Origin of the sequence: Agromyces bracchium, from assembly GCF_009709675.1 — a bacterium.
Lineage (GTDB): Bacteria > Actinomycetota > Actinomycetes > Actinomycetales > Microbacteriaceae > Agromyces > Agromyces bracchium.
Window position 1 is genome coordinate 1 of sequence record NZ_WMLB01000017.1, and the last position, 55,287, is coordinate 55,287.

53 protein-coding genes (1 of these 53 only partly in view) are annotated in these 55,287 nt (G+C 72.4%); 24 read left to right on the forward strand and 29 right to left on the reverse strand.

Annotated features, from left to right (window positions below):
• Positions 1-70: 70 nt before the first annotated feature.
• Positions 71-643, reverse strand: a complete 573-nt coding sequence (locus GJ743_RS05400; RefSeq protein ID WP_155050908.1) for a hypothetical protein — start codon at positions 641-643, stop codon at positions 71-73.
• 77 nt (positions 644-720) lie between these two features.
• On the opposite strand from GJ743_RS05400, the gene GJ743_RS05405 reads away from it, so the two are divergent.
• Entirely contained in the window at positions 721-1,674 is a 954-nt protein-coding gene (locus GJ743_RS05405) for a 2-hydroxyacid dehydrogenase (protein ID WP_155050909.1), read from the forward strand.
• A gap of 64 nt (positions 1,675-1,738) precedes the next feature.
• Positions 1,739-2,710: a serine hydrolase domain-containing protein gene (locus GJ743_RS05410; protein ID WP_155050910.1), complete on the forward strand. Its 972-nt coding sequence runs from the start codon at positions 1,739-1,741 to the stop codon at positions 2,708-2,710.
• A 66-nt stretch (positions 2,711-2,776) separates the two neighbouring features.
• On the opposite strand, the gene GJ743_RS05415 is transcribed toward GJ743_RS05410, so the two are convergent.
• Positions 2,777-2,953, reverse strand: coding sequence for a hypothetical protein (locus GJ743_RS05415; RefSeq protein WP_155050911.1), 177 nt, complete (start codon positions 2,951-2,953; stop codon positions 2,777-2,779).
• A 68-nt stretch (positions 2,954-3,021) separates the two neighbouring features.
• Between GJ743_RS05415 and GJ743_RS05420 the strand changes: the two genes are divergently transcribed.
• Positions 3,022-4,101, forward strand: coding sequence for an NYN domain-containing protein (locus GJ743_RS05420; RefSeq protein ID WP_155050912.1), 1,080 nt, complete (start codon positions 3,022-3,024; stop codon positions 4,099-4,101).
• A gap of 27 nt (positions 4,102-4,128) precedes the next feature.
• On the opposite strand, the gene GJ743_RS05425 is transcribed toward GJ743_RS05420, so the two are convergent.
• Positions 4,129-4,605 (reverse strand): DUF1707 SHOCT-like domain-containing protein, encoded by a 477-nt coding sequence (locus tag GJ743_RS05425; RefSeq protein WP_155050913.1) that lies wholly within the window; start codon positions 4,603-4,605, stop codon positions 4,129-4,131.
• A gap of 153 nt (positions 4,606-4,758) precedes the next feature.
• Here GJ743_RS05425 and GJ743_RS05430 point away from each other — a divergent pair, with 153 nt between their 5' ends.
• The 4 genes from GJ743_RS05430 to GJ743_RS05445 are packed head-to-tail and all read left to right on the forward strand — an operon-like array spanning position 4,759 to position 8,707.
• Positions 4,759-5,544 carry a FadR/GntR family transcriptional regulator gene (locus GJ743_RS05430; RefSeq protein WP_155050914.1) on the forward strand — a complete coding sequence of 262 codons (786 nt, stop codon included), beginning with the start codon at positions 4,759-4,761 and terminating at the stop codon, positions 5,542-5,544.
• Positions 5,545-5,560: 16 nt separating this feature from the next.
• Positions 5,561-6,847 (forward strand): alpha-hydroxy acid oxidase, encoded by a 1,287-nt coding sequence (locus GJ743_RS05435; protein ID WP_155050915.1) that lies wholly within the window; start codon positions 5,561-5,563, stop codon positions 6,845-6,847.
• The gene (locus GJ743_RS05440; RefSeq protein WP_155050916.1) at positions 6,844-7,887 is read left to right on the forward strand and encodes a lactonase family protein; all 1,044 of its coding nucleotides are present in this window, start codon (positions 6,844-6,846) and stop codon (positions 7,885-7,887) included. Before GJ743_RS05435 ends, GJ743_RS05440 begins: the two co-directional genes overlap by 4 nt.
• A gap of 34 nt (positions 7,888-7,921) precedes the next feature.
• Positions 7,922-8,707, forward strand: coding sequence for an SDR family NAD(P)-dependent oxidoreductase (locus GJ743_RS05445; protein WP_155050917.1), 786 nt, complete (start codon positions 7,922-7,924; stop codon positions 8,705-8,707).
• 45 nt (positions 8,708-8,752) lie between these two features.
• On the opposite strand, the gene GJ743_RS05450 is transcribed toward GJ743_RS05445, so the two are convergent.
• A complete protein-coding gene (locus tag GJ743_RS05450; protein WP_155050918.1) occupies positions 8,753-11,107 on the reverse strand; it encodes a glycoside hydrolase family 3 C-terminal domain-containing protein in 2,355 nt (784 codons plus the stop codon).
• A gap of 152 nt (positions 11,108-11,259) precedes the next feature.
• Here GJ743_RS05450 and GJ743_RS05455 point away from each other — a divergent pair, with 152 nt between their 5' ends.
• The 3 genes from GJ743_RS05455 (at position 11,260) to GJ743_RS05465 (ending at position 15,223) form a co-directional block, all read left to right on the forward strand.
• Positions 11,260-11,898 carry a PadR family transcriptional regulator gene (locus GJ743_RS05455; RefSeq protein ID WP_155050919.1) on the forward strand — a complete coding sequence of 213 codons (639 nt, stop codon included), beginning with the start codon at positions 11,260-11,262 and terminating at the stop codon, positions 11,896-11,898.
• Complete coding sequence (locus tag GJ743_RS05460) at positions 11,895-13,706, forward strand: sulfatase-like hydrolase/transferase (RefSeq protein WP_155050920.1); 1,812 nt, start codon at positions 11,895-11,897, stop codon at positions 13,704-13,706. Before GJ743_RS05455 ends, GJ743_RS05460 begins: the two co-directional genes overlap by 4 nt.
• A gap of 113 nt (positions 13,707-13,819) precedes the next feature.
• Positions 13,820-15,223, forward strand: coding sequence for an MFS transporter (locus GJ743_RS05465; RefSeq protein ID WP_155050921.1), 1,404 nt, complete (start codon positions 13,820-13,822; stop codon positions 15,221-15,223).
• 324 nt (positions 15,224-15,547) lie between these two features.
• Here the strand turns inward: GJ743_RS05465 and GJ743_RS05470 are convergent, their stop codons facing one another.
• Entirely contained in the window at positions 15,548-17,020 is a 1,473-nt protein-coding gene (locus GJ743_RS05470) for a hypothetical protein (RefSeq protein WP_230386541.1), read from the reverse strand.
• A 149-nt stretch (positions 17,021-17,169) separates the two neighbouring features.
• Here GJ743_RS05470 and GJ743_RS05475 point away from each other — a divergent pair, with 149 nt between their 5' ends.
• Complete coding sequence (locus GJ743_RS05475) at positions 17,170-18,360, forward strand: molybdopterin-dependent oxidoreductase (protein WP_230386543.1); 1,191 nt, start codon at positions 17,170-17,172, stop codon at positions 18,358-18,360.
• Positions 18,357-18,800, forward strand: a complete 444-nt coding sequence (locus tag GJ743_RS05480) for a hypothetical protein (RefSeq protein WP_155050922.1) — start codon at positions 18,357-18,359, stop codon at positions 18,798-18,800. Before GJ743_RS05475 ends, GJ743_RS05480 begins: the two co-directional genes overlap by 4 nt.
• Here the strand turns inward: GJ743_RS05480 and GJ743_RS19220 are convergent.
• From GJ743_RS19220 to GJ743_RS05510, 6 genes are all read right to left on the reverse strand, one after another.
• The gene (locus tag GJ743_RS19220; protein ID WP_196216927.1) at positions 18,686-19,543 is read right to left on the reverse strand and encodes a class I SAM-dependent methyltransferase; all 858 of its coding nucleotides are present in this window, start codon (positions 19,541-19,543) and stop codon (positions 18,686-18,688) included. The two genes, GJ743_RS05480 and GJ743_RS19220, sit on opposite strands and share 115 nt — an antisense overlap.
• Entirely contained in the window at positions 19,540-20,226 is a 687-nt protein-coding gene (locus GJ743_RS05490; RefSeq protein ID WP_155050923.1) for a TIGR04282 family arsenosugar biosynthesis glycosyltransferase, read from the reverse strand. The genes GJ743_RS19220 and GJ743_RS05490 overlap by 4 nt, the downstream gene beginning before the upstream one ends.
• The gene (locus tag GJ743_RS05495) at positions 20,223-20,906 is read right to left on the reverse strand and encodes a glycosyltransferase family 2 protein (RefSeq protein WP_155050924.1); all 684 of its coding nucleotides are present in this window, start codon (positions 20,904-20,906) and stop codon (positions 20,223-20,225) included. The genes GJ743_RS05490 and GJ743_RS05495 overlap by 4 nt, the downstream gene beginning before the upstream one ends.
• Positions 20,903-22,012 carry an NAD-dependent epimerase/dehydratase family protein gene (locus GJ743_RS05500; RefSeq protein WP_155050925.1) on the reverse strand — a complete coding sequence of 370 codons (1,110 nt, stop codon included), beginning with the start codon at positions 22,010-22,012 and terminating at the stop codon, positions 20,903-20,905. Before GJ743_RS05500 ends, GJ743_RS05495 begins: the two co-directional genes overlap by 4 nt.
• A complete protein-coding gene (locus GJ743_RS05505) occupies positions 22,009-22,800 on the reverse strand; it encodes an MTAP family purine nucleoside phosphorylase (protein ID WP_155050926.1) in 792 nt (263 codons plus the stop codon). The genes GJ743_RS05500 and GJ743_RS05505 overlap by 4 nt, the downstream gene beginning before the upstream one ends.
• 95 nt (positions 22,801-22,895) lie before the next feature.
• Positions 22,896-23,372: a hypothetical protein gene (locus tag GJ743_RS05510; protein WP_155050927.1), complete on the reverse strand. Its 477-nt coding sequence runs from the start codon at positions 23,370-23,372 to the stop codon at positions 22,896-22,898.
• Between the two features lie 125 nt (positions 23,373-23,497).
• Here GJ743_RS05510 and GJ743_RS05515 point away from each other — a divergent pair, with 125 nt between their 5' ends.
• From GJ743_RS05515 to GJ743_RS05525, 3 genes are all read left to right on the forward strand, one after another.
• Positions 23,498-24,115: a TetR/AcrR family transcriptional regulator gene (locus tag GJ743_RS05515; RefSeq protein ID WP_155050928.1), complete on the forward strand. Its 618-nt coding sequence runs from the start codon at positions 23,498-23,500 to the stop codon at positions 24,113-24,115.
• 14 nt (positions 24,116-24,129) lie between these two features.
• Positions 24,130-25,674, forward strand: coding sequence for a carboxylesterase/lipase family protein (locus tag GJ743_RS05520; RefSeq protein WP_328288823.1), 1,545 nt, complete (start codon positions 24,130-24,132; stop codon positions 25,672-25,674).
• A gap of 76 nt (positions 25,675-25,750) precedes the next feature.
• The gene (locus GJ743_RS05525; protein WP_155050929.1) at positions 25,751-27,025 is read left to right on the forward strand and encodes an ROK family transcriptional regulator; all 1,275 of its coding nucleotides are present in this window, start codon (positions 25,751-25,753) and stop codon (positions 27,023-27,025) included.
• Here GJ743_RS05525 and GJ743_RS05530 read toward each other — a convergent pair.
• Together GJ743_RS05530 and GJ743_RS05535 are read right to left on the reverse strand one after the other, a co-directional pair.
• A complete protein-coding gene (locus tag GJ743_RS05530; protein ID WP_328288824.1) occupies positions 26,977-27,762 on the reverse strand; it encodes a polyprenol monophosphomannose synthase in 786 nt (261 codons plus the stop codon). The genes GJ743_RS05525 and GJ743_RS05530 overlap by 49 nt on opposite strands.
• Positions 27,763-27,832: 70 nt before the next feature.
• The gene (locus tag GJ743_RS05535) at positions 27,833-29,356 is read right to left on the reverse strand and encodes a peptide MFS transporter (protein WP_155050930.1); all 1,524 of its coding nucleotides are present in this window, start codon (positions 29,354-29,356) and stop codon (positions 27,833-27,835) included.
• A 159-nt stretch (positions 29,357-29,515) separates the two neighbouring features.
• Between GJ743_RS05535 and GJ743_RS05540 the strand changes: the two genes are divergently transcribed.
• Entirely contained in the window at positions 29,516-30,346 is an 831-nt protein-coding gene (locus GJ743_RS05540; RefSeq protein ID WP_155050931.1) for an alpha/beta fold hydrolase, read from the forward strand.
• Positions 30,347-30,372: 26 nt separating this feature from the next.
• Here the strand turns inward: GJ743_RS05540 and GJ743_RS05545 are convergent, their stop codons facing one another.
• The 3 genes from GJ743_RS05545 to GJ743_RS05555 form a co-directional block, all read right to left on the reverse strand.
• Positions 30,373-30,873, reverse strand: a complete 501-nt coding sequence (locus GJ743_RS05545; RefSeq protein WP_155050932.1) for a Rho termination factor N-terminal domain-containing protein — start codon at positions 30,871-30,873, stop codon at positions 30,373-30,375.
• Between the two features lie 55 nt (positions 30,874-30,928).
• Positions 30,929-31,792 (reverse strand): dimethylargininase, encoded by an 864-nt coding sequence (gene ddaH / locus GJ743_RS05550; RefSeq protein WP_155050933.1) that lies wholly within the window; start codon positions 31,790-31,792, stop codon positions 30,929-30,931.
• Positions 31,793-32,105: 313 nt separating this feature from the next.
• Positions 32,106-32,933, reverse strand: a complete 828-nt coding sequence (locus GJ743_RS05555) for an LLM class F420-dependent oxidoreductase (RefSeq protein ID WP_155050934.1) — start codon at positions 32,931-32,933, stop codon at positions 32,106-32,108.
• A gap of 214 nt (positions 32,934-33,147) precedes the next feature.
• Between GJ743_RS05555 and GJ743_RS05560 the strand changes: the two genes are divergently transcribed.
• Positions 33,148-33,585: an Lrp/AsnC family transcriptional regulator gene (locus tag GJ743_RS05560; protein ID WP_155050935.1), complete on the forward strand. Its 438-nt coding sequence runs from the start codon at positions 33,148-33,150 to the stop codon at positions 33,583-33,585.
• Between the two features lie 37 nt (positions 33,586-33,622).
• Complete coding sequence (locus GJ743_RS05565; RefSeq protein ID WP_155050936.1) at positions 33,623-33,985, forward strand: GntR family transcriptional regulator; 363 nt, start codon at positions 33,623-33,625, stop codon at positions 33,983-33,985.
• Between the two features lie 168 nt (positions 33,986-34,153).
• On the opposite strand, the gene rimK is transcribed toward GJ743_RS05565, so the two are convergent.
• Positions 34,154-35,362, reverse strand: a complete 1,209-nt coding sequence (rimK, locus tag GJ743_RS05570; protein WP_155050937.1) for a 30S ribosomal protein S6--L-glutamate ligase — start codon at positions 35,360-35,362, stop codon at positions 34,154-34,156.
• A 26-nt stretch (positions 35,363-35,388) separates the two neighbouring features.
• Between rimK and GJ743_RS05575 the strand changes: the two genes are divergently transcribed.
• Entirely contained in the window at positions 35,389-35,871 is a 483-nt protein-coding gene (locus tag GJ743_RS05575) for an ATP-dependent zinc protease family protein (RefSeq protein ID WP_328288825.1), read from the forward strand.
• Between the two features lie 157 nt (positions 35,872-36,028).
• Here GJ743_RS05575 and GJ743_RS05580 read toward each other — a convergent pair whose 3' ends face one another.
• The 4 genes from GJ743_RS05580 to GJ743_RS05595 form a co-directional block, all read right to left on the reverse strand.
• Positions 36,029-36,973 carry a 1-phosphofructokinase family hexose kinase gene (locus GJ743_RS05580; protein WP_155050939.1) on the reverse strand — a complete coding sequence of 315 codons (945 nt, stop codon included), beginning with the start codon at positions 36,971-36,973 and terminating at the stop codon, positions 36,029-36,031.
• Between the two features lie 2 nt (positions 36,974-36,975).
• Positions 36,976-38,214 carry an arginine deiminase gene (locus tag GJ743_RS05585; RefSeq protein WP_155050940.1) on the reverse strand — a complete coding sequence of 413 codons (1,239 nt, stop codon included), beginning with the start codon at positions 38,212-38,214 and terminating at the stop codon, positions 36,976-36,978.
• Positions 38,215-38,249: 35 nt separating this feature from the next.
• Positions 38,250-39,710, reverse strand: a complete 1,461-nt coding sequence (locus GJ743_RS05590) for a basic amino acid/polyamine antiporter (protein ID WP_155050941.1) — start codon at positions 39,708-39,710, stop codon at positions 38,250-38,252.
• 208 nt (positions 39,711-39,918) lie between these two features.
• The gene (locus GJ743_RS05595; RefSeq protein WP_328288826.1) at positions 39,919-43,551 is read right to left on the reverse strand and encodes a bifunctional proline dehydrogenase/L-glutamate gamma-semialdehyde dehydrogenase; all 3,633 of its coding nucleotides are present in this window, start codon (positions 43,549-43,551) and stop codon (positions 39,919-39,921) included.
• A 201-nt stretch (positions 43,552-43,752) separates the two neighbouring features.
• Between GJ743_RS05595 and GJ743_RS05600 the strand changes: the two genes are divergently transcribed.
• A complete protein-coding gene (locus GJ743_RS05600; protein ID WP_155050942.1) occupies positions 43,753-44,745 on the forward strand; it encodes a LysR family transcriptional regulator in 993 nt (330 codons plus the stop codon).
• Between the two features lie 257 nt (positions 44,746-45,002).
• Complete coding sequence (locus GJ743_RS05605; RefSeq protein WP_155050943.1) at positions 45,003-45,395, forward strand: META domain-containing protein; 393 nt, start codon at positions 45,003-45,005, stop codon at positions 45,393-45,395.
• 38 nt (positions 45,396-45,433) lie between these two features.
• On the opposite strand, the gene GJ743_RS05610 is transcribed toward GJ743_RS05605, so the two are convergent.
• The 4 genes from GJ743_RS05610 to GJ743_RS05625 all read right to left on the reverse strand — a co-directional run bounded on the left by GJ743_RS05610 (position 45,434) and on the right by GJ743_RS05625 (position 47,631).
• Positions 45,434-45,859 carry a VOC family protein gene (locus tag GJ743_RS05610; RefSeq protein WP_155050944.1) on the reverse strand — a complete coding sequence of 142 codons (426 nt, stop codon included), beginning with the start codon at positions 45,857-45,859 and terminating at the stop codon, positions 45,434-45,436.
• A 122-nt stretch (positions 45,860-45,981) separates the two neighbouring features.
• On the reverse strand, positions 45,982-46,998 hold the full coding sequence (locus tag GJ743_RS05615; RefSeq protein WP_155050945.1) for a helix-turn-helix transcriptional regulator: 1,017 nt from the start codon (positions 46,996-46,998) through the stop codon (positions 45,982-45,984).
• Between the two features lie 52 nt (positions 46,999-47,050).
• Complete coding sequence (locus tag GJ743_RS05620) at positions 47,051-47,413, reverse strand: type II toxin-antitoxin system PemK/MazF family toxin (RefSeq protein ID WP_328288827.1); 363 nt, start codon at positions 47,411-47,413, stop codon at positions 47,051-47,053.
• Entirely contained in the window at positions 47,410-47,631 is a 222-nt protein-coding gene (locus GJ743_RS05625) for a ribbon-helix-helix domain-containing protein (RefSeq protein ID WP_155050946.1), read from the reverse strand. The genes GJ743_RS05620 and GJ743_RS05625 overlap by 4 nt, the downstream gene beginning before the upstream one ends.
• A 110-nt stretch (positions 47,632-47,741) precedes the next feature.
• Here GJ743_RS05625 and GJ743_RS05630 point away from each other — a divergent pair, with 110 nt between their 5' ends.
• On the forward strand, positions 47,742-49,547 hold the full coding sequence (locus GJ743_RS05630) for a phytoene desaturase family protein (protein ID WP_155050947.1): 1,806 nt from the start codon (positions 47,742-47,744) through the stop codon (positions 49,545-49,547).
• 142 nt (positions 49,548-49,689) lie between these two features.
• Here the strand turns inward: GJ743_RS05630 and GJ743_RS05635 are convergent, their stop codons facing one another.
• Positions 49,690-50,061 (reverse strand): hypothetical protein, encoded by a 372-nt coding sequence (locus tag GJ743_RS05635; RefSeq protein WP_155050948.1) that lies wholly within the window; start codon positions 50,059-50,061, stop codon positions 49,690-49,692.
• 70 nt (positions 50,062-50,131) lie between these two features.
• Here GJ743_RS05635 and GJ743_RS05640 point away from each other — a divergent pair, with 70 nt between their 5' ends.
• Both GJ743_RS05640 and GJ743_RS05645 read left to right on the forward strand, forming a co-directional pair.
• Entirely contained in the window at positions 50,132-50,662 is a 531-nt protein-coding gene (locus GJ743_RS05640; RefSeq protein ID WP_196216928.1) for an SRPBCC domain-containing protein, read from the forward strand.
• A 57-nt stretch (positions 50,663-50,719) separates the two neighbouring features.
• Entirely contained in the window at positions 50,720-51,829 is a 1,110-nt protein-coding gene (locus tag GJ743_RS05645; RefSeq protein WP_328288828.1) for an AI-2E family transporter, read from the forward strand.
• A 1-nt stretch (position 51,830) separates the two neighbouring features.
• On the opposite strand, the gene GJ743_RS05650 is transcribed toward GJ743_RS05645, so the two are convergent.
• The 3 genes from GJ743_RS05650 to GJ743_RS05660 all read right to left on the reverse strand — a co-directional run.
• A complete protein-coding gene (locus GJ743_RS05650) occupies positions 51,831-52,397 on the reverse strand; it encodes an acyl-CoA thioesterase (protein WP_155050950.1) in 567 nt (188 codons plus the stop codon).
• Between the two features lie 111 nt (positions 52,398-52,508).
• A complete protein-coding gene (locus GJ743_RS05655; RefSeq protein WP_155050951.1) occupies positions 52,509-55,214 on the reverse strand; it encodes a DNA methyltransferase in 2,706 nt (901 codons plus the stop codon).
• 52 nt (positions 55,215-55,266) lie between these two features.
• Positions 55,267-55,287, reverse strand: partial view of a hypothetical protein gene (locus GJ743_RS05660; RefSeq protein ID WP_155050952.1) — the end only. Its footprint extends 240 nt past the window's final position; the window shows 21 of its 261 coding nt (coding positions 241-261); its start codon lies beyond the right edge, outside the window; the stop codon is at positions 55,267-55,269.

The following is a 55,287-nucleotide window of genomic DNA, read 5'->3' on the forward strand; positions in this document are numbered from 1 at the left end:
GACCACCGGACGCTGCACGAGCGGGTCTCGATACGGGCGCTTCGCGTCCTACTCGACCACCGGCCGGCCGTCAGTGCCCGTGCGCGAGCTGCTGCAGCCCCACGACCGCGAGGCCGAGGAGCACGAGCAGGCCGAGGGCGACGACCTGCTCCCACCAGGCGAGTCGGCTGCGGCGCACGGCGACGTAGCCAATCAGCGCGAGGGTGACGATGTAGACGATCGACGACGCGAAGAGCGCCCCCTTCAGCTCGAAGACCCCGAGCACCGCGAGGACGAGGATGACGAGCGGGATGCTCGCCGACCCCAGCGCGGATCCGGCGACGCGGAGCATCCGCCTGAGCTCGCCGCCGCGCGGGAAGTCGGCGTGCACGACGAGGTGGGAGATCACGTCGGCGACGAACCCGGCCGCGGTGATCGCGACGATGCCCACGAGCAGCGTGAGGGTCGCGCGTCCGGCGGTCAGGTGCTCGGCGTTCTCGTGCTGCACGAGCACGATCGCGAGGCCCGTGAAGGTCGCGTAGACACGCTCCTTGAGCGCCTCGGCCATCTCCTCGATCGGCATGTCGTCGGGCCCGCGGCGCCGATGCGGCCGACCTCGTCGGCTCGCCGGGTCGCCGCCCGCCGACGCGTCCGCCTCGTCCATGCGCGTCACCGTAGCATCCGCCTCGCGCGAGCGGGGAGGGCCGGTGGACCCGGGATCCGGTCTGGGAGGATCGACGCATGACCGAGCACCCGAACCTCCTCGTCACCGTGCCCGGCGCGACCCTGCGGCGTGCGCTCGAGCAGACGCCCGGCGGCGTGCCCGCCGGCGTCGACGTCGTCGAGTGGGACATGTCCGGGCCGCCGCCGGCGGAGGCATCCGCTCGTCGCATCGGCATCGTCGTCCCGCCCTACATGGGCGCCTCGGCCCGGCTCGGCGTGCTCGACCGACTCGACGTCGGGCTCGTGCAGTCGCAGTCGATCGGCTACGACGACGTTCCCGATGCGCTGCCGCCGGGGCACGTGTTCGCCAACGCGGCATCCGTGCACGAGACCTCGACCGCCGAGCTCGCGGTCGGGCTCGCGATCGCGGCGCAGCGCGGCATCCCCGACTTCGTGCGCGCGGCCGACGAGGGGCGCTGGGCGCCCGCGCGGCACGCGAGCCTCGCCGACCGGCGCGTGCTGCTCGTCGGCTACGGCGGCGTGGGCCGAGCGATCGAGGACCGCCTCGCGGGCTTCGAGGTGGAGCTCACGCGCGTCGCGAGCCGCGCACGGGCCGACGAGCGCGGACGGATCCACGGCGTCGACGAACTGCCCGCGCTGCTGCCCGCCGCCGAGATCGTCATCGTCGTCGTGCCGCTCTCCGGCGCGACGACCGGACTCGTCGATGCCGCCTTCCTCGCGGCGCTGCCCGACGGCGCGCTCGTCGTGAACGTCGCGCGCGGCGCGGTCGCCGACACCGACGCGATCCTCGCGGAGGCGGCATCCGGCCGCCTGCGCTTCGCGCTCGACGTCACCCAGCCCGAGCCGCTGCCCGAGGGCCACCCGCTCTTCGCCCTGACGAACGTGCTGATCTCGCCGCACGTCGGCGGCGCGACGACGGCGATGATGCCGCGCATGGCGCGGCTCCTCCGAGACCAGATCGAGCGGATGCTCCGGGGCGACGAACCGCGCAACGTCGTGCTCCGAAGCTGACCGTCGCCGGCTCGCTCCGCCACCCCGACCCGCGCCCCCCGCGCACCACGAGAGGACCCACCCCATGCCGCAGTTCGACCACGCCTTCGACTGGGTCCGCCGCAACGTCACCGAGGGTCCGCTGCCGAACGCCGTGCTCGGCGTCGCGAGCGCCGACGGCATCGTCGCGCTCGACGCGTTCGGCGCGGCATCCGTCGACGATCACTACCCGCTGTTCTCGATCACGAAGCCGATCGTCGGGCTCGCGGCGCTGCGCCTGGTCGAGCAGGGGCGGCTCACGCCCGACACGCCCCTCGAGCGCGCGCTGCCCGGCTTCGGCGCCGGCCGAGCCGACGTCGTGCGCCTGCGCCACCTCGCGAGCCACACGTCCGGCATCATCGAGCCGCCGCTCGACACGCCCGACGGGCTCCGGCCCTCGCTCCTCGCGCCGGGTCGCGACTTCGCGGCCGGCACGGTCTCGCGCTACTCGACCATCGCGTTCGAGGGCATCGCGGCGCTGATCGAGCACGCGTCGGGCGCGCCGTGGGAGCGGGCCGTCGCCGAGGTCGCCGAGCGAGCGGATGCCTCCGGCCTCACCTTCGACGCCGGCGCCTCGCCGCACGCGCCCGTCGACGCCGCCGCACAGGGGCTCGACTACGCGCGGTTCGCCGCGCTGCGGCATCCGGGTGCCGGCTTGCTCGGCCGGGCGGCCGACCTGCTCGCGCTGGGCAGCGCACTGCTGCGCAACGACGGCGCAATCGTCGCACCCGTCACCGCCACCGCCATGCTGCGTCCGCTCACCGCGGGCCTGCCGAAGCTCGAGCCGTACCCCGCCGAGCGCGGCCAGGACTGGGGCTTCGCCTGGAACCTGCGGCACTCCGGGCCAGGCCTCCTCACGACGGACACGTTCGGCCACGGCGGCTGGGCGGGCACCGAGTTCTGGATCACGCCGTCGCTCGGCGTGTGCTTCGTGCTGATGACGAACCTCGGCGGCGGCTTCGGCCGGTTCGGCGTCGACGGCGACGAGCTGCACAACGCGGTGGCCGCGGCGGCCTGAGCGCGCGAAGGCTGGTCGCGCAGTCGTGTCCACCTGTGGGTTCGCCCGCGGCGCGCGCCGTGCGGATCAGCACTCCGCATGCCCGCCGTCGCCGAACCAGGTGACAGTTTCGTCGCGCCCGGCGGTGGAAAAGTAGCCCGCGTCCCCTTTTCCACCACCTCCACGCAACGGATGCTCGTTCGGGATCCGCTCGAATAGGCCGACCTCGCGCGCGGTGCGCTCGAATGGGTCGGCACCGCGCATGGCGCGCGCCCTGTCGGCGTCCGGGCGCCCGGGCATACGATCGAGGGACACCCCGACGGAAGGTCCGCATGCCCGCTTCGGCAGAACCCCGCGTCGCGCTCTACTTCGACTTCGACAACATCGTCATCTCGCGGTACGACCAGCTGCACGGCGACAGCCAGTACCGCAAGGACACCTCGCGCAACAAGGCGGTCTCGCCCGGCACGAAGGCGGCCGAGCGGCTGAAGGAGGCGACGGTCGACGTCGACGCCGTGCTCGACTTCGCCGCGACGTTCGGCACGATCGCGATCGCGCGCGCGTACGCCGACTGGTCCACGCCCGTGAACGCCAGCTACCGCGGGCAGCTCATCGACCGCGCGGTCGACCTCGTGCAGCTCTTCCCGCTGTCGGCGACGAAGAACGGGGCAGACATCCGCCTCGCCGTCGACGCGGTCGAGGACATGTTCCGCATCGACGACCTCTCGCACATCGTGATCGTCGCGGGCGACTCCGACTACGTCGCGCTCGCGCAGAAGGCCAAACGCCTCGGCCGGTACGTGGTCGGCATCGGCGTCGCGGGCGGCACGAGCCGTGCGCTGACGGCCGCATGCGACGAGTACGCCGACTACGACGCGCTGCTGGCGACGGATGCCGCCGTGGCCGACGACGAGGCGAGCGCGCCCGCGTCGCAGGCCGCACCACGCGGCGGCAGGGCGTCGGCCGGGTCCACGAAGAAGGCCGAGTCGTCCGAGGCGCCGAAGGACGAGGAGCCGGCGCCGCGCCGGCGCCGCGCCTCGTCGAAGAAGGCGACGGATGCGGCATCCGATGAGAGAGCGGCCGAAACGGCCGAGGAGAAGCCGTCGGCGCCGTCGACGGCCGTCCAGTTCATGGCGCCGGGCCAGGCCGCGGACGAGACGCCCGCGGGAACCACGCGCAACCCGGGTCGGCTCCTGCTGAAGGCGCTCGAGCTGCTGCGTTCGAAGTCCGACGAGGAGTGGCAGCCGAGCGGCGCGGTGAAGAACCAGATGCTCCGCATGGACCCCTCGTTCCAGGAGCGGAAGCTCGGGTTCGCCTCGTTCACCGACTTCCTCAAGTCGCGCGGCGGCGTCGTCGAACTCGACGAGACGCCGGGTCAGAACCGCGTGCGAATCCGGCCGAAGAAGGGCTGAGCCGCCGGTTCAGTGGTCGCGACCCGTTCAGCGGTTCCTCTCCGTCGCGGCGCCGCCGCCGTACACGATGATGCCGGTGATCGGGATCAGGAAGAAGAACAGCCACGACCAGGTGAACCCGCCGGGCACCCAGAACCCGAAGCCGAAGAACAGCAGCAGGGCGATGAACGGCGAGAGCGCCATGATCGTGTCGCCGACCCGACCGCCGAGGGCTCGGGAGCGTCGTCCCATCGGCGCCGTCGGCTCGGGGACGGGCGCCCAGGTCAGGGGTGGCTCCGAAACGGTCGGGGCGGCGGGTCTCGGTGCGGCCGAGGGCAGGTCGGCGAACAGCGGCGCGAGGTCGCCTCGCGTCACGGCGGCGCGCGCCGAGGCGGATCGATCGGCCAGCTCGGCCGTCGTCAGGCGCCCTTCGGCCTGCGCCGTCATGAGGTGGCCGACGGCCTCCTCGCGCTCGGCGTCGCTCAGTCGCTCCTGCGGTCGTTCCGGCTCGGCGTATCCGCTCATGCATCCAGCGTGTCCCACCTGCTCCGCCGCGCGCCAGTGACCAAAGGCCCCGTGCCTCGAACTCCTCGCATGTGGTCTGACCACATCTGCTACTGTGGTCAGACCACATACGGCGCGGCCCGTCGGCCGCGCACCGCGCGCGAGGGAGACGGCATGGGCGACGAGGCATCCGCCCGCTCGATCGAGCCGCGCGCCTGGCAGGCCGTTCTCGAGCACGTCGAGCGCAGGCTCCTCGACGGCGAGCTCGCGCCCGGCGACCGGCTCCCGGGCGAGCGGCAGCTCGCGGCCGACCTCGGCGTCGGCCGCTCGAGCGTGCGCGAGGCGCTGCGCGTGCTCGAGGTGCTCGGACTCATCCGCACGCACGCCGGTTCGGGTCCGACCGCGGGCGCGATCATCATCGCCACGCCCGGCGGCGGCATGAGCGCGCTCATGCGATTGCAGGTCGCCGCGAGCGGATTCCCGGTGGGCGACATCGTCGCGACGCGGCTGCTCCTCGAAACCCATGTCGCGGGCGACCTCGCCGCCGCATCCGCGCGAGCCGCGGCATCCGCCCCCGACCTCGCCGCCGCCGAGCGGCTGCTCGACGCCATGGACGACCCCGCCCTCGACCCGGCGGAGTTCCTGGCGCTCGACGCGGCGTTCCACCTCGCCCTCGCCGAGGCATCCGGCAATCAGGTCGTGACCGCGACGATGGCGGGCCTCCGCAGCGGCATCGAGGGCTACGCGCTCGCCGGGCAGGGGCGCATCGCCGACTGGCCCGCGACCTCCACGCGACTGCGTGCCGAGCACCGTGGCGTGCTCGACGCGATCAGGGCGGCGGATGCCACGACCGCGCGCACCCGGATCCACGACCACATCTCGGGGTACTACGCCGAGATCTCCCCCGAGACCGACACCGCCCCCGACGCCGGAGCGCCGAGCGCGCCCGCCCACCCGTAGGAAAGAGAGCACCAGCATGGTCCAGCGCCAGTTGCCGAACCCCCGCGAGCTCGCCGAGCTCATGAAGTTCAAGACGCCGACCCTGAACCCGACCGACCGCCGCCTCGAGAAGGCGCTGACGATCGCCGACCTGCGCGCGATCGCCAAGCGCCGCACGCCGAAGGCGCCGTTCGACTACACCGAGGGCGCCGCCGAGGGCGAGCTGTCGCTGGCCCGCGCCCGCCAGGCGTTCCAGGACGTCGAGTTCCACCCGTCGATCCTGCGCAGCGTGCCCGTGGTCGACACCTCGGTCGAGGTGCTCGGCGGCCGCAGCGCCCTGCCGTTCGGCATCGCGCCGACCGGCTTCACGCGCCTCATGCAGACCGAGGGCGAGGTCGCGGGCGCGGGTGCTGCAGGTGCCGCGGGCATCCCGTTCACGCTGTCGACCCTCGGCACCACCTCGATCGAAGACGTGAAGGCCGCGAACCCGACGGGCCGCAACTGGTTCCAGCTGTACGTCATGCGCCAGCGCGAGGTCTCGTACGGGCTCGTGGAGCGCGCAGCCGCGGCCGGCTTCGACACGATCTTCTTCACGGTCGACACCCCGGTCGCGGGCGCGCGCCTGCGCGACAAGCGCAACGGCTTCTCGATCCCGCCGCAGCTCACGCCCGGCACGATCATCAACGCCATCCCGCGCCCGGCCTGGTGGATCAACTTCCTCACGACGCCGCCGCTCGAGTTCGCGTCGCTCTCGACGACGGGCGGCACCGTCGGCGAACTGCTCGACTCGGCCATGGACCCGACGATCTCGTTCGACAACCTCGACGTCATCCGCTCGATGTGGCCGGGCAAGATCGTCGTGAAGGGCGTGCAGACCGTCGAGGACGCGAAGCTCCTCGCCGACCGCGGCGTCGACGGCATCGTGCTCTCGAACCACGGCGGGCGCCAGCTCGACCGCGCGCCGATCCCCTTCCACCTGCTGCCGCACGTGGTGCGCGAGGTGGGATCGGACCTCGAGGTGCACATCGACACGGGCATCATGAACGGCGCCGACATCGTGGCATCCGTCGCGCTCGGCGCGAAGTTCACGCTCATCGGGCGCGCCTACCTCTACGGCCTCATGGCCGGCGGCCGGCGCGGCGTCGACAAGACGATCTCGATCCTGAAGGGCGAGGTCGAGCGCACCATGAAGCTGCTCGAGGTCGCCACGCTCGACGAGCTCGAGCCGAAGCACGTCACGCAGCTCTCGCGCCTCGTGCCCGTCACCCGCCCGGTCGCGGCCGCCGCCGAGCGCGTCGCCGAGACGGCTCCGGTCACGCTGTGATCGCCGCCGCGCGCCGGTTCGCCGTCGGGTGCTACACGCCCGACGGCGCCGGGCCTGCGGTGCACCTCGTCGAGCGCGATGCCGAGGGCGGATGGCGCGTGACGGCGTCGGCGGTCGCGTCGAACCCGTCGTTCCTCGCCGTCGCGGGCGACGTCTGGTTCGCGGTCGGCGAGGATGCCGCGGGGTCGGTCGTGAGCTTCCGGCTCGAGGAGGGCGGCGGCGCCGCCGATGACGCGCCCGCGCTCGTCCCGGTCGCCTCGGTCGTGCACGGCGAGGCCGACCCGTGCCACGTCGTCGTCGCGGCCGAGCACGGCGTGCTCCTCGTCGCGAACTACACGGGCGGCTCGGTCACGGCTGTGCCGTTCGCGGCCTCGGGCGACCTCGGTCGACCAGTCACGCTCGCACTCCCGCACCGGACCGGTCCGGTCTTCGACCGGCAGGATGCGCCGCATGCGCACCAGGTCGCCGCGACGCCGTGGGGCACGCACCTCGTGAGCGATCTCGGCGGCGACGAGATCCACGAGCTCGTGGTCGAGCGGGCGACGGATGCCGCCACCCCCGCGCTGCGGATCGTCCGCACGCTCGAGCTGCCGCCCGGCACGGGTCCGCGGCACATGCTCGTCGGCGGCGGGCTGCTGCACGTCGTCGGCGAACTCGACGGGCGCCTGCACACGTTCGTGCTCGACGCCGCGAGCTTCGCGCCGAGCGGCAGCGAGCCCGTGGTCGCCGACCCGGGCGGAGACGTGGTCGTGCAGCCCTCGCACCTCGACCGCGCCCCATCGGGCCGGCTGCTCACCGCGCTCGTGCGAGGCCGCGACACGGTCTCGGTCTTCGAGGCGACGGATGCCGCGCGCCCGCGCCTGGCTTCCGAACTGCCGATCGGGGCGGAGTGGCCGCGTCACCACGCGCACCTCGACGACCGCACGGTCGTGGTCGCGGCGCAGGAGGGCGACGCGCTCGTCGAGCTCGACCTCGTGACGGGGGCCGCCCGAAAGGTGCTCGCGCTCCGCGCCCCCGCGTGCGTGGTGCCGCTCTCCTGATCCGCGAGGCGGCGGCCCTGCCTAGGATGACGCCATGGACCTTCCCGTCCCATGGAACCTCGACGGACGCGTCGCGATCGTGAGCGGCGCCGGCAGCCGCGAAGGCATCGGCTTCGCCACGGCCCGGGCGCTGGGAGAACTCGGCGCCGGGGTCGTGCTGACGGCGACGAGCGAGCGCGTGCACGAGCGCGCCGAAGAGCTGCGTCGCGCCGGCATCACCGCGACGGGCCTCATCGCGCGGCTGGACCTCGAGGAGCACGTCGACGACCTCGCGGCCGAGCTCGCGGCAGGAGGCATCCGCCCCACCATCGTCGTGAACAACGCGGGCATGATCGCGACGGGCGACCCGGAGATGCTGCGCGGCGACGGGACGATGTCGCTCGCCGACTGGAACGCGGGCCTCGCGATGAACCTCACGACGGCCTTCCTGCTGACCCGCGCGATGCTCCCCGGCATGCGCGAGACCGGATGGGGGCGGGTGATCTGCGTGTCGAGCGTCTCGGGACCGCTCATGGCCTCGCGCGGCGACGTCGGCTACGCGACCGCGAAGGCCGGCATGCTCGGGTACGTCCGAGCGCTGGCGGTCGACGAGGCCCTGTCGGGGATCACCGCGAACGCCGTCGCGCCCGGCTGGATCGCGACCGCGAGCCAGCTTCCGAGCGAGGCCGAGGAGGGGCTGCTCGTGCCGGTCGGCCGGAGCGGGCGCCCCGACGAGGTCGCCTCGGCGATCGCCTGGCTCGCGAGCCCGGGCGCGTCGTACGTCACCGGCCAGCTGATCGCGGTCGACGGCGGCAACGCGGTCGCCGAGGAGCGCCGCTGACGCGCGGGGCCCGGCACGATCGCCGGGCCCCACGCGCTCGCGTCATCAGGCCAGCGGCGCGTTCGCCACGGCGATGAGCTGCTCGATCTGCTCGAGGTCGAAGGCCGACCCGGGGAACATCGCGGCACGGCCGATGGGCATCGCGCCCATCATCTGCATCATGCCCTCGGCGTCGAGGCCGAGCCCGCCGGCGGTCTCGGCCGGGGCGTCGCCCGCAGCCTCACCCGCCGGCTCGCCCCCGCCGAGCAGGTCGGCCGCCATGGCCGCGAGCGCCTGCCCGACGATCGGACCGGCGACGGGGTGGGCCATGACCTCGCTGATCGTCGACTCGATCGTGAGCGGGATCCGCACCGGGTCGGCCTCGACGTCGACGGTCGCGACCGAGCGGATGTCGCGGCTCGACGCCCCGACCTCGACCGTGTACTCGCCGCCCTCGACGATCCAGAGGTCGACCCGCGTGTCCCAGTAGGCGAGGTCGGTGCGGCGGACGCGGACCTCGACGTCGCGACGCTCGCCCGCCGCCAGCGTCACCTTGGCGAAGCCCTTGAGCTCGCGCGGAGCGCGCGCCACCGTCGAGCCCGGCAGCGACGTGTAGACCTGCACGACCTCGGCGCCGTCGCGGCCGCCCGTGTTCGTCACGGGCACGCGCACGAGGAGGCCGTCGTCGTCGGAGCTCACGACGGCGTCGCCGTACTCGAAGGTCGTGTACGAGAGGCCGTGGCCGAACGGGTAGGTCACCTCGAGCTCGCGCGCGTCGTACCAGCGGTACCCGACGAGGAGGCCCTCGCCGTAGCGCACGTGCCCGTGCTCGCCGGGGAAGTTGCCCCACGCGGGGGTGTCCTGCAGGCGCACCGGCACGGTCTCGGTGAGGCGGCCCGACGGGTTCACCGCGCCGTAGAGCACGTCGGCGACGGCCGAGCCGCCGGCCTGGCCGAGGAGCCACGTCTCGAGGATCGCGGGGACCCGGTCGGCGAACGGCGCGAGGCGCACGACGCCGCCGTGCGAGAGCACGACGACCGTGTTCGGGTTCGCGGCGAGCACGCGGTCGACGAGCTCGAGCTGCGCGGCGGGCAGCTCGATGTCGCGCCGGTCGAAGCCCTCGGACTCGAGGCTCGCGGGCAGGCCGAGGAAGAGCACGGCCACGTCGGCGGAGGAGGCTGCGGCCACGGCCTCGTCGGCGAGCCCCGCGGCATCCGAGCCGTCGATGGTGAAGCCGGGCGCGAAGGTCACGGCATCCGCGCCGGCGACCTCGCGGATCGACTCGAGCGCGGCGTCGACGCGCGTGGCGTTCACGTGCGAGCTGCCGCCGCCCTGGAAGCGCGGCGTGCGCGCGAACTCGCCGATGACGGCGACGGATGCCTCGGGCGCGAGCGGCAGCAGCGAGCCCTCGTTGCGCAGCAGCACGATGCTGTTCGCCGCGGCTTCGCGCGCGAGCGCGTGGTGCGCGTCGACGTCGTACGTGGCGTCGGCGTCGGCGCCGGCCACGGCCTTCTGCACGAGCTCCACGGCGCGGCGGGCGCCGGCGTCGAGCACCGACTCGTCGAGCTCGCCCGACTCGACCGCCGCGACGACCTGCGCGTCGGACCGGCCGTCGTTGGCGGGCATCTCGAGGTCGAGGCCGGCGGCGAGCGCGGCGACCCGGTCGGTGACGGCGCCCCAGTCGGAGACGACGAGCCCGTCGAAGCCCCACTCGTCGCGGAGCACCTCGGTGAGGAGGAACCGGTTCTGCGAGGCGGGCACGCCGTTCACGCGGTTGTACGAGCACATGACGGTCCACGGCTGCTCGTCCTCGACGACGCGCTGGAAGCCGCGGAGGTAGATCTCGCGGAGCGGGCGCGGGTCGATGTCGGCCGACACGCGCATGCGGTCGTCCTCCTGGTTGTTCGCCGCGTAGTGCTTGAGCGACGCGCCGACGCCCTGCGACTGCACGCCGCGCACGAGCGCGGAGCCGAGCACGCCCGAGACGAGCGGGTCCTCGGAGAGGTACTCGAAGTTGCGGCCGCACAGCGGCGAACGCTTGATGTTGATGCCCGGGCCGAGGAGCACGCCGACGCCTTCGGCGCGCGACTCCTCGCCGAGGGCGACGCCGACGCGCTCGAGCAACTCGGGGTCGAACGACGAGCCGAGGGCGACCGCGGGCGGGAAGCAGGTGGCGGGGACGGAGGCGGCCATGCCGAGGTGGTCGGCGCTGTCGTCCTGCTTGCGCACGCCGTGCGGGCCGTCGGTGAGCATGATCGACGGCACGGGGCCGACCTGCTTGGTGGTCCAGAAACTCTCGCCGCTCGTGAGGCCGGCCTTCTGCTCGGTGGTGAGCGCGGCGACGACCTCCGCCGCGGGCGTCGCGACGAACGCCGCGGAGTCGACGGCCGCTGCTCGGCCGTTCTGGAGGGTGTCGGTCATGGTGCGCCTTTCTCGTCGCTGAGTTCCGAAAACTGTATAGCACTCGGTTTTGAGTCTCAAGACCTCATGATCCTGAAATCCGAGCTTGACACGGTTTTCCCAGACGGTTATAACACTAGTGACATGTGTGACGATGCACATAGGGAGCAACGATGAAGTTCGAGAACGTCCTGCTGGGCCTGCTGGCCCTGAAGCCGCTGCACGGCTACGAGCTGATGAAGTGGCTCGACACCGAGGGGCAGTTCCTGCGGTCGAACACGCACCACAGCCAGATCTACCGCGAGCTCGGCCGCATGGTCGCGAACGGCCTCGTCGAGTTCCACGTCGACTCGCGTGAGGGCCGACCCGACGCGAAGGTCTACCGGATCACCGAGGTCGGGCGCGAAGCGCTCATGGAATGGGTGCACTCGCCGTACAAGCCGACGAGCCGCTTCCAGGACGCCGACTTCAACGCACGATTCGTCTTCACCGCGCAGCTCGACCCCGCGGCCGCGGTCGTGGTCATCGACACCGAACTCGAGTACCGGCGCGCACAGGTCCTCCGCAGCCGGACCCGCTCCCTCACCATGTCCGACCTCGACCCGATCCCCGAGATCGACGTCGACCGGGTCGAGCGCATCGGGCTCGCCATGCACGAGTTCGGCAAGGAGTCGGTCGATCGCTGGATCGAGTGGCTCGAGGAGATGCGCGCCTCGCTCGTCGCCGAGATCGCGAGTTCCGCCGACGCCGAGGCGTCCGGCCCCGAGACATCCGCCGCCACCGCCACCACCGCCGAGGAGGCCCGCGCATGAGGGCCATCATGGTCATGTTCGACAGCCTGAACCGGCGGATGCTGCCGCCGTACGGCAGCGACTGGGTGCACGCGCCGAACTTCGAGCGCCTCGCGGCTCGCAGCGTGACGTTCGACCACTGCTACGGCGGGTCGATGCCCTGCATGCCGGCGCGTCGCGAGATGCACACGGCCCGCTACAACTTCCTGCACCGGTCGTGGGGCCCGCTCGAGCCGTTCGACGACTCGGTGCCCGCGATGCTCACGGCCGCCGGCATCCACACGCACCTCGCAACCGACCACCAGCACTACTGGGAGGACGGCGGCGCGACCTATCACTCCAGGTACTCCACCTACGAGTTCTTCCGCGGCCAGGAGGGCGACCCGTGGAAGGGCCAGGTCGCCGACCCCGAGATCCCCGAGTCGCTCGGCATGTCGAAGGAACTGAAGACGAAGCTCTGGCGCCAGGACTGGGTCAACCGCGGCCACCTGCAGGAGGAGAAGGACCACCCGCAGACCCGCACGTTCGACGCCGGCATCGAGTTCCTCGAGACCAACGCCGACCAGGACGGCTGGTTCGTCCAGATCGAGACCTTCGACCCGCACGAGCCGTTCTTCAGCTACGCCGACTACAAGCGCCACTACGAGACCGGCTACGACGGCCCGCACTTCGACTGGCCCGACTACGCCAAGGTGACCGAGGTGCCCGAGGCCGTCGAGCACGCCCGCGCGGAGTACGCCGCGCTGCTGACGATGTGCGACCGGTCGCTCGGCCGTCTGCTCGACGTCATGGACCAGCACGACCTGTGGGCCGACACGATGCTCATCGTCAACACCGACCACGGCTTCATGCTCGGCGAGCACGGCTGGTGGGGCAAGAACGTGCAGCCCTGGTACGACGAGACCATCCACAACCCGCTGTTCGTCTGGGACCCGCGGTCCGGCGTCGCGGGCGAGCGCCGCGCCTCGCTCGTGCAGACGATCGACTTCGGCCCGACGCTGCTCGACTTCTTCGGCGTCGCGCCCACCGACGACATGCAGGGCTCCTCCCTCGCGCCGGTCGTCGTCGACGACCAGCCGATCCGCGAGTACGGGCTGTTCGGCGTCTTCGGCGGCCACGCGTGCGTGACCGACGGCCGGTACGTCTACATGCGCGCCTCGGCGACGCCCATGAACCAGCCGCTCCACGAGCACACGCTGATGCCGACCCACATGAACGGCTTCTTCCACGCGGGTGAACTCGCGCACGCCGAGCTCGTCGACGGGTTCGGCTTCACGAAGGGGCTGAAGGTGCTGAAGACCCCGGCGCAGGCGTTCGTCTCGCCGTATGCGTTCGGCACGCAGCTGTTCGACCTCGAGGCCGATCCCGAGCAGCTGCACCCGCTGCGTGACGACGCGCTCGAGCTCGAGCTCGCGACCGCGCTCCGCGACCTGTTGGTCGCCTCCGACGCACCCGCGGAGCAGTTCGTGCGCCTCGGCCTGCCCGAGACCGGGCCGCTCGGCGACGAGCACCTGCTGGTCGGCGCGCAGTGGCAGATGCTCCAGCTCTCGCTCCTGCCCGCCGCGTCGGCCGCCGACTTCGGCGAGGCCGGCGCGGCGCTCGAGCGACCGATCGCCGAGTTGCTGGCGGATGACGCGAGCCGCGCCGTCCTCGCCCGGCATGCCCCGATGCTCGCGGGCGGTCCCATCGTCGCGATCGCCGGCCGGCTCACGCTGCTGCAGGTCGCGTCGATGATGGTCGGCCTCCTGCCCCGCCCGCTCCTCGCCGCCCTGGCGACGGAGCTGACTGAGGCGGATGCCGCGGCATCCGTCGCCCTCGACCGGACCTGACCCGACCCGACCCGACCGCGTCGTTCCCCCTCACCGCTTGCCCGCCGGTCCGCTCGTCCGCCGGGCCCCGGCCCGACCCATCCCACCGCAGTACCCTCACGAAGGAGTGAACCATGTCCAATGGCGTCCGCACCGCGCCGAGCGCGGTCCCGGTGGCCGCCCCGGCGCCGGCCGGCCCGACCGCACCGTCGCCCGACGGGTCGGCCGCACCGAAGCGCCGCAAGACCAACCTGGTCGTGCTCGGCGGCTCGATGCTCGTCGACGGCGGCGAGGGCAGCATCTCGACGACGCTGTTCCCCGTGATCCAGGCCGCCCTCGGCCTCGCGACGAGCGCGCTCGGCATCCTCGCCGCGGCCGGCCGCATCGTCGGCGCGGTGGCCGGGCCGGTCTGGGTGTACCTCGCCCGCCGGTTCTCCCGGAAGTGGATCCTCGCGATCGCCACCGGGTTCTGGGGCCTCTGGGGCATCGCCGCGGGCTTCGCGCAGGACTTCACGCAGCTGCTGCTCTTCTACACGATCATGGCGGCCGGCCCCGCGGCGGCGCACGCGATCGTGCCCGAGGTGATCGGCGACTCGTTCGAGGACCGGAAGCGCGGCCGCGTGGTCGGGTGGCTCTACGGCGGCGTCGCCGCGGGATCGGCCGTGCTCGCTCCGCTCATCGGGCAGCTCGCGAACATCGAGGACGGCTGGCGTTACGGCCTCTTCGCCTTCGGCGCGATCAACGTGCTCTTCGGCCTGCTCATCGTGCTGTTCTTCAAGGACCCCGGCACGGGCAACGGCGAGACGCAGCTGCGCGGCTTCACGCAGGCCGAGCGCGACGCCGAGTCGAAGATCACGTGGGCCAAGGTCGTCTCGCTCGTGAAGATCCCGAGCTACCTGATCCTGCTCGGCAGCCGACTGCTCTCGAGCCACCTGCTGCTCGCCGCCTTCGGTGTCGTGATGCTCGTGCAGGTCTACGGCTTCGACACCGCGGTGGCCGCGACGGTCATGGCGCCGTTCGGCATCGGGTACCTGCTCGGCACGATCATCGGCGGCTACGTCGCCGACGTGCTGAACCGGCTGAGCCCGAACTACGGTCGGGTCGGCCTGCTCCAGGCGGCGCAGTTCCTGTTCGCCATCGTCGCGTTCTTCGCGACGCAGGTCGCGTACGGCGGCATCGTCCCGTTCCTCGTGCTCTTCGGCCTCGTCGGGCTCACGGTGGGCCTGAACCCGGGCGTGAACCGCCCGCTCGTCATGGCGGTCGTGCCGCCCGAGCTCCGCGGCGCGGCGTTCGCGATCTTCGTGTCGATCATCGAGTCGGTGGCGTTCGCGATCTACACGCTCGCAGCCGGGTTCCTGGCCGACGCGATCGGCATGCAGGCGGTCATGTTCTGGCTCGTCGTCGTGATCATGATCGTCAACGGCCTGTTCCTCTCGTTCCTCTACCGCCCGTTCAAGCGCGACCGCCTCGCCCTCGAGGCCGAGCTCGACCGCCGGCGCGAGCACATCCTCGCGAAGGAGGCCGCCGAGTCGGCCTGACCCGGCACCGCTGACAGGGGCGGATGCCACGTGCCGACGGCCGTGGCATCCGCCCCCGCCGTCTCGCACCCGGCCGGCCACCCGCTGCGGCCGATGCCATCGCTCCGCAGACCGGGGAGAAGGTTCTCCCCGGTCTCCTTTTCTCCCTGCTCTGTCGAGAGAGGGTCACCCGCGGTGGCGGTCAGGGTGGTGAACGGGGAGGACTGCCCGGGGCGAACGCGGGTGCGGAGCGGGTCAACGCCCGTGGACGGTCCGGCGGCGGATTCGGGTTGCAGTTCCGCGGCATCCTGTGTCGGGGCTTCGCGGCGGCAGCGCGCTCGTTCGTCACCAGCTCGTGACGAGCAGGTGCTGCACGACGAGCGCGAAGCCGAGCTGGCCGGCGAAGCCGGCGCGGCGCCAGCGCTCGGTGAGGAGCGCGGTGCCGACGAGCAGCCACGGGACGAACGGCAGCCAGATGCGCTCGACCTCGGCCTTGCTCATCTGCGAGAGGTCGGCGGCGACGATCGTGGCGGCTGCGGCGAGTGCGAGCACGATCACGATGCGCTCCGGGCGCGCCTCGGCGCGCCAGTCGACGGCGCGTGCGCCGGCGGTCGCGACCGCTGCGCCGACGAGGGGGCCGGCGCTGATCGCGAGGGCGGCGAGGTTGCCCCACACCCAGTAGGTGAACTGGCGGCGGCTCGCGACGCCGTCCCAGTAGCGCTCGACGAGTACGGGGAACGCCTCCCACCAGGCGAAGCCGAACGCCGCGAAGGCGAGCACGACGGCGAGCGCTGCGACCGCCGCGATGGGCAGCGGTCGCCAGTCGCGGCCGAGCGCGAGCACGGCGAGGGCCAGGATCCCGAGGATCGGCAGGCCGTACGACATCATCACGCAGGTCCCGAGGAGCAGCCCGGCGAGCACGCTCCACGCCACCATGGCGCCCGTGCCGCGAACGCCCGCCGGGCCGGCACCGCTCCCCTCCGCGCGGCGACGGGCCGTCGCCGCGAACCCGAGCGCGCACAGTCCCCACGCGGCGACCGCGGCGAACATGCCGTCGGCCGACACCGCGAACCAGATCGCCGCGGGACCCATCGCCAGGAACGGCGCCGCCCGGCGCGCGCCATCCTCCGCCCCGAACCGGCGGAGCAGGGCGAGCACCGCGAGCGCCGCGGTCGCGCCGACGAGGAGCACCACGAACCCGGCCGCGAGCCCGCCGCCGAGCCCGAGGCGGACGAGCACCACGAAGAACAGCAGCGCTCCCGGCGGGTGGCCGGCGATGTGCACCGGCCAGTTGTCCTCCGAGTCGAGCGGGATGTGCGCGATGTAGTCGCGGAGGGTCGCGCCGAAGTCGGTGACCTCGCGCGCGGTGCCGAGGTACTCGTACTTGTGCTCCAGAACCTGCCCGATCCCGTCCCAGCCGTCGACGGTCGCGAGTGCGACCATCCAGGCCACGGCGGCCGCGTAGACCACGCCGAGCAGCGCACCCCAGCGGAGCCGGCGCGCGAGCGGAACACCCCAGACGGATGCGGCGACCGCGAGCAGCACGGCGGGCAGCGTGCCCGGCCCGAGCCGCGGCATCCACTCGGCGTGCAGCGGCGGGAACGACCTGATGTGCACGCTCTGGCCGAGCAGCGGCGGGACGATCATCGCGAGCGCGATGAGCGCGAGCGCCACCCCGAGGCCGACCCACGGCGCGACGGCCACCAGGGTGCGACGACGCGACGCGGGCGGAGCCGGCGATGCAACCCGGTCGGTCGGGGCAGCGGATGCCGCGGGCGCACCGTCGGCGCCGCCGGGACCCTCGGGTTCGACCTGCACCCTCCGAGACTACGGACGAGGTGCACGGCCGGGCAGGGGTGGACTTCTTACGGAAGTCGGAACCCCGGCGGACGAGCCAGCGCACGCGCGTCCGCGAACCGTAAGCTCCGCGCGTCGCATCCGGCGCGCCGCGGTGGTCGACTGGGGGCATGGCCGGCTTCACCGAACGCGCCTCGGCCCGGATCGCCGAGCGACTCGAGCCGCTCATGGGTGCCGCGCACGACGCGGCATCCGACCCGCCGGTGAAGGCCGCACGCACGACGGTCGTGATCGGCCGCCTGCTCGGCGCCGCGTTCCTCATCTGCTTCGCCACGGGCGTCTACAGCCACCTGCTGCAGAGCCCGCTGCCGTGGCTGCCGATGCCGACGAGGCCGGTGGAGCTCTACCGCGTGACGCAGGGCCTGCACGTCATCACGGGCACGGCCGCCGTGCCCCTGCTGCTCGCGAAGCTCTGGACGGTCTACCCGCGCCTGTTCGCGTGGCCGCCCGTGCGGTCGGTGCCGCACTTCCTGGAGCGCGCGTCGATCGCCGTGCTCGTGGGCGTCTCGCTCGTCGAGGTGACGATCGGCCTGATGAACCTCGTGCAGTGGTACGCATTCCCGTTCCCGTTCCGCGCCACCCACTTCGCGCTCGCGTGGGTGCTCATCGGGGCGCTCGCGATCCACCTCGGCGTGAAGCTGCCGGTCATCGCGAAGGTCTGGCGGCGACCCGAGGGCGACCGGGCGGATGCCGCGGGGCGGTTCGTCTCGCGTCGCGGATTCCTCGCCGCGGTCGGCGCGGCCGTGGCATCCGCCGTCGCCCTCACGGCCGGCCAGACCGTGCCCGCGCTCGCCCCGCTCAACGTGCTCGCACCGCGCCGGATGGGCGTCGGCCCGCAGGGACTGCCGATCAACCGCACGGCCGCGCAGGCGGGCGTCACGGAGACGGCGGTCGCGCCGGACTGGGTGCTCACCGTCGCGACGCCGTCGGGCTCGCGCGACTTCACGCTCGACGACCTGCGTGCCCTGCCGCAGGCCGAGGAGGTGCTGCCGATCGCCTGCGTCGAGGGGTGGAGCCAGTCGGCGACGTGGCGCGGCGTCCGGCTCGTCGACCTGCTCGCGGCAGCGGACGCCGCGGAGCCGACGGCGCCGCTCCGGATCGAGAGCCTGCAGGAGCGCGGCGCGTTCGCGCGCACCGAGATGCCGCCGCAGTACGCGCGCGACCCGCTCACGCTCGTCGCCCTCGAGCTGAACGGCGGGACGCTCGACCTCGACCACGGATTCCCGGCCCGTGTGATCGCGCCGGGGCGCCCGGGCGTCATGCAGACGAAGTGGCTGCGGCGGATCGAGGTGACGGCATGAGGGCGGCGCGCACCGCGCTCGTCGGGGTCGGGCTCGGGCTCGCTGCCTTCGGCGGGTTCCTGGTGCTGACCGAGATCGCGCCCTCGCGCTGGCTCGGCATCGCGGTGTGGGTCGGCGCGGCGATCCTGCTGCACGACGGCGTGGTGGCGCCCGTCGTCGTCGCGATCGGGCTCGGCGCCGCGCGCGTGCGCGGCCGGGTCGGCGATCGCGGCGTCACGATCGCGCAGGGCGCGCTCGTCGTCGGCGCGATCCTCACGGCGATCACGGTGCCCGCGCTCGTCGCCTCGACGCTCGGCAATCCGAACCCGACGATCCTCGTCGGCTCCTACGGCATCGCGCTCGCGGTCATCTGGGCCGTGCTGCTGGTCGTCGCCGCGATCGCGCTGCGCGTCTCGCGCACGAGGCTCCTCCGCGCCGAGCGCGCCGCGCGCACGAAGTGACGCCCCGCGGCGTCCCAGTGCTCGGCGACCGCGAGGCCCGCCTCGGTCGCGAGCTCGGCCACCGCCGCCCAGCCGAGACGCGCCCAGGGGAACGGCTCGCTCTCGCGCCCGTCGTCGTCGACCAGCGTGCAGTGGCCGACGACCGCGAGGTCGGCGTCGGCGTCGACCTCGACGAGCACCTGGCCGCCGCCGGTCACGAGCTCCGCGCACCGCTGGAGCAGTGCGGCCGGGTCGCCGCCGATGCCGATGTTGCCGTCCATCAGCAGCACGCTCTGCCAGCGCCCCTCGAGCGGAAGCCGGTCGAAGACCGACCGCTGCAGCGCGAGGCCGCCCGCGCGCCGCGCGCGCTCGACGGCGTGCGGCGCGACGTCGATGCCGAGCGCGGGCAGCGATCGGGCGTCGGCGGCGTGCAGCATCCGACCGGGCCCGCAGCCGATGTCGAGCATCGGCCCCGTGGCGCGGTCGAGCACCGTGAGGTCGGCGTCGCCGGCCGGACGCACCCAGCTGCCCGCGTCGAGCCGGTGCGAGGTGCCGTCGGCGCCGCGGAGCGAGAGCGTCGCGACATCCTGGCCAGCGAGCAGTCGCACGTACGGCTCGCCGCGACCGGCCCCGAAGGCGACCGGTTCGGGCGGTGCGGCCCGACGCGGCGCGTCGCCCTCGCCTCCTGCGCTCGCCCGTGCGCGGCCGGCCGGGGCGCTCGGCCCGGTGGCGGCCGGCGGCGGCCGGAGCGGCGGGGCGCTCATCGCCGACCTCGCGTGAGCTCGCGGTGCAGCCGGGCGAACCGCGTGCCGGGCGCCGCGAGGGCGACGGATGCCGCGGACTCGGCCGTGTCGACGTCGGTGAGCTCGTCGAGCAGGCCCACGACGAGCCCGGCCGCCTCGAGCCGTTCGAGCTGCCGTCGCCCGGTGTCGTCGCGCGACATGGAGACCCCGCGGACCACGGCCCCGTCGGGCTCGCGCATCGCGAGCGCCCAGAAGCCGCCGTCGGCGGCCGGGCCGAGCCACGCGTCAGGCGTCGGACCGCCGCCGGTGCGGCCGCTGATCGATGCCACTCCGGTCTTCGAGCCGATCGCCACGCGATCGCCCATGGCGAGCGCCGACGCCACGAGGCTCGGCGTGAGCTGGGGCGTGTCCATCCCCACGAGGAGCATCGGCTCGTCGACCACGTCGAACAGGTGCGCGAGCCGGGCATCGAGCTCGCCCGCCGACTGGGCGAGCACGTCGAAGCCGGCCGCCGCCGCGGGCACCACGTCGCCGTCGAAGTAAAGCACGCGCCGCTCGACGGGCAGCGCGCCGACGACGTCGAGCGTGTCGACGAGCGCCGCCGCGGCGAGCGCGGCGGCCTCTTCGGGCGTGAACGGCGGGACGAGCCGGGTCTTCACGCGACCGGGCCGGCACTCCTTCGCGATGACGGCCACGGCGGTCATGCGTGCACCTCGCGGAAGATGCGCGACATGTCGCCGATCGCGGTGAGCGTGCCGCGCACGGTCCCGGTCACCTTCGACCGCCCCTCGCGTGGCCGGTAGGGCACGTCGAGTTCGCGGATGCGCCATCCGCCCGCGGCGGCCCGCAGCACCATCTCGAGCGGGAAGCCGCTGCGCCGGTCGCGGATGCCGAGCGCCTGGAGGCGCGCGGTCTCGGCGACGCGCATCGGCCCGAGGTCGTGCAGGCGCGTGCCCGTGCGTCGCGTCATTCGCGCGGCGAGGACCCGGTTCGCGAGCCGCGCGTGCGGCGGCCAGGCCGAGCCGCTCGTCGGGCGGCGGCGACCGAGCACGAGGTCGGCTTCGCCGCGTTCGACGAGCGCGACGAGCGCCGGGAGGTCGGCGGGATCGAGCGACGCGTCGGCGTCGCAGAAGGCGACGAGCGGCGCGGTCGCGGCCTCGAGGCCCGCGTTGGCCGCCGCGCCGAATCCGCGACGGGGCTCGGTGACGACGGTCGCGCCGTGCTCGCGCGCGACCTCGGCCGAGCGATCGGTCGAGGCGTTGTCGACGACGATCGCGCGCACGCCGTCGGGCAGCCGCCCGAGCACCCACGGCAGCGCCCGCTCCTCGTCGAGGCATGGCAGCACGAGGTCGACGCGCGGCCCGCCGTCGGTTCCAGGGGTCATCGCGCGACTCCCTCCGACGCGAGGCGGCCCTGCTCGGGCCCGCCTCCATCTGCCGCCGACGAGTCGGCTTCGGCCGACGCGAACTCGGCGAGCCCGTCGGCGAGCGCGACGCGCGGCGCCCAATCGAGCTCCGCCCTGGCGCGAGCGGATGACGCGGTGATGTGCCGCACGTCGCCGAGCCGGTACTCGCCCGTCACGATCGGCTCGGGCCCGCCCATCGCGCGTGCGAGGCCCGCGGCGAGTTCGCCGACGGTGGTGACGACGCCCGAGCCGACGTTGAACGCCCGTGCCGTTCCTCCCGGCAGCTCGTCGAGCGCGTCGGCGGCGGCGAGGTTGGCGCCCGCGACATCCGTCACGTGCACGAAGTCGCGGCGCTGCGCGCCGTCCTCGAAGACGCGGGGCGCCCCGCCACGCGCGAGCGACGAGCGGAAGATCGCCGCGACACCGGCATAGGGAGTGTCGCGCGGCATCCGCGGCCCGTAGACGTTGTGGTACCTGAGGAGCGCCGCTCGACCGCCGGTCGAGCGCGCCCACGCCGAGGCCAGGTGCTCCTGCGCGAGCTTCGTCAGGGCGTAGACGTTGCGCGGGTCGAGCACGTCGTCCTCGTCGACGAGGTCGGGCTCGAGCGGATGCCCCGTCTCGGGGTCGCGCGGCTCGAAGCGCCCGGCGTCCAGGTCGGCGACGGTGCGCGCGGCGGGCCGGCGCCGGCGCCCCTCGGCGTCGCGATACGCCCCCTCGCCGTAGACGACCATCGACGACGCGAGCACGAGCCGGCCGACGCGCGCCCGCGCCAACGCCGCGGCCAGCTCGGCCGTGCCGAGCACGTTCGACGCGACGTAGTCGGGCGCGTCCTGCAGGTCGACGCCGAGGCCCACCTTCGCCGCCTCGTGGAACACCGCGTCGACGCCGGCGAGCGCCCGGTCGAGCACCGCCGGGTCGCGCACGTCGCCGTGCACGAACTCCACGCCGTCGGGCGGGGCGACGGATGCCGCGTGCACGTCGGCGCGCAGCGAATCGAGCACCCGCACCGCGTCGCCCCGTTCGAGGGCGAGGCGCACGACCTCGCCGCCGATGAACCCGGCACCGCCGGTGACGAGGAGCGTCATCTCACCACCGGGAGTCCGAGCACGTGCGCGATCGCCTCGCCGTCGATGAGTTCGCGAGGCGAGTAGTCCGCCGGGATCGCGGCGACGATCCGCTCGAGCGATGCGAGCACGCGAGGGCGAGCCTCGGCGAGGCGGCGGAACACGAGCTCGGCGGTCACCGCATCGGGGTCGTCCTCGACGTGCCCGGTGTCGGTGTCGGTCACGAGGCAGAGCGTCACGGTGCCCATTCCCAGTTCGGCGGCGAGCGCCACCTCGGGGCAGAGCGTCATGTTCACGAGGTCTGCACCGCTGTCGCGGAGCAGGGATGCCTCGGCCCGCGTGGAGAACCTCGGACCCTGGATCACCGCGACGGTCGCACGCGGCGCGGCATCCGGCAGCGCCTCGACCGCGATGCGCCGCAGATCGGGGCAGAACGGCTCGGCGAACGGCAGGTGCCGCACGAGCGAGGCGTCGTAGAACGTGTCCCCCCGACCCCACGTGCGATCGAGGAGCTGGTCGGGGATCGCCCACGACTGCGTCGGGAACTCGGCCCGGAGCGACCCGACGGCCGCCGTCGACACGACCGCGCGCACCCCGAGGTCGGCGAGCGCCCACGCGTTCGCACGCGCGTTGATGCGGTGCGGCGGGATGGTGTGCCCGTCGCCGTGGCGGGCGAGGAACGCCACCGGCCGGCCGGCGAGCTCACCCGACGTGACGAGCGCCGTGCCGAACGGCGTCGCGTGCTCGCTCGTCTCGCCGTCGACCAGCGCGGCGAGCCCCGTGCCGCCGATCACCCCCACCGCGTCCATGGCTCAACCCTGCCCGTCCCCCGCTCCGCCGGTTCGAGGAGGTTCCTTACGATCCGGTGACGCGGAGGCGTCCCGTCGTCGCGCGCATCGTCACGTCAGTCCCCGCGGTTCATCCGCCGCACGCGCTCCTTGGCGGTCTTCCGGGCGCGCTCCTGGTCGGTCGGCGTCGTGATCGCGGAGAACAGCGTGCGGAAGCCGCTCACGATCGCCATGTTCGAGGGCCGCTTCACCTGCTTGCGCTGGCGCTCGATCGACTTCGCCGCGCCGCCCGTGCGGGACGCATCGGCGGAGGACGCCCGCCCGCCTGCCGTGCCGTAGCGGACGGACACCCGCTCGAGGCGCGCCGACGAGCGCCTGGCCGCGCGACGCGCGGCGTAGGGCACGCGGTCGGCCTCGCGCTTGACGATGACGATGCGTCGCCGCTCGGCGGATGCCACGGACTTCACCCTCGACTTCGCCGGTTCGGGCAGCGACGAGGCGAGCTTGCGCGCCTGCTTCCCGGCGCGCTCCGCCTCCTTCACGGCGCGCTTCGCATCCCGGCGGGCATCGCGGTCGGCAGTGGTCTTCGGCATGCGTCCCCCTCGCGTGTCGGCAGGGCGGCCACGGCGGGTCGCCCGCACGGGCAGCGTACGCCGCGAGGCATCCGGCCCCAACCCCTTGACGGGTCGACGGCGCGACGCAACCTAGTATCGATGGCATGGCACGGCGTGGGGCGTACGCGAAGGGCGTCGCGAAGCGCGAGGAGATCCTGACGGCCGCACTCGAGGTCATCGCTCGCGAGGGGTACGGGCGCGCGTCCGTCCGCGAGCTCGCCGAGGCGGTGGGGCTCAGCCAGGCCGGGCTCCTGCACTACTTCGGCACCAAGGAGGAGCTCTTCGCCGCGGTCCTCCGCAAGCGCGACGAGACCGACCTGCAGCGCGTCGAGGAGCGGATGGGCGAGGTCTCGACGTTCGAGGGCTTCCGCCAGACCATCGACCGCAACGCCGACGTGCCCGGCCTGATCCAGCTGTACGTGCGCCTGTCGGCCGAGGCGACCGACCCCGCCCACCCGGCGCACGCGTTCTTCGCCGAGCGGACGCGGACCTTCCGGGACATCGTCGCCGTCGACATCCGCCGCATGCAGGCCGAGGGCACGGTCCGCGCCGACGTCGATGCCGAACGGGCCGCCATGCTCATCCTGGCCGCGGCCGACGGCCTCCAGGTCCAGTGGCTCATGGACCCGACCGTCGACATGGCGACGCACGTGTCGGCCCTGCTGCGGCTGCTCGAGCCCGCCGGTTCGCCCGCGGCACCGTCCCCGCCAGCCGAGGCCTGACCGAAGGAGACCCCGTGCCAGACCCCGCCCCGACCGTCGACGTCCGGACGAGGTCCGGGACGGTGCGCGGGAGGTGGCGGGGCGCTCCCGGCACGCCGGGAGCGTCGGCGGCGTTCCTCGGCATCCCCTTCGCCGAACCGCCCGTGGGCGATCTGCGCTTCGCCCCGCCGGTGCCCGCCCGCCCCTGGGACGGCGTGCGCGACGCGCTCGAGCACGGCCCCACGCCGCAGCGCGGCGACCCCGGTGCCACGCTCATCCCGGAGCCGTCGGTGCCCGGCGACGCGACGCTGAACGTGGACGTCTTCACGCCGGCGCCGCACACCGGCGAGGCGTCCGAGGCTGACGGTGCCGGCGGGCTGCCCGTCCTCGTGTGGTTCCACGGCGGCGGCTACGTCGCCGGCTCGCCCGCCAGCCCCTGGTACGACGGCCGCACGTTCAACCGCGACGGCGTCGTGACGGTCAACGTGTCGTACCGACTGGGCTTCGACGGCTTCGGCTGGATCGCCGGCGCCGCGCCGAACCGCGGCGTGCTCGACTGGCTGCTCGCACTCGAGTGGGTCCGCGACCACGTCGCCGCCTTCGGCGGCGATCCGCGGCGCGTGACGATCGCCGGGCAGTCCGCGGGCGGCGGAGCCGTCCTGACGCTCCTCGGGATGCCGCGGGCGCAGGGTCTCTTCCACCGCGCGTGGGCGGTCTCCCCCGCCGTCGCCGACGTGTCGCGCGAGCGGGCGCAGGCGTTCGCGCGGCGGATCGGCGAGCTCGGCGGCATCCGCCCCGACCTCGACGGGCTGCGTTCGCTGTCCGAGGAGCGCATCCGGCAGCTCCAACGGGAGGCGCTCCAGCCGCCGCGCGGCGCCCGAGGCGGCGGCGCGGAGCTCGTCGCCGCGGGGCTTCCGCTCGGGCCGGTCGTCGACGGGCGCGTGGTCCCGGCGAAGACCGCGTCGTCGATCGCGGCGGGAGTCGGCGCCTCGGTGCCGCTCGTGCTCGGGACGACCGACGACGAGTTCTCGTCGGCCTTCCGCAGCGCCGCCGGGCGGCTTCGCTGGGTGTCGCGGAAGGCGGCCCTGAAGCGACTCGGACTCCTCGAGCCGCGACGCTCCGAGTGGCTCGAGGCCAACCGCGGCGAACGCCTCCACGGCACGGCCGCCGTGCTCGGACGCTACGTCAGCGACCACGTCTTCCGCGCGCCCCTCGTGCGCATGGTCGCGGCCCGCGAGCTCGGCGCGGCCGTGGCGGCGACGGATGGCGCGGCCCCGGCGGCGACCTGGGCGTACCGGTTCTCGTGGCGCTCCCCCGTCTCCGGCGCCGCGGTGCACTGCCTCGACGTGCCGTTCCTGTTCGACGTGCTCGCGGAGGGCCACGTGCCCGCGATCGCGGGCGCCCGCCCGCCGCAGGGCCTCGCGGACCACGTGCACGCCGATGTCGTCGCGTTCGTCCGCGGCGCGGATCCGTCCTGGCCGACCGCGGCGGGCGAGGCCTTCCCGGCACGGGTGTACGACCTGACGATCGCGACCGTTCCCGACGCGTACGCCTCGGCGCGGCCGCTCGCGGGGGTGTGACGCGGCCGACCGCTCCATCTCCACCCCCCGAACGGGGCACTTCTCGCGCGCTGTCCCGAGCCGTCATGCTGGCGCCATGACGCAGCCCGGCGCCACCGCAGCCCACGACCCGTCAGCCCACGACCCCTCAGAGAGCACCGCGGCGAACCAGGCGGGCCGCGCCGAGCACGCGGGGCGACTGGTCGACCACCTGTTCGCGCACGGCAGCGCCACGCGCGCAGAGCTCGCCGGCGCGACCGGCCTCGGACGGACCGCCGTCTCGGGGCTCGTCGCTCGACTGATCGAGGCCGGCGTGCTCGTCGAACCCGGTGGCGACCACGCGCGCCATGGCCGACTCCGCCTCGGGATCGCCGACCGCCTGCTCCTCACCGCCGGCGTCGCCGGCGACGACGCCGTCGCCACGCTCTCCGAGCTCGATGGCACCGAGACCGCACGCTACGAGGAGCCCGTCGCGATCGCCGACGACGACCCGCGCCCCGCGAGCGCCGCCCCGCTCGACGCCCTCGCCGTCGTCGTCGACCGCGCCATCGCGCAGGCCGAGCGGGAGGGGCATGACATCGCCGACGTCACGCTCCTCGTGCAGGGGGCGGTCGTCGGGGCTCCCGCACTCGCCATCGGCGACGCGACGCTCGGACTCGAACCGCTCGACGTCGTCGCCGCGCTCCGCGCCAGGTCGGATCGCCTGGCGGGCATCGAGCCCGATCTCGTCGTCCCACCGACGCTCCGCACGACGGCATCCGCCCGCGCCGCGAGCGAGGCGGGTGACGGAACCGGGCACCTCGACGAGGTCGTGCTGCACATCTCGGGCGACGCGCAGGTCTCCGCCGCGATCGTCATCCGCGGCGAGCCGTACTCGGGCGCACACGGACTGGCCGGCACGTTCGGGCATCTCCCGATCGTGCCGAACGGCATCAGGTGCGAGTGCGGCCAGCGCGGATGCCTCGCCACCGTCGCCGCACCCGACGTCGTGCTCGCCAAGGCCGAACTCCAGGACTTCGAGCTGACGTACGGCCGGAAGGCCGCGATCGCCGAACTGGAGGGTCGGATCGCCGACTCCGAGGACCGCGCACGCTGGGCATGGCTCGACGCCGCGCTCTGGATCGGCCGCGCCCTGCAGGTCGTCGTGCCCGCGATCGATCCCGACGTCGTCATCGTCGGCGGATGGTGGGCGCCGCTCGTCGCCGACATCGACGCGTCGTTCCGCGACAACCGGCCGACCGTCGGCAACGGCGCGTTGAACGCGATCCCGCGCCTCACGGCCGGGAGGCCCGGCGACGACCTCGGGCTCGAGGGCGCACGCCGTCAGGCGCGCGACGGCCTGCGGTCCGTCCTGGCCTCCGCCGTCGCCTGACGCGCCGGGCGGAAGCGGCGAGCGATGCCCCACGCCGTCACCCGACCCATCGCCTCGAACACGATCGCCGCGCTCATCTTCGACCGCCCCAGCTCGCGCTCGACGAACGTGACCGGCACCTCCACGAGGCGCAGCCCGGCCATGACGGCGTGCCAGGTCATGTCGACCTGGAAGCCGTAGCCCTTGGTGTGGACGTCCTCGAGGTGCAGGGCCCGCAGCGCTTCCGCGCGATACACGCGGTACCCGGCGGTCGCGTCCTTCACGGGAAGCCCGAGCATCCACCGCGAATAGGTGCTGCCGGTCTTCGAGAGCCAGATCCGTCGACGGGGCCAGTTCACCGCCGAACCGCCGGGCACCCACCGCGAGCCGATCACGACGTCGGCCGCTCGCCCCGCGTCATCCGTCGTCTCGAGCGCGTCGAGGAGTGCCGGAAGCTGCTCGGGCAGGTGCGAACCGTCGGCGTCGAGTTGCACGATCGGATCGAAGCCGCGCTCCAGGGCCCAGTCGAAGGCGGCGAGGTACGCGGCGCCGAGCCCCTCCTTGCCGCGCCGGTGCAGCACGTTCACCGAGGCATCCGCGGCGGCCATCTCATCGGCGAGCTCGCCGGTGCCGTCGGGCGAACCGTCATCGACGACGAGCACGGCCGCGCTCGGCACCGCGGCTCGCACGCGTGCGACGATCCCGGGGAGATTCTCGCGCTCGTCGTACGTGGGGATCACCACGAGCGTTCCGCTCACGGGCTCCTCCTCACACGCGACGACATGTCAGGGCATCGTACCGGGCCGCGCTGACGGGCGGCGAACCGGCTCAGCGCACCCCCTGCATGAGCCGCAGCACGGGCCGCGTCGCCAGCGCGAGTGCCCCGCCGAGCACGATCGCGATCGCGCCGAGCACGCCGAAGTAGACCCCCTCGGGCACGGCCGAGTAGAACTCCGCCAGCTGCCCGGCGATCGCGGTGCCGAGCGCGACGGACAGGAAGAAGAGCGCCACCATCTGCGTGTGGAACTTCTCGGGCGCCAGCTTCGTCGCCACCGACAGCCCGACCGGCGAGAGCAGCAGCTCGGCGACCGTGAACACGAAGAGGATCCCGACGATCGCCAGCAGCGGGGTCGAGTTCGGCCCGCCGCCTGCGAACGGCAGGAACAGCAGGAACGCCACGCCCATGATCGTCGTGCCGAGTGCGAACTTCACGGGCGTCGACGGCTGCCGGTCGCCGAGCTTCGTCCAGATCGCCGCGAACACGCCTGAGAGCAGGATGATGAACACCGGGTTGATCGACTGCACCCACGAGATCGGCATCTCCCAGCCGAAGAGGTTCCGGTCGAGCTGCTCGTCGGAGTAGATCGTGAGCACGGTGAACTGCTGCTGGTAGAGCGACCAGAACGCCACGCTCGCGATGAACAACGGTATGAACCCGAACACGCGGCTGCGCTCGACGGCGCTCACCGCGCGGCTCGTCAGGATCACGATGAAGTACGCCACCGCCGCGACCACCGTGCCGCCGATCACCCAGGTCACGAGGTTCTCCGCAGTGACGAGGCGTGTCAGCACGAGCGCGACGACGAGGATCACGGCCGCGATCGCGATGCCGATGACGAGTCCGCGCCGCTCGCGCGGCAGCGGGTTGGGCACGACGGATGCCTCGGGCGGCAGCCCCTTCCGCCCGAACGAGTACTGGATGAGCCCGATGGCCATCCCGACCGCCGCCGCACCGAAGCCCCAGTGGAATCCGACCGTCGACTGGAGGAGCCCGGTGATGAGCGGACCGAGGAAGGCGCCCAGGTTGATGCCGAGGTAGAACAGGGCGAAGCCGGCATCCCGCCGCGGATCGTCGCGCGAGTAGAGCGTGCCGACCACGCTCGTCGCGTTCGCCTTCAGGCCGCCCGAGCCGAAGGCGACGAGCACCAGGCCGACGCCGACGCCGAGGAAGCCGGGCAGCAGCGCGAGGGCGATGTGGCCCGCCATGATCACGATCGCCGAGAAGAACAGCACCTTCTCGCTGCCGAGCAGGCGGTCGGCGATCCACGCGCCGAGGATCGTCGACAGGTACACGGCGCCGCCGTACGCGCCGACGATGCCGGCGGCGGCGCTCTGCTCCATGCCGAGTCCGCCCTCGGACACCGAGAAGTACAGGTAGAGCAGCAGGATCGACTGCATGCCGTAGAAGCTGAACCGCTCCCACATCTCCACGCCGAAGATGTGCGCGAGCGCACGCGGCTGGCCGAAGAAGCCCCGGTCGGCCCGGTCGTCGCGGTGGCCCGACTCGGTCGGCGGCGCCGTCACCCCGGCGCTCGCCCCCGCCCCCGCCGCCGACTCGTCGCGCTCACCCATCGGACGATCGTCGTCTCGCATGGCCCAGCACATTACACCCGTTCGCCGCGAACGGTCAGGGGTCGCGGCATCCGTCGCGGGGGCCTTGTCCCGCCCGTCGGCGGGTGCTGGACTTGCCGAGCACACGACCGCAGGCACGACCGCAGGGGGACACCGAGCATGCCGCACCTCACCGTCGGAACCGAGAATTCCGCGCCCATCGAGCTCCACTACGAGGACCACGGCGAGGGCCGACCAGTCGTGCTCATCCACGGCTATCCGCTCGACGGGGCGTCGTGGGAGCGGCAGACGCGAGCCCTCCTCGGCGCCGGCTACCGCGTCGTCACGTACGACCGGCGCGGCTTCGGCGCGTCGTCGAAGCCCACCACGGGGTACGACTTCGACACGTTCGCCGCCGACCTGAAGGCCCTGCTCGACGCGCTCGACCTGACGGACGTCACGCTCGTCGGCTTCTCGATGGGCACCGGCGAGGTCGGCCGCTACCTCGGCACGTACGGCAGCGATCGCATATCGAAGGCCGTGTTCCTCGGTTCGCTCGGGCCGTACCTGCGGCAGACCGACGACAATCCCGAGGGCGCCGCGCCCGACTTCGACGGGCTGAGGGCGCAGGCCGAGGCCGATCGGTTCGCGTGGTTCGACGGGTTCTTCGGGAACTTCTACAACCTCGACGAGAACCTCGGCTCGCGCATCTCGGAGGCCGCGGTGCGCGGGAACTGGGCGACGGCCTCGAGCGTGGGCTGGTACGCCGCGTCGGCGTGCGTCGACACGTGGCTCACGGACTTCCGCGCCGACATCGAGCGCATCGACGTGCCCGCGCTCATCGTGCACGGCACCGCCGACCGCATCCTGCCGATCGACGCCACGGCTCGGCGCTTCCACCCGATGCTCCCCACGGCGGAGTACATCGAGATCGAGGGCGCGCCGCACGGCATGCCGTGGACGCACGCCGAGGAGATCAACGCGGTGCTGCTGACGTTCGTCGCGTCGTAGGCCCGGCGCGGCGGCGCGCCGCCGGCTCAGCCCGCGAGCGCTTCGAGCAGCTGCGGCTTCGTCATGCGCGAGTAGCCCGTGACGCCGCGATCCTTCGCGAGTGCGCGAAGCTCGGGGACGGTGCGCGACGCCAGGTCGGCCGTCGCGGGCTTCGCGCCGGGTCTGGTCGCGGGCTTCGCCCCGGGCTTGGCCGCGGGCTTCCTCGTGGTCGGCGGCTTCGCAGCGGCCGGCTCGTCGGCAGCGGGCTTCGAGCCGGTCCCGGGCTCGGCGGACGCCGGAACGGCGGGCTGGGGCGCAGCCTCGACGGCGCCCGACGCGGACGCGGACGCGCCCGCCACGGGCTCGCCTGCCGCGGGGCCCGCCACGGGCTCATCCGCGGTCGCCGCGCCCGCGGCATCCGTCGTCGTGTTCGCGCGCCGGAGCGTGCGCAGCCGCTCGCGCGTGGCCTGCCCGGCTCGGGCGGCGAGCCGCTTCGCAGCGCCGAGCGCCTTCACGGCAGCGTTCTGGTCGGTGTTCGCAGGTGCCATCGTCGATCCCTCGGGGGTGGGTCGGTGGGTGGGGTCCTGCGGAAGCGTAGCGGGATCAGCGCCGCAGTTCGAGCGTGCAGCACTTCACACCGCCGCCGCCGAGCAGCAGCTCGGACAGGTCGACGCCGATCGGGTGATAGCCCGCATCGCGGAGCTGCCGCTCGAATCCCGTCGCGCGCGCGGCGATCACGACGTTGCGGCCGTCGCTGTAGGAGTTGAGGCCGAGCACCGCCGCATCCTCCTCGGAGACGAGGATCGCGTCGGGGTAGCGCTCGCGCAGGATCTCGAGCGAGGGACCGTCGAACGCGCTCGGCAGGTACGCGATGTGCTCCTGGCCCGGCCGGGAGTCGAGCACGGCGATCGCGGTGTCGAGGTGGTAGAAGCTCGGGTTCACGAGGGTCAGGGTGACGACCTCGCGGCCCGTGATGTGGGCGAGCTCCTCGTGGCTCGAGCCGTCGCTGCGGAAGCCGGTGCCCGCAAGGATGACGTCGCCGACGAGCAGGAAGTCGCCCTCGCCCTCGTTCGTCTCGGCCGGCTCGCGCACGTCGAAGCCCGCCTGCCGGAACCAGTCCATGTACGCCGGCCCCTCGGCCGCGCGCTGCGCGTGCGTGAACTTCGCGCCGTACGCGATGCCGTCGATCACGGTGCCGCCGTTGGCCGCGTAGACCATGTCGGGCAGGCCCTCGACGGGGTCGATGAGGTGCACGTCGAAGCCCAGGCCGACGTACGTGTCGTGCAGGGTCTGCCACTGCGCGACGGCCAGCGCGGTGTCGGTCGGCTTCGCCGGATCCATCCACGGGTTGATCTGGTAGACGACGGTGAAGTGCTCGGGGCGGCACATCAGCACGGTCTTCTTCGACGCGGTGCGCTCCGGCGCGGCGGGGGTAGGGGTCGTCTGGGTCTCGATCACGGTCGACATCTCACTCCTCGAAGGTGGGTTCGTCGGCCGGGCACGGCGGCGCGCCGCCGGCTCGGCCGGTGGGGTGTCGGCGGACCAGGTCGCTCTCTCGAGCCCCGGCGGCGGTGTTCGGATGGCACCGCCGTCGGGACGCCACCTCCAGTGTGTCGCTCGGGGCCTGCGACTTCTCGGCTTCTCGCACACGATTCGTGCGCGTTCGGGCGCATGACGCAACGATCGAGGGGTCACGGATGCCGCGGGCGCGCGCATCGCGCGCCGTGGCGGGCTGCGCGGGCGCACGAATCCCGCGCGGCGACCGGGATGCGACCCGGGCTCAGGCCGCGCGCACCCCCGCCTGCTCGTTGCGGCGATCGCGCCAGGCGAGCCAGTGCTTCACGGCCGTGTCGTCGTAGTGCGGGCCCGAGAGGCCGAGCGTGAACAGGCGCACGCCGGCGTCGTGGAGCGCGTCGGCGTACGCGTCGTCGAGGCTGCGCCGCGGAAGTTCGTTCGAGATCGTGATGCCCGAGACATCCCGCACGACCTTCTCGCCCCAGCGGGCCAGCACGTCGAGCTTGTGGCCGAGCTCGTCGGGCCGCACGAACGAGTGCCAGATGTCGGCGTGCTCGGCGACGAGGCGCAGCGTCTTCTGCTCGCCCTTGCCGCCGATCATGATCGGGATGTCGCGCGTCGGCGCCGGGTTCAGCTTCGCCCAGCGCGCCTTCACGCGCGGCAGCGCCTCGGCCAGGTCGTCGAGGCGCGAGCCGACCGTGCCGAACCCGTAGCCGTACTCGTCGTAGTCGCGCTCGAACCAGCCCGAACCCGTGCCGAAGATGAAGCGGCCGGCGTCGCCGCCCCTCGCGCTGATGTGGTCCAGCGTGCGGGCCATGTCGGCCTGCAGGTCGGCATTGCGGTAGGAGTTGCAGTTGACGAGCGAGCCGAACTCGACGCGATCGGTCTGCTCCGCCCAGGCGCCGAGCATCGTCCACGCCTCGAAGTGGAGGCCGTCGGGGTCGCCCGAGAGCGGGAAGAAGTGATCCCAGTTGAAGACGACGTCGACGCCGAGGTCCTCCATGCGGAGCACGGCGTCGCGGATCTGCGTGTAGGTCGCGTGCTGCGGCTGCAGCTGCACGCCGAGGCGCGCGGGAGCGGTGTTCGGGGTCATGGCCTCACGCTACGCCCGCCGGCGAGCGGTCTCCCCGGTCTGCGCCACGAGCGAACGGATGCCGCGTCCGCGCGTCGCGCGCTGGCTTCGTCGGTCGACCGCAGCCGCCCGCACCGCGCCATCCGCTCGCCCGCGATCACGAACGTGCAACGGCGCGCACGATTCCCGCGCCGACCCGTTCCCCGACGCAACGGACCGTCCTACACTCGGGCGCATGGACAACCTCGACCGGGCCATCCTCGACCTGCTCCGCCAGAACTCGCGGGCCGGGTACGGCGACATCGGGTCGTCCGTCGGGCTCTCCGCATCAGCCGTGAAGCGCCGTGTCGACAAGCTCGTCGCCGACGGCGTCATCAAGGCCTTCACGATCCAGGTCGACCCGGCCGTCGACGGCATGAGCACCGAGGCGTACGTCGAGCTGTTCTGCCGCGGCACGGTCGCGCCCGACGAGCTGCAGCGGATCCTGCAGGGCGTGCCCGAGGTCGTGTACGCGGGCACCGTCACGGGCAGCGCCGACGCCATCGTGCACATGCGCGCCCGCGACATCACCTCGCTCGAGGAGGCGCTCGAGCGCGTGCGCATCGCGCCGAACGTCGACCACACGAGGAGCGCCATCGTGCTCTCGCGCCTCGTCAACCGCAACCGCGACTGACCGCCGGGCGCACGCGCCCCCCGACACCGGAGCCCCCATGCGATTCACCGTCGACGACGACGCGCACACTCCTCCCTACGAGCAGCTCCGCATGCAGGTGGTCGATGCCGTGCGGGACGGCCGCCTCGCCGCGGGCTCGAAGCTGCCGACCGTGCGGGGCCTCGCCGATGAGCTCGGCCTCGCGGCGAACACGGTCGCGCGCGCCTACAAGGAGCTCGAGTCAGACGGCGTCGTCGAGGGTCGCGGCCGTGCGGGCACGTTCGTCAGCGCCGCGGGCGATCCGGTGGAGCAGGCGCTGCAGGCGGCGGCATCCGCCTTCGCCGACACCGTCGAGCGCCTGGGCGTGCCGACGGATGCCGCCGAGGCCGCCGTCGCACGCGCGCTCCGCGCCCGCCGCTGACGGGGAGCCGTCCGGTCGACGCGCCCCTGGGCCACGCTCGAAGTGAGGTTTCTGCGCCCAAGTGCGGTTCGAGGCCTCGCTCCAGCGCGGGAACCTCACTTGGGGCGCGGTGGAGACGGCGACGGCGACGGCAGGGACGGAGCAGGGAGGAGGGCAGGCGCCCGCGCGTCAGCTCGCCGCGGCCTCGGGCGCGGCCGGGATCGGCTCCTTGGGCAGGCGCCGGACCTTCTGGCGCCGGCGACGGCGCTCGGGGATCATCGAGCGCATCTCCTCGAGCTTGCCGAAGCAGAGCAGGCGGTCCTCGGCCTCGAGCACGACGCCCTTGCGCGGGTTGGGGATCACCGTGGCCCCGCGGTGCAGCGTGAGCACCGTGATGTCGCGCTCCCAGAGCCCGGACTCGCCGAGCGTCTTGCCCACGAGGTCGGCCGCCCCATGCACGACGAGCTCGGCGACGCCGTACCCCGTCGAGACGGTGAGTCGCTGCCGCACGTCGATCTCGGGGAACGCGACCTGGTTGCCGATGTAATCGATGATGGCGCCCGCGACATCCAGCTTCGTCGCCGTCTCGATGCCCTGCAGGCCGGGCGAGGAGTTGACCTCCATGACGAGCGGGCCCTCGTTGCCCTCGAGCATGTCGACGCCCGCGACCTTCAGCCCCATGATCTGGGCAGACCGCACCGCGGCCTGCTCGTACTCGGGCGAGAGCTCGACGGGCTCCACGCTGCCGCCGCGGTGCACGTTCGAGCGGAACTCGTCGCCGCTCGCGACGCGGCGCATGGCGGCGACCACGCGGTCGCCGACGACGAGGGCGCGGATGTCGCGGCCGCGGCTCTCGGCGATGAACTTCTGGATCAGCACGTTCTGCTTGGTCGAGTGCAGCGTCTCGATGATCGCCTCGGCGACCTTGACGGTCGGGGCGAGGATGACGCCGATGCCCTGCGTGCCTTCGAGCAGCTTGATCACGACCGGCGCACCGCCGACCGACTCGATCGCCGGGCGCAGGTCGGCACGGTTGCGCACGAACGTCGTCGCGGGCAGCGCGATGTTGTGGCGCGAGAGGATCTGGTTCGCGCGCAGCTTGTCGCGCGCGTTCGTGATGCCGTTCGCGGTGTTCGGCGTGTAGACGTCCATCTGCTCGAACTGCCGCACCACTGCGGTTCCGAAGTAGGTGATCGAGTTGCCGATGCGCGGCAGGATCGCGTCGTAGTCCGACAGCGGTCGACCGCGGTACTGCAGGTCGGGCTCGGCGCCGGAGAGGTCGATGCCGAAGCGGAGGGTGTTGAGGACCTTGACCTCGTGCCCGCGCTGCTGCGCTGCAGCACGGAGACGCTGGGTCGAGTACGCCTGCGGCGCGCGCGACAGGATCGCGAGTTTCATTCGGGAGTCCCTGCGAAGATGATCGGGTGACGGATGTGCCGAACCATTCAAACACCATCGCCGGATGGCGCGAATGGGTGCGCCTCCCCCAGGCCGACGTGGAGTGGCTGAAGGCGAAGCTCGACACGGGCGCACGCTCGTCGGCGCTGCACGCGTTCGACGTCGAGGAGTTCCGGCGCGACGGCGCCGACTGGGTGCGCTTCGGCATCCACCCGTGGCAGGACACCGACGCGGATGCCGCGACCGTCGAGCTTCCCGTCCACGATCGCCGGGTCATCCGCAGTTCGACCGGTCACACCCAGGAGCGGCTCGTCGTCCTCATGGACGTCGTGCTGCACGACCGTCCGGTCACGGCCGAGGTGACGCTCACGAACCGCGACGAGATGGGCTTCCGCATGCTCATCGGGCGCGAGGCGCTGCGGAACGGGTTCCTCGTCGACGCCGGCCGCTCGTTCGTCGGCGGGCGCGCGCCCCGCGACATCCGTCGCCGCAATCGCGGCCGCGCCTGACGCACCCCCGGTGGTCGAGTAGCACGCGAAGCGCGCGTATCGAGACCCCGAACCGAGTTCGCAGGACCAGCCCGGCCATGGTGCCTCCAAGCGAGGCATCGTGGCGCTCATCCTGCGAACTCATCAGGGTGCGGGTCGGCGAGACGGATGCCGCGGCTCACGCGACGGCGAGGTCGGCCTCGAGACGAGCGACGTCCGAGGCACGGCAGAGCTCCGTCGCCGGGAGCATCGCCGTCGCGCTGCCGGCCGCCACCGCGGTGCGGAAGGCCTCGGGGAGCGTCCGGCCCTGTGCGAGCCGCAGCACGAGCGCGCCGAGGAATGCATCGCCGGCCCCCACGGCGCTCGCGACCTCGACCCGCGGCGTCGGGAGTCGCAGCACCTCGTCGGACGTCACGAGGATCGCCCCGCGGGCGCCGAGCGTGAGCGCGACCACCTCGCTGCGACCGGCGGTGACGAGCGACCGGGCGGCGTCGACCATCGCCGACTCGTCGAGTTCGCCCTCCGCGCCGACGAGCTCGGCGAGCTCGTCGCGGCTCGGCTTGATCAGGAACACGCCGGCTTCGAGCGCGGCCGCGAGCGCCGGCCCCGAGGCATCCACCACCAGTCGCACATCGTGATCGGCCGAGATCTCGGCGAGCAACGCGTAGAAGCCGTCGGGCACGCCCGGCGGCAGGCTGCCGCTCGCGACGAGGAACCCGCCGACGGGCAGTTCGTCGGCGACGACCGACAGGCAGGCGCGCCACTCGGGCTCGCGCATCATGGGGCCCTGCAGCACGAACCGGTACTGCTCGCCCGTCGACAGCTCGTCGACGGTGAAACTCTCGCGGGTGTTGCCCCCGATGGTGATGACCCGGGCGACGAGGCCCGCCTCCTCGATGAACCCTCGGTAGGCCTGCCCGGTCGGCCCGCCCAGCGGGTAGACCGCGATCGAGCTGCCGCCGAGGTTCCGGATGGCGCGGCTCACGTTCACGCCTCCCCCGCCCGGGTCGAACCGGCTCGGCCCGCACCGCAGCTTGTGCTCCGGGACGACCCGGTCCGCCGTGCTCGACACGTCGAGCGCGGGGTTCATGGTCAATGTCACGATCGGTGCGTGCACGGCCATGGTCAGTAGTCCACGGCGTCGCGCGAGATCGGGCAGGTCATGCAGTGCCCGCCGCCACGGCCCCGGCCGAGTTCGGCTCCGACGATCTCGATGACCTCGACGCCCGCGTCGCGCAGCAGCGCGTTCGTGTAGGTGTTCCGGTCGTAGGTGAAGACCACGCCGGGCTCGACCGCGACCGCGTTGTTGCCGCTGTCCCACTGCTGCCGCTCCCCGGCGTACCATCCGCCGCCCGGCTCGACCGCGCGCAGCTTCGCCAGGCCGAGGGACTCGGCGACGACCTCGATGAACGAGCCGCGCTCCTCGGTGACCTCGATGCCGCAGCCGTCGGCCGGCCTCAACGAGAACGTGTGGATGCCGTCGACGATGTCGGGGTAGTACGTCACGACATCGCGGTCGGCGAAGGTGAAGACCGTGTCGAGGTGCATGGCTGCACGGAGCTTCGGCATGCCGGCGACGACGACCCGCTGCGCGGCCCCCTGCTCGAAGAGGCGCGCGGCGACCGCCGTGATCGCCTGTCGCGACGTCCGTTCGCTCATGCCGATGAGCACGACGCCGTTGCCGACGGGCATGACGTCGCCGCCCTCGAGCGTCGCCTGCCGCTGGTCCTCTTCGGGGTCGCCCCACCAGACCGTGCTGCCCGTGTAGTCGGGGTGGAAGTCGTAGATCGCCTTCATCAGCATGGTCTCCGCGTGCCGCGCGGGCCAGAACAGCGGGTTCAGCGTCAGTCCGCCGTAGATCCAGCACGTCGTGTCGCGCGTGTAGATCGTGTTGGGCAGCGGCGGCATGAGGTACTCGGTCATGCCCGCCGACTCGCGCACGAGCGCGACCTCCGGGGCCCGGAACTCGGCCGGCAGGTCGCGCGTCGACAGGCCGCCGATCAGGTACTCGGTGAGCGTCGCCTCGTCGAGCGAGTCGAGGAACGCGCGCGTGTCGGCGACCAGCCCGGCGCCGACCTCGTTCGCCACGATCTTGCGGTCGAGCAGCCAGTCGCGCGCGCCGGGCACCGCCATCGTCTCGGCGAGCAGGTCGTGGAGCTCGACCACCTCGACGCCGCGGTCGCGCATCTGCTGCACGAAGTCCGCGTGGTCGCGCTGGGCGTTCTGCACCCAGAGCACGTCGTCGAAGAGCAGCGCGTCGCTGTTGCTCGGCGTCAGCCGCTCATGGCCGAGGCCGGGTCGGCACACGAGCACCTTCCTGAGCCGGCCGACCTCGGAATGGACCCCGTACGACTGGTCCGACATGGCGTGCTCCCTTCTGCGCCGCGGCGCGAGGACGATCAGAGCTGAACGGCACCCGTGACGAGCAGCACGACGCCGATCACCGCGAAGGCGAGGATGACGATGAAGACGACGAGCCCGGCCGGCGTGAAGACCCTGGCCTGCTGCTGGCGCCGGGCGACGACGTAGAGCGCGGTCGCCGGGGCGAGCAGGATGCACGCCAGGAACAGGAAGACGTAGCCCGCCGCCCAGATCAGGAACAGCGTGTACGCCGTCGAGATCGCCGCGACCACGAGCTCGCGCGTGCGGCGCGCCGATGCGGCATCCGCGTAGCCGTCTCGTTGCACGGCGATCTTCACGGCGTACGCGCTCGCCAGCGCGTAGGGCGCAAGCGACAGCGCCGCGGTGAGGTCGAGCGTGAAGTCGAGCGCGTCGTTCACGAACTGGACGAGGAAGAGGATGACGGTGACGAGGATGGACGTCCAGAGCACGGCATGCTCGGGCACCTCGCGCGAGTTGAGGCGCGCGAAGTAGCGCGGCAGGTCCTGGTCCTTCGCGGCCGCGAACACGACGTCGGCCGCGAGCAGCTGCCAGGCGAGGTACGCGCCGAGCACCGAGATGATGAGCCCGACGCGGATGAACGCACCGCCCCACGGGCCGACGGCGGCCTCGAGCACGCCGCCCGCCGACGGTTGCTGCAGTTCCGCGATCTCGGCCTGCGGCAGGATCCCGTACGACAGGATCGACACCGACGCGAACAGCGCGAGCACCGAGAGGAAGCCGAGCACGGTGGCCCGCCCGACGTCGGACCGCTTCTTCGCGTAGCGGGAGTACACGCTCGCACCCTCGATGCCGAGGAACACGAAGACCGTGATGAGCATCGTGCCCTGCACCTGCGCGAACAGCGTCTCGTCGCCCGCGGGCCCGTCGTCGCCCGAGAGGTTGCCGACGAAGACATCCCAGTCGAAGAAGAAGACCACGAGCACGAGGAAGAGCGCGAGCGGCACGAGCTTCGCGATCGTGACGATGAAGTTGATCGCCGCGGCCTCGCGCACCCCCTGCCGGATCAGCAGGTAGACGCCCCAGACGGCGGCGACCGAGATGAGGAACGACGGCCAGGTGTCGCCCTCGCCGAGCACCGGTCGCAGCTCGGGGAAGAGCTGCGAGAGCGTGGTCATGATCAGCACCCAGTAGAACGCGTTGCCCGCGCACGCCGACGCCCAGTAGCCCACGGCCGAGAGGAAGCCGGGGTAGACCCCGAAGCCCGCCCGCGCGTACACGTAGACGCCGTTGTCGAGCTTGGGCTTCCGCATCGCGAGGGTCTGGAACACGAGCGCCAGCGTCAGCATGCCGAGCCCGGCGATCGACCAGGCGATGAGCGCGCCGTACACCCCGGTCTGGCTCGCGAAGCGCGCCGGGAGCTGGAAGACGCCCGCGCCGACCATCGAGCCGACGACCATCGCGGTGAGCGCCGGGAGGCTCAGCTTGGAGGGCGCCCGCGTCTCGGCCGTCGATGCCATCAGGGCCCCCTCCCCAGTTCGATCCGCCCCCGTGCGGATGGTTCAGGACGCGGCGTCGCAACCTGCTCCGTGTCTAGCGCAGGCCCGGGGCGGGCACAAGGGCGAGGGCGGCGGATGCCGCGGGCGCGCGAATGCACGACCCGGCGAGCCGGCGGCACGACGAAGGGGCGGCCGCGTGTGCGACCGCCCCCCGTGACATCCGCTCGCCCTAGATCACGCCGTCGGAGATCGTCGTCGGGTTGCCGAACCGGTGGTTCGTGATCGAGATCGCCTGCTCGTGCAGGAAGGGCAGCAGCTCGACGCGACCCGACGGCGTCACCGGGTGCGACCAGACCGCGAGGTCGGGCGTGCCGCCGGTCGCCTCGGCGAGCGCCGCGGCCGAGCCGCCCACGAGCCGCACGCGGCCCGTGACCTCGCCCTTGCCGGCACGCGCGATCCATCCGGCGTCGCCCTCGCGCACCACGCGGACGTCGCGGGAGGCCAGGAGCGCGCGGACGCCCTTCGGCAGCTCGTGCGCGGTCGAGATCGACAGCGGCGACTTCGCGAGGATGCCCGCGGCGATCACGCGGAGGCCCTCGGCGAGCATCGCGTCCTCGCTCACCCGGATGGTGACGGGCAGCGGCAGGTACCGGAACAGGTTCCGCTCGACGCCGAGGCCCGAGACGTCCTTCACCGTGGCGTACTCGTCGGCCCATGCGACCGCGTCGGAGAGCGCGGAGCGGCGGAGCATCTCGTACGCCTCGTACTCGAGCGACGACTGCGACGCCTCGATGAGGTCGGTCACGCGCTGCTCGAGTCCGCGCAGGTGCAGCGACCGGCTCGGCTCGGAGTGGTCGGGCGCCCAGTCGCCGAGGCCGAACAGGTAGTTCGGGCCGCCGGCCTTGGCGCCCGCGCCGACCGACGAGCGCTTCCAGCCGCCGAACGGCTGGCGCTGCACGATCGCACCGGTGATGCCGCGGTTGACGTAGAGGTTGCCGGCCTCGACGTTCGCGAGCCACGTCGCGAGCTCGTCGGAGTCGAGCGAGTGCAGGCCCGCGGTCAGGCCGAAGTCGACCGCGTTCTGGAAGCGGATGGCCTCGTCGAGGTCCTTCGCGTGCATGATGCCGAGCACGGGGCCGAAGAACTCGGTGAGGTGGAAGTACGAGCCGGGCTTCACGTTCGCGCGGATGCCGGGCGACCACAGCCGGCCGGTGCCGTCGAGCTGCCGCGGCTCGACGAGCCACTCCTCGTCGGCGCCGAGCGTCGTGAGCGCGTGCAGCAGCTTGCCGTTCGCGGGCTCGACGATCGGGCCCATCTGGCTCTGCGGGTGCTCGGGCCAGCCGACGCGCAGGCTCGTGGCGGCGTCGACCAGCTGGCGGCGGAACCGCTCGGACTTCGCGACCGAGCCGACGAGGATCACGAGCGACGCGGCCGAGCACTTCTGGCCCGCGTGACCGAAGGCGCTCTTGACGACGTCGGATGCCGCGAGGTCGAGGTCGGCCGACGGCGTGACGATGATCGCGTTCTTGCCGCTCGTCTCGGCGAGGAGCGGCAGGTCCTTCCGGAACGAGCGGAAGAGCTCGGCCGTCTCGTACGCGCCCGTGAGGATGACGCGGTCGACCTTCTCGTCGGAGACGAGCTTGGTGCCGAGCTCGCGGGAGCCGAGGTCGACGAGGGCCAGCAGGTCCTTCGGGATGCCGGCCTCCCACAGCGCCTCCACCATGATCGCGCCCGAGCGCTGCGAGAGCTTCGCGGGCTTGATGATCACGCCCGAGCCCGCGGCGAGCGCGGCGAGCACGCCGCCCGCCGGGATCGCGACGGGGAAGTTCCACGGCGGGGTGACGACCGTGAGCTTCGAGGGCACGAAGCGCGCGCCCTGGACGTGGTCGAGCTCGCGGGCGCGCTCGGCGTAGTAGTGCGCGAAGTCGATCGCCTCGCTGATCTCGGGGTCGGCCTCGGCGATGGTCTTGCCGGTCTCGGCGGCCATGACCTCGATCAGCCGGTCGCGGTTCGCGGCGAGTGCGAGGCCCGCGCGGTGGAGCAGCGCTGCGCGCTGGTCGCCGGGGAGGGCCGCCCACGCGGCGGCGCGCTCGGTGACCGCGGTCATGAGCCGCTCGAGCTCGTCGGCGGTCTCGATGCGGTTCGCCTGCAGGGTGTCGATGCCGAGCGTCGAGGTGGGCACGCGCTCGAGGATCCGGCGACCCCAGTCGCGGTTCGCGGCGAGCGCGGGGTCGGTGTCGGGCTCGTTGCGGAACCCGGGGGTGACGCCGGGACCGGTGAGCTCGGCTGCGGCGGCGGCCGCGGCATCCGTCAGCTGACCATCGAGGCCGGAACCGCGGGTGATGCCGAGCACGACGCTCGTGAGCGAGCCCTCGTGCTCCTCGCCCGGCGCGGGCGCGCCGACGACGGTGCCGGCGAGGTCGGCGGCATCCTTCTCGTCCCACTCGGTGCGGCGGTTCTGGGTGCGGTTCGGCGCCGGCGCCGGGCCCTCCGGGTCCTCGCCCTCGAGCGCCGCGAGCGAACGCAGGTAGCGGTCGCGCTCGCGCTCGAAGAGGGCGCGGTTCTCGTTCAGCTCGAACACGGCCGACATGAAGTTGTCCTGGCTCGCGTTCTCCTCGAGGCGGCGGATCAGGTACGCGATCGCGACGTCGAACTCGCTCGGGTTCACGACGGGCGTGTAGAGCAGCAGGCGGCCGACGTCGCCGCGCACGGCCTCGGCCTGGCCGGTCGCCATGCCGAGCAGCATCTCGAACTCGACGCCCTGCTCGACGCCGCGCTCCTTCGCGGTGAGGTACGCGTGGGCGACGTCGAAGAGGTTGTGGCCGGCGATGCCGAGCTTGACGGCGTCGATGCGCTCGGGCGTCATCGACCAGTGCAGCACGCGCTTGTAGTTGGTGTCGGAGTCCTGCTTGGTCGAGTAGGTCGCGAGCGGCCAGTCGTGGACGTGCGCGTCGACGTGCTCCATCGCGAGGTTCGCGCCCTTCACGACGCGCACCTTGATCGGGGCGCCGCCCGCGGCGCGGCGCTCCTGCGCCCACGCGGTGAGGTCCTGCATGGCGCCGAGCGCGTCGGGCAGGTAGGTCTGCAGCACGATGCCGGCCTCGAGGCCCTGCAGCTGCGGCTGGTCGAGGAGCCGCTTGAAGACCGCGATGGTGAGGTCGAGGTCGCGGTACTCCTCCATGTCGAGGTTGATGAACTTCGCCTGACCCTGCGCGGCGCCCTTCGCCGCGAGCTCGTACAGCGGCGTGAGCTTGGCGACGACCTTCTCGACGGCCTCGTCGAACGACCACATCGAGAGCTGGCTCACGACGCTCGAGACCTTGATCGAGACGTAGTCGACGTCGTCGCGCGCGAGGAAGTCGTAGGTGCCCTTCAGGCGCCGGTCGGCCTCGTGCTCGCCGAGCACGGCCTCGCCGAGGAGGTTGAGGTTCAGGCGGTTGCCCGACTCGCGGAGCTTCGCGATCGCGGGGCCGAGCTTCGCGGGCGTCGCGTCGAGCACGAGGTGGCCGACCATGGCGCGCAGCACGCGCCGCGCGATCGGGATGACGAGCCACGGGAAGGTCGGCGCCATCGCGCCGCCGAGGCGGATCGCGGCCTTGAGGGAGGCGGGCAGGAACTTCGGCGTGAGCTTCGCGACCTCCGCGAGGTTGCGGCCGGCGACGCCGAGGTCTTCGGGGCGCATGACGCCGTCGACGAAGCCGACGGTGAACGCGAGGCCGTGCTCGTCCTTCAGCACGCCCGCGAGGCGCTGCGCGGCCGGGTCGACGGGGTGGTTCGCACTCTCGGCGAGCCAGCGCTCGACGAGCGCGATGACGTGATCGGTGTCGGGGACGACGTCCGTGAGGAGCTTCGAAGTGGTCACGACTGCGGTGTCCTTAGGTCTCGGAGGGCGCACGGGGATGGTGCACGCCCGGCACCTCCAGTGTGCGCCCCGGATTCCGTTCGGTACAGCGAATGAATCCGATGCATACTGTTCATGTTTCCCGAACGTTTGGTTCGGGCCGTCCCGCCGCGCCGCCTCGGGCCCGATGACGGGCGGATGCCGCGCAGAGGAGGTGCACGCATGCTCGATGTCCGACGCTTGCGCCTCCTCGTCGAGCTCAGCCAGCGGGGCACCCTCACCGCCGTCGCCGAGGCGCTCTCGTACAGCCCGTCGTCGGTCTCGCAGCAGCTCAGCCAGCTCGAGCGCGAGGCGGGCGTGCCCCTGCTCGTCCAGGTCGGCCGGCGCGTGCAGCTCACGCCCCAGGCCGAGCTGCTCGTCGGCCACGCGCAGGCCGTGCTCGAACGGCTCGAAGAGGCCGAGGCGGATGTCGCGCGGTCGCTCACGACCGTCAGCGGCACCGTGCGCATCGCCGTGTTCCAGTCTGCGGCGCACGCCGTCGTCCCGCAAGCGCTCACCCTGCTCGCCGCCGAGCATCCGTCGCTGCGCGTCGAGGTGACCGAACGCGAGCCGGAACTCGCCCTCTTCGACGTCGCGGCGCGCGACTTCGACCTCGTCGTCGCCGAGCAGTACCCCGGGTACACACGGCCGCTGCATCCCGAGCTCGACCGCGTGCCGCTCGCGCGCGACGCCATCCGCCTCGCCCTTCCGCCGCATCCGGCCGCCCGCCGTCGCGGACTGCGCCGACCCGACCCCGTCGCGGCGGCCCTGCCGAAGGACGCCCCGACGGAGCTGCTCCGGTCGGTCGCCGACGACGGCCTCGCCGCGGCATCCGAGATGCCCTGGGTCATGGAACCGCGCGGCACGGCCTCGCGCGAGTGGGCCGAGCAGCTCTGCCGCCGCGCGGGCTTCGAGCCCGACGTGCGCTTCGAGACCGCCGACCTCATGGCGCACATCCGCCTGATCCGGTCGGGCAACGCCGTCGGCCTGCTCCCCGACCTCGTGTGGGCCGGCGAGGCGCCGAGCGTGCAGCTCGCGTCGCTGCCCGACGACCCGTTCCGCGAGGTGTTCTCCTCCACCCGGAGCGCCGCGGCCCGCCGCCCCGCCGTCGTCGCCGCACGCGACGCGCTGGCCCGCGCGGCGGCCCGAAGCGCGCCGCCCGCGACGCACGACTGACCGGCGCCCCGCCCGCCCGGACCTGCCGACCGCTCACCTTGCGCCCGTTCGCCTGCCGACCGCTCGCCTGCCGACAGCTCGAATCCCGCGCATGAGAATCCGCGGCACACCGCCCCGCACGCGCCCATCGCCCGGATCCTCATGCACGAGGAATCGCGCCACCGCATCGTGCATGGAGATCCAGCAGACAGCGCCCCGCACGCGCCCATCGCCCGGATTCTCATGCGGCAGGATGCGGGCCCCGCTACGCTGCGACCATGACCAGGGGGAAGAGACTCGTCATCGGCATGGGGGTGCTGGCGGCCGCGCTCGCGTTCAGCGGGTGCAGCGGTGTCGCCGGCGAGGACACCGGAGGCGACATCGATCCGACCGGCACGTGGGGCGACTCGTCGACGCAGGGCGAACCGTTCCTCACGCTCGAGGATGGCGGCGACTTCACCGGCAGCGACGGCTGCAACACGCTCAATGGCACGTGGTCGGTCAACGAGGCCGATCAGGTCGAGTTCGAGAACGTGGCCTCCACGGAGAAGGCGTGCGACGACGTCGACTACTGGCTCGCCGGCATGAGCGCAGCGGATGTCGCGGACGACTCGATGACCGTCCTCGGCGAGGACGGCTCGCCGATCGGCACGCTCGACCGTTCGAGCTGAGCGCGCCGGGCGGGCGCCGGCCGCCGGGCCGCGGTCGCTCAGGCCGCGCCGTCGCCGTGCATCCACGGCGTGTAGCTGACGCCCACGAGCAGCCCTTCGGGGCTCATCAGCCGCGACGTGGTCTGCCCCCACGGCTCCTCGTGCGCCTCGACGAGGATCTCGAGACCCTTCGCGCGCAACTCGTCGACCGCCGGGCCGACCGCCTCCGGTGAGGCGACGTCGAACTCGATCCACGCCTGCGGCACCGGACGGTCGGCGGGCCACTCGCTCGTGCCGAAGGTCGCCTCGGCCGCCTGGTCGAGGGGCCAGATCGCGAACGCCTTCGCGCCCTCGACCTCCTCGGTGTGGAAGTACCGCGGCGCGTTCTCGTGGAACGGGATGCCGATCGCACCGGCCCAGAAGTCGTGCGACGCGGCGTCGACGGTGCCGATCGGGCCGAACCCGGCGATGAAGGCGATGTCCATGTCCCCATTCGACTCCGGCCCGCCGACACTCGCCACCCCCGCGCCACCCTCGCGCCCGCCTCGCGCCCGCCTCGCGTCCCTCGCACACCGAGTCCCGCCAAGTGGCGGGACCGCCCGCCATCTCACGGGAATCGCGCGGCCGGGCCGCCCGGGCCGCCACCACCGGCGGCCGCCGCGAACCGCTCGGCCTGCGCCGCGAGGTACTCGAGCAGTTCGGGCGGACCGTCGACGCGGCATCCGACCCCCTCGGGCACCCAGAGGAGCGCCGCCGCGACCCCGGCGACCGACTCGCCCTCGACCGGCCACGCCGTGCCCGCACCGCCCGGCCCGGCGACCGCATCGCGCGCCCACCAGCCGAGCCGCTCGCGGAACTCGTCCACGGGCATCGCCACGTGCACCTCGGCGCGCACCGCCTGGTCGCGCCAGCGCACCGCCCGCTGCACACGCTCGAGCGCCTCGTCGTCGGTGAGCGGATGCGGCGCGAAGCGCACACGCGTCTGGAACACGTCGTCGATCCGATCGAGCCGGAACGTCCGCCAGTCGTCGCGGTCGCGATCCCACGCGAGGAGGTACCAGCGCCGCCCGAGCGGGACCAGCCGGTGCGGCTCGATCGATCGCGTCGTGGCGGCGCCCGTGGCATCCGTGTACCTCATGCGGATCCGCTCGGCGTCGCGGCAGCAGAGCGCGAGCAGTCCGAGCAGGTCGCTGTCGACGAATGGCGCGGCGCCGGGCCCCGCGCCCGGCCCGCCGGCCGGCGTCGCGACGGCCTGCAGTGCCTCGATGCGTCGCCGCAGCGCGGGCGGCAGCACTTGCTCGATCTTCGCGAGCGCGCTGAACGTCGTGTGCTCGGCGCCGCGCAGCCCGGCCGCCGCCTGCGAGCGCAAGCCGACCGCGATCGCGACGCCCTCGTCGTCGGTGAGGAGCAGCGGCGGCAACCCCGTGCCCGCGGCGAGTCGGTAGCCGCCGGCGACGCCGCGCGTCGACTCGATCGCGTACCCGAGCTCGCGCAGGCGCTCGACGTCGCGGCGCAATGTGCGTTCGCTGACCCCGAGGCGGTCGACGAGCTCACGCGCGGTCCAATGCCGGTGACTCTGCAGCAGGGAGAGCAGGTCGAGGGTGCGGGAAGTGGTCGCGGCCATGTCCCGATTCTCGACCCGCATCCGGTCGGAATACGTCCGGAATGCGGCCCGGCTACAGCGAGAGGTGGAACCGGAGCGCGTCGTCGACCCGGCCGAGCACGGATTCCGGGCAGCGCCCGATGGTTCCGCGCACACTTGCGACCGAGATGGACCTCACCTGGGCCGCCTGCACCTTCGACGGCGCGGGCAGACCCATCGCGGCGAGATCGTCGACGCTGTCGACGAGGCACTCGAACGGAGCGAAGACCCGTGCCGTGTTCGACGTGAGCGGCACGACCGTGACGACCCCCCGGCCGAGCCGGGTCGCCGTCGAGTTCGCACCGTCGTTGCTCACCAGCACACACGGGCGGGCCTTGGACGCCTCCGCCGGCAGGGCGCGATCGAGCGCCACCACGATGACGTCACCGCGTCTCACCTCGCGAGCCCCTCGGCCGCGGTCGACTCCCACGCCGCCGCGTCGCCGGAGGACTCCCACTCGTCGAACGCCTCGGCGTAGGCGTCGCCGGCGGCGAGTTCTCGGCCGAGGCGGACGAGATCGTGGATCGCCGCGGAACGGTTGCCTTCGTACTGCACGGCGATCGCATCGATGAACTCGATGTCGGCGGGCGGAAGGCTCACGCTGAGCTTGGTCATACCTCGATCCTACTCTAGTACGACCCGTTCGAGACGGGCATCGGCCGGCCGGATGCGGGCCGACTGAGACGGCGCGCGGAACGCGGCATCCGCTCGTCTACGCTCGTGGGATGCCCACCGATGCGCACCCTGCCGACGCGCCCCCGCCCGCCGGCGCACCCGACCAGGCCCCCGATCACGACGTCGTCATCGTCGGCGGCGGCCACAACGGCCTCACGGCCGCCGCCTACCTCGCCCGCGCGGGCAAGCGCGTGCTGCTGCTCGAGCGCGACGACCACCTCGGCGGCGCCGCCGTCTCGGCCGAGGCGTTCGAGGGCGTCGACGCGCGCCTCAGCCGCTACTCGTACCTCGTGAGCCTGCTGCCGCAGCGGATCATCGACGACCTCGGGCTCGACGTGCGACTCGTGCGCCGCCGGTTCTCGTCGTACACGCCCGACCCGCGCGACCCGTCGCGCGGCCTGCTCGTCGACGTCGAGGCGGATGCCGCGGCCGCGCGCGACGCGTTCGCCCGGGTCGGCGCGGAGGGCGACGCCGACGCGTGGGAGGCGTTCTACGCCGACACGGCCCGCGTCGCCGAGGCGCTCTTCCCGACCCTGACCGAGCCGCTGCCCACCCGCGCCGAGGCGCGCGCCCTCGTCGGCGACGACCGCGTGTGGGACGGGTTCGTCGAGCGCCCGCTGGGCGAGGCGATCGACGAGCGCTTCGCCGACGACCTCGTGCGCGGCATCGTGGCGACCGACGGGCTGATCGGCACGTTCACCGACCTCGACGACCCGTCGCTCGACGCGAACCGCTGCTTCCTGTACCACGTCATCGGCGGCGGCACGGGCGACTGGGACGTACCGGTCGGCGGCATGGGCGCCGTGTCGGGCGAGCTCGCCAGGGCCGCCCGCGAAGCGGGCGCCGTGCTCCGCACCGAGGCCGAGGTCGTCGCGATCGACCCCGCGACCGGAGAGGTCCGGTGGCGCGAGGGCGGCCTCGACGCCGGTTCCGACGGCGGCGAGCGCGCCGTGCGCGCCCACGTCGTGCTCGCGAACGTCGCGCCGGTCGTGCTCGAGCGGCTCGTCGCGGCATCCGGCCGTGGCACCGAGGCGGCACCCGCCGACGCAGGCACCGGCCCCGCGGCATCCGCCGCCCCGGCATCGGGAGCAGCCACCGTCGCCCCGCGCGACGAACCCGCCGCCGTGCCGGGCTCCGACGAGGTCGCCCTGGACGACGCGACCCGCCGCCGCCTCGCCCGCGCCGGCATGCCCGAGGGCGCCCAGGTCAAGGTCAACCTGCTGCTCACGCGCCTTCCTCGCCTCGCCGACGCGTCGGTCGCGCCCGAGCAGGCGTTCGCGGGCACCTTCCACATCAACGAGCTCGAGTCGCAGCTCGAGGCCGCCTACCGCAGCGCCGCGGCCGGCGACCTGCCCGACCCGCTGCCCTGCGAGATCTACTGCCACACGCTGAGCGACCGCACGATCCTCGGGCCCGAGCTCGCGGCATCCGACGCGCAGACCCTCACCGTGTTCGGGCTGCACGTGCCCGACCGGCTGGTCGACGCGCACGGCAACGACGAGCTCCGCGAACGACTGCGCGACGCCGTGCTCGCCTCGCTCGACTCGGTGCTCGCCGAGCCCATCGCCGACGTGATCGCGACGGATGCCGCCGGCCGGCTCTGCGTCGAGGTGAAGACGACCCGCGACCTCGAGGACGCCCTTAACATGCCCGGCGGCAACATCTTCCACGGCCCGCTGTCGTGGCCGTGGACCGAGCCGGGGGCCGAACCCGCCACTCCCGCCGAGCGCTGGGGCGTCGCAACGTCGCACCCCCGCGTGCTCGTGTGCGGTTCGGGCGCGGTCCGCGGCGGCGCGGTCAGCGGCATCGGCGGGCACAACGCCGCGATGGCCGTGCTCGAGGAGGAACTCCCCTGAGAACGACGGCGACGGATGCCGAGGGCGCGAGCCGCGGCATCCGTCGCCGTTCGCAGGGCCAGACGCCCGATGCCGCCCGCACGAGGCGCAAGCGGCGGCTGGTCCTGCGAATCCACCCGCGCGAGTCGGGCCGGGCCCAGGGTCAGAAGACGAACAGCTGCCCGAGGATCATGATCGCGATGACGAACAGCGCCACGACCGCTCCGACGATGATGAGGGCACGGCCCGACATCTTCGCGACGCCGTAGCCGACGAGGATCGGCAGCGCGACGAGCAGGAGCGTGACGACCCACCAGAACGCCTGGTAGCCGCCCTGCGTCGCCTCGGACAGGCGGCCGCCGAACAACTGCTGCGTGCCCGGGTTGGTCGCGAAGGCGAACGCGGCGCTGAGCGGCACAGCGATCAGGGCGAGCACGATGATGCCGCTGAACCACCCCCACATGCCGCTGTGCCGGCCGGCGATGTGGAGCGATTCTTCGTCGTGCGACTGCTGCGAGGTTCCCCGAGTGCTCATGCGCGCCACTCTAGCCGTCCCGGGGCGGCCGGATTAGCCTGAGGGAAGGACGACACGCATGGGGGCGACGATGACCATCACTCGGGCGACCGGCCACTACGTTCACAAGGGCGACGGGCTCTACCTCCAGTTCGATCGGCTGTTCCATGCGCCGATCGAGGATGTCTGGTACTCGCTGACGAATCCGACGGCGATGCTCGCGTGGATCGGGACCTACACGGGCAATCCCTCGACCGGTGCGGTCCGGTTCCGGATGTCGAGCGAGGACGCCGAGTGGCAGAACACCTCGATCCTCGAGTGCGACGCACCCCACGGGTTCCACGCCGACATCGGCGAGGGCGACGACGCCGTGCGCGTCTTCTGCCACCTGCGGGAGGCCGGCGGGATGACGACGCTCACGCTCGGCCAGCGCCTGCGCTCCCCCGCCGACGCAACCTCGATCGGGCCCGGATGGGACTACTTCCTCGACCGGCTCGCCGCCGCACGCTCGGGTTCCGGGATGCCGGAGTGGAGCGCCTACGACCCGGGCCTCGTCGACACCTACCGTTCGCTGCACGTACCGGCGGCCGCGCAGGCGCCCGACGCCGCGGGCGGGCGCTGACGACGGCCCGGCGCCCGGTGCTGCGCTCCGCGGGGGCGCGCCCCTAGACTGACGCGCGTGAAGCCCATCGAACGGCGAGCCCGCGACCTCGAGACCACCCGCGTGCGGGCTTCCGCGTCGGGCGGCATGATGGGCCAGCGCCCCTTCGTGTGGGGCCTGCTCGCCACCGCTGGCGTGCTCGTCACGCTCGCACTCGCCGCCGCGCTGATCAACCTCTCGAGCGTCGTCTTCTCGGTGTTCGCCGCGGTGTTCATCACCCTGGGGCTCGATCCGCTCGTGCGCTGGTTCCAGCGACGCGGCATGAAGCGCGGCTGGGCCATCCTCACCGTGATCATCCTGTTCATCCTCGTCATCGGCGGGATGCTCGGGGTCGTGCTGCCGATCGTCATCACGCAGGCGGCCGACTTCATCACCTCGCTGCCCCAGCTCTACGCGAACCTGCAGGAGCAGGACTGGTTCAAGCAGCTCTCCTCCGACTCCGACGGGGTGTTCGCGAACCTCTACTCGACGTTCGTCGACTTCATCACGGACCCCGCCACGTGGGCGACCGTCGGCGGCGGAGCCCTGAACGTCGGGTTCGCGATCATCGGCGGGATCTCGACGGCGTTCTTCATCTTCATCCTGACGATCTACTTCACCGCGACCCTCGACTCGTCGAAGGCCGCGATCTACACGCTGGTCTCCGCGTCGCACCGCGACCGCGTGGTCGACTACGCCGAGCGCATCATGCAGAACGTCGGCCGGTACCTCAGCGGCATGGTCGTCCTGGCGTTCTTCAACGCGGTCTACAGCCTGATCCTGCTCACGATCGCGCAGGTGCCGTTCGCGCTCGTGATCTCGGTCGCGGCGTTCTTCATCACGCTCATCCCGATGATCGGCACCGTGCTCACGACCATCTTCATGACCGTGCTCGCGCTGTTCGTCTCCCCGACCGCTGCCGGGGTCGTCCTCGTGGGCATGCTCATCTACATGCAGGTCGAGGCGTACATCCTGACCCCGCGGGTCATGAACCGAGCCGTGCAGGTGCCCGGGTCGATCGTGCTGATCGCCGCCCTGGCCGGCGGCACGCTCGCGGGCCTGCCGGGCGCGCTCGTCGCGATCCCGGTCGCCGCAGGCATCCTCCTGATCGTCAAGGAGGTCGTCGTGCCCTGGAAGGCGCGCAGCTAGTTCAGTGCCAGACGGATGGCGCCGCCGCACGCGTCGCGGGCAGCGCGACATCCGCCCCCCAGCGCTCGATCCACTCGGGCAGCTCGTCGTCGGCGGGCGGCGTGCCGAACACCTCCATGAGCTCCGACACGGGAACGGTGCCGCCCCCCTTGCGGAGGAACCGGGCGCGGATGAACGCCCGCGCGTAGATCTCGGGCTCGCCCGAGGCATCCGGACGCACCAGCCGGTGCTCGACGTAGACCGCGCGCTCGTCGTATCCGAGCAGGCGCGACTCGATCGTGAATCGCTGCCACAGCTGGAGCGACTTCCGGAACGTGATCGTCTCGCTCGCGACGACCGGGTACCAGCCCTTGTCGCGCATGAGCCCGAAGACGCCGTTGCGGACGAGCATGTCGAACCGCGCGACATCCATGATCGAGAAGTAGACGCCGTTGTTCATGTGGCGGTTGACGTCGAGGTCGGTCGGCAGCGTGATGAACCGGGTGCGCGCGATGTCGTAGTGCCCGAGCGTCGGCTTGCGGCGCGACAGGAACAGCATGTGGAGCAGCGTCCGGAACAGCATGTGCATAGTCCACGAGGATATGGCCGTTCCGCTGGCGGTCCGGTACACCTTGGCGGGCGGCCACAGTGCGGTTGCGGATGCCGCGGCGCGGCGTTGTGCGCAGGCGCGAACGCTCCCCTATCCGTCGAACGGGTGGTAGTCGACTTCGCCCTGCGCAATGCGACGGTTGAGCTCGGTCAGGTGGGCGACGATACGGGCGGCGTCCTGCGCGTCCCCCTTCGGCCAACCGTAGGCCTCGGCGACCGCCTCATCGAGCCGCTTGTGCAGTGCGGCGAGCTCCGCGAACCCACCCTCATCCATTAGGTTGTAGAGCTTCGTGAGACCCATGCCGTACTCGACGCAGAGCTCGCTCCGACGAGAATACAGATCGACGGATGACTCAGCGATCGCTCTGCGCTGGGCAGTAGTCGGGTCGGGCCAAGGAAAGGTCTCGAAAACCGAAGACGGCGTGTAGCGGAGGCGAGTCTCTAGTGTTGACGATCGCGCCCGCGCCCACGCTTCGTGGGCCGCTGACATCAGCACACCCATGCTGTAGTCATCGTCGAATGAGAACACAATCACAAGATCGCTGGGGCACGTCCAAGCGTCCTGCCAAGCCAACAGCATCCGCTTGCCGACCCGACCAACCGACGCATATCTAGGCATGCCCTCGAGCGCCGCCCGCATTCCGACACGAGCTTCACCGAACTGCCACCACTTCGTCCGATAGGCGTCTCGTCGCGCGAAGTCGCGGAACGGCTTGACACGGTCGCGAACAATCGACAGCACCTGAGGGAACTTCGATGCAGTTTCGAGCCCGCGCTGAGCGAAATCGATTACCCACCGTGAAGGATCTTGTTCAGGGCGCGCCGCGATGTCGTCGCCTACGAGGTACGGCCGCACGACGTCTCGATTCCCTGGATCGGCTGCCACAAGCCCGAGAGCTTCATCCTCGTCGAGGATGAAGCCTGCACCTACTACCACCGGACCCTGGAATGCACGGTCGCGATTTTGCGGCAGCGCCAACGGTGCCCACTCGTCGCCCGTGCCGATGGTCAGTGACGACGTAATTCCGTCGACTTTCTCGCCATCGAGCTCGAACTCGCTCGGTGCGACTGCGGGGTTCTTGACCCAGTTCACGATGCTGACGTGCACCTTGGCTTCGCCGGGCCATTTTTGGGTTGAGACCGCGTCGGTGATGACCCCGCCATTCCGCACGATGTAGTCGAGCGACGCCTCGCGCCCACGGTTCTGCATGATCGAATTCGTCCCGACGAGGCCGGCCCGTTGACCTGGCTTGAGGTTCTCGTTTGCCTTGCGGAACCAGTACACGCAAAGGTCCTTCACGCCGACACCGAAAGCCTTCGACAACCATTTGAGATAACCGTCGCCGAGCGCCTTACGGAGGAGCTGGGATCCAAGGAACGGCGGATTCCCGATGATCGCGTCGACTTCAGGCCAGTCGGCGCGCAAGGCGTCGGCGACCCGGATGCCCGAGAGGTCCACGAGCGGAAGGACTGGTTCCGCCTCACCGAACCGCTCGATCATCTGGCGGTGGCCCATCCAGAGCGTGACGCGCGCGATGAGAACGGCGATACGTTCGATGTCGATCCCGCGGATGTTCGAGAGCGGGTAGTAGGGCAGCGGACCCTTCTGGACTGGTACCCCGGTCTCTTGAGCGAGGCGCGTCATGCGCTGCTTGATCTCGAACTCGAGTGACCGCAGCTCGCGATAGGCGACATAGAGGAAGTTGCCGCAGCCGCAAGCGGGATCGAGCACCGTGAAGGCGCACAGTTCGTCGAGCAGCTCTCGCGCTTGCGACACGGTCGACGCCGATTCGATGCGGTCGCGCCATGGGCGAACGATCGTCGGTGTGACGATCTTCATGATGTCTGCCTCGTGCGTGTAATGCGCACCAAGCTCGGCGCGACGGTCCTCGCCCAGCACTCCCTCGAGCAGTGAGCCGAAGATCGTCGGGTTGACCTCACGCCAGTTGAACTCAGCTGCCGCGCGCAGGTGCTCGAGTTCGTCGCGCGTCAGGTACACCGCGGCCGGCTTCGCGAAGAGCTCACCGTTCACATACCTGGTGCCGGAGTACCGTCCCTTCCGGTTGTGGTCCCCCTTCTGGTTGAGCAGCGTGAAGAGATGTCCGATATCGCGAGAGGAATCCGGGTCCTTCTCGGCGAGGAGGGTATCGACCGTCGCCTGCAACGGGAACCCATCGAGCATGCCGAGGTCTTCCGCGAAGAGGCACCACACGAGCTGCATCGTGAACCGCTGGATCTCGTCGATCGGAGCGGCGGACCGGTCCGCCATCGACGTATAGAGAACGGCGACGTGTTCGGCAGCGTCAGCCGTCAGTTCTCGACGATGCTCCGAGAAGACTGGCTCGATGGTGTCGGACTGGAGGAACAGCAGCGCGTCGTAGTGGTCCGGCAGCTCCTCGAGGCTGAACCGCAGCCGCGGTTCGTTCGGGAACCGGCCTGGCTCCCAGATCTCGAACTCGCGGAAATTGCAGGCGATCACCCATCGAGCGGCAGGGATGCCGGCCTTCGAATCGCTCGATTCCTGCCAATACTTGACACGCTGATCCTTCGCCTTTTCAAGCGCGACGGTCGGCGCCTTCATCTCCACGATGAGCACGCCCGGCCAGTGAAGATCCATGAAGCCTGCGGATGACTTGAAGTCCTCGAAGAGCGCGCCCACCTCGCCGCGATCCGACCCGTAGGCAGCAAAGAGCTCATTGAGGAACGTCTGAGCTTCGGCCCTCTCGCTGCCCGCGTAGACGGACCATTTCTTCACGAACTTCTCCAGCGCGAGCTGGATCTCGAGGCCGCTCTTCACGCAGCGCACTCCCTACCGCGCGGCGATGGCCGCGACATCCGTCGACGTTGAATCAGATGAGGCGGAGCGAATC

Bases quoted from the DNA above. Each gene is read 5' to 3' on its own strand.
- GJ743_RS19220 (WP_196216927.1), bottom strand. From the start codon at position 19,543: ATGAGCGCCCCGCCGCTCCGGCCGCCGCCGGCCGCCACCGGGCCGAGC.
- GJ743_RS05635 (WP_155050948.1), bottom strand. From the start codon at position 50,061: ATGAGCACTCGGGGAACCTCGCAGCAGTCGCACGACGAAGAATCGCTC.
- GJ743_RS05515 (WP_155050928.1), top strand. From the start codon at position 23,498: ATGGCACGGCGTGGGGCGTACGCGAAGGGCGTCGCGAAGCGCGAGGAG.
- GJ743_RS05400 (WP_155050908.1), bottom strand. From the start codon at position 643: ATGGACGAGGCGGACGCGTCGGCGGGCGGCGACCCGGCGAGCCGACGA.
- GJ743_RS05430 (WP_155050914.1), top strand. From the start codon at position 4,759: ATGGGCGACGAGGCATCCGCCCGCTCGATCGAGCCGCGCGCCTGGCAG.
- ddaH (WP_155050933.1), bottom strand. From the start codon at position 31,792: ATGTCGACCGTGATCGAGACCCAGACGACCCCTACCCCCGCCGCGCCG.
- GJ743_RS05605 (WP_155050943.1), top strand. From the start codon at position 45,003: ATGACCAGGGGGAAGAGACTCGTCATCGGCATGGGGGTGCTGGCGGCC.
- GJ743_RS05615 (WP_155050945.1), bottom strand. From the start codon at position 46,998: ATGGCCGCGACCACTTCCCGCACCCTCGACCTGCTCTCCCTGCTGCAG.
- GJ743_RS05505 (WP_155050926.1), bottom strand. From the start codon at position 22,800: ATGGACGCGGTGGGGGTGATCGGCGGCACGGGGCTCGCCGCGCTGGTC.
- GJ743_RS05580 (WP_155050939.1), bottom strand. From the start codon at position 36,973: ATGGCCGTGCACGCACCGATCGTGACATTGACCATGAACCCCGCGCTC.
- GJ743_RS05590 (WP_155050941.1), bottom strand. From the start codon at position 39,710: ATGGCATCGACGGCCGAGACGCGGGCGCCCTCCAAGCTGAGCCTCCCG.
- GJ743_RS05630 (WP_155050947.1), top strand. From the start codon at position 47,742: ATGCCCACCGATGCGCACCCTGCCGACGCGCCCCCGCCCGCCGGCGCA.
- GJ743_RS05535 (WP_155050930.1), bottom strand. From the start codon at position 29,356: ATGGGTGAGCGCGACGAGTCGGCGGCGGGGGCGGGGGCGAGCGCCGGG.
- GJ743_RS05510 (WP_155050927.1), bottom strand. From the start codon at position 23,372: ATGCCGAAGACCACTGCCGACCGCGATGCCCGCCGGGATGCGAAGCGC.
- GJ743_RS05600 (WP_155050942.1), top strand. From the start codon at position 43,753: ATGCTCGATGTCCGACGCTTGCGCCTCCTCGTCGAGCTCAGCCAGCGG.
- GJ743_RS05650 (WP_155050950.1), bottom strand. From the start codon at position 52,397: ATGCACATGCTGTTCCGGACGCTGCTCCACATGCTGTTCCTGTCGCGC.
- GJ743_RS05525 (WP_155050929.1), top strand. From the start codon at position 25,751: ATGACGCAGCCCGGCGCCACCGCAGCCCACGACCCGTCAGCCCACGAC.
- GJ743_RS05495 (WP_155050924.1), bottom strand. From the start codon at position 20,906: ATGACCCCTGGAACCGACGGCGGGCCGCGCGTCGACCTCGTGCTGCCA.
- GJ743_RS05565 (WP_155050936.1), top strand. From the start codon at position 33,623: ATGCGATTCACCGTCGACGACGACGCGCACACTCCTCCCTACGAGCAG.
- GJ743_RS05640 (WP_196216928.1), top strand. From the start codon at position 50,132: ATGACCATCACTCGGGCGACCGGCCACTACGTTCACAAGGGCGACGGG.
- GJ743_RS05420 (WP_155050912.1), top strand. From the start codon at position 3,022: ATGCCCGCTTCGGCAGAACCCCGCGTCGCGCTCTACTTCGACTTCGAC.
- GJ743_RS05500 (WP_155050925.1), bottom strand. From the start codon at position 22,012: ATGACGCTCCTCGTCACCGGCGGTGCCGGGTTCATCGGCGGCGAGGTC.
- GJ743_RS05540 (WP_155050931.1), top strand. From the start codon at position 29,516: ATGCCGCACCTCACCGTCGGAACCGAGAATTCCGCGCCCATCGAGCTC.
- GJ743_RS05555 (WP_155050934.1), bottom strand. From the start codon at position 32,933: ATGACCCCGAACACCGCTCCCGCGCGCCTCGGCGTGCAGCTGCAGCCG.
- GJ743_RS05405 (WP_155050909.1), top strand. From the start codon at position 721: ATGACCGAGCACCCGAACCTCCTCGTCACCGTGCCCGGCGCGACCCTG.
- GJ743_RS05465 (WP_155050921.1), top strand. From the start codon at position 13,820: ATGTCCAATGGCGTCCGCACCGCGCCGAGCGCGGTCCCGGTGGCCGCC.
- GJ743_RS05625 (WP_155050946.1), bottom strand. From the start codon at position 47,631: ATGACCAAGCTCAGCGTGAGCCTTCCGCCCGCCGACATCGAGTTCATC.
- GJ743_RS05480 (WP_155050922.1), top strand. From the start codon at position 18,357: ATGAGGGCGGCGCGCACCGCGCTCGTCGGGGTCGGGCTCGGGCTCGCT.
- GJ743_RS05490 (WP_155050923.1), bottom strand. From the start codon at position 20,226: ATGACCGCCGTGGCCGTCATCGCGAAGGAGTGCCGGCCCGGTCGCGTG.
- GJ743_RS05585 (WP_155050940.1), bottom strand. From the start codon at position 38,214: ATGTCGGACCAGTCGTACGGGGTCCATTCCGAGGTCGGCCGGCTCAGG.
- GJ743_RS05425 (WP_155050913.1), bottom strand. From the start codon at position 4,605: ATGAGCGGATACGCCGAGCCGGAACGACCGCAGGAGCGACTGAGCGAC.
- GJ743_RS05475 (WP_230386543.1), top strand. From the start codon at position 17,170: ATGGCCGGCTTCACCGAACGCGCCTCGGCCCGGATCGCCGAGCGACTC.
- GJ743_RS05410 (WP_155050910.1), top strand. From the start codon at position 1,739: ATGCCGCAGTTCGACCACGCCTTCGACTGGGTCCGCCGCAACGTCACC.
- GJ743_RS05460 (WP_155050920.1), top strand. From the start codon at position 11,895: ATGAGGGCCATCATGGTCATGTTCGACAGCCTGAACCGGCGGATGCTG.
- GJ743_RS05545 (WP_155050932.1), bottom strand. From the start codon at position 30,873: ATGGCACCTGCGAACACCGACCAGAACGCTGCCGTGAAGGCGCTCGGC.
- GJ743_RS05610 (WP_155050944.1), bottom strand. From the start codon at position 45,859: ATGGACATCGCCTTCATCGCCGGGTTCGGCCCGATCGGCACCGTCGAC.
- GJ743_RS05455 (WP_155050919.1), top strand. From the start codon at position 11,260: ATGAAGTTCGAGAACGTCCTGCTGGGCCTGCTGGCCCTGAAGCCGCTG.
- rimK (WP_155050937.1), bottom strand. From the start codon at position 35,362: ATGAAACTCGCGATCCTGTCGCGCGCGCCGCAGGCGTACTCGACCCAG.
- GJ743_RS05445 (WP_155050917.1), top strand. From the start codon at position 7,922: ATGGACCTTCCCGTCCCATGGAACCTCGACGGACGCGTCGCGATCGTG.
- GJ743_RS05450 (WP_155050918.1), bottom strand. From the start codon at position 11,107: ATGACCGACACCCTCCAGAACGGCCGAGCAGCGGCCGTCGACTCCGCG.
- GJ743_RS05415 (WP_155050911.1), bottom strand. From the start codon at position 2,953: ATGCGCGGTGCCGACCCATTCGAGCGCACCGCGCGCGAGGTCGGCCTA.
- GJ743_RS05560 (WP_155050935.1), top strand. From the start codon at position 33,148: ATGGACAACCTCGACCGGGCCATCCTCGACCTGCTCCGCCAGAACTCG.
- GJ743_RS05435 (WP_155050915.1), top strand. From the start codon at position 5,561: ATGGTCCAGCGCCAGTTGCCGAACCCCCGCGAGCTCGCCGAGCTCATG.